At 49.6% G+C, this 40,476-nt stretch carries 40 protein-coding genes; 19 read left to right on the forward strand and 21 right to left on the reverse strand.

The annotated features are described in order from the left end of the window. Positions 1-426 precede the first annotated feature (426 nt). Both BZG80_RS12100 and BZG80_RS12105 read right to left on the reverse strand, forming a co-directional pair. Entirely contained in the window at positions 427-816 is a 390-nt protein-coding gene (locus BZG80_RS12100) for a nitrous oxide-stimulated promoter family protein (RefSeq protein ID WP_077669585.1), read from the reverse strand. A gap of 120 nt (positions 817-936) precedes the next feature. Beyond that, the gene (locus BZG80_RS12105) at positions 937-2,124 is read right to left on the reverse strand and encodes an NnrS family protein (RefSeq protein WP_021023441.1); all 1,188 of its coding nucleotides are present in this window, start codon (positions 2,122-2,124) and stop codon (positions 937-939) included. Between the two features lie 306 nt (positions 2,125-2,430). Here BZG80_RS12105 and BZG80_RS16240 point away from each other — a divergent pair, with 306 nt between their 5' ends. The 3 genes from BZG80_RS16240 to BZG80_RS12115 all read left to right on the forward strand — a co-directional run bounded on the left by BZG80_RS16240 (position 2,431) and on the right by BZG80_RS12115 (position 4,170). Further along, complete coding sequence (locus tag BZG80_RS16240; protein ID WP_021023439.1) at positions 2,431-2,562, forward strand: hypothetical protein; 132 nt, start codon at positions 2,431-2,433, stop codon at positions 2,560-2,562. 113 nt (positions 2,563-2,675) lie between these two features. Further along, entirely contained in the window at positions 2,676-2,876 is a 201-nt protein-coding gene (locus tag BZG80_RS12110; protein ID WP_021023438.1) for a hypothetical protein, read from the forward strand. A 130-nt stretch (positions 2,877-3,006) separates the two neighbouring features. Then, a complete protein-coding gene (locus tag BZG80_RS12115) occupies positions 3,007-4,170 on the forward strand; it encodes a DEAD/DEAH box helicase (RefSeq protein WP_077486767.1) in 1,164 nt (387 codons plus the stop codon). A 67-nt stretch (positions 4,171-4,237) separates the two neighbouring features. Here the strand turns inward: BZG80_RS12115 and BZG80_RS12120 are convergent, their stop codons facing one another. Beyond that, a complete protein-coding gene (locus BZG80_RS12120; protein ID WP_077677632.1) occupies positions 4,238-4,864 on the reverse strand; it encodes a DsbA family protein in 627 nt (208 codons plus the stop codon). After that, positions 4,858-5,727 carry an MBL fold metallo-hydrolase gene (locus BZG80_RS12125; protein WP_077660831.1) on the reverse strand — a complete coding sequence of 290 codons (870 nt, stop codon included), beginning with the start codon at positions 5,725-5,727 and terminating at the stop codon, positions 4,858-4,860. Before BZG80_RS12125 ends, BZG80_RS12120 begins: the two co-directional genes overlap by 7 nt. A 168-nt stretch (positions 5,728-5,895) precedes the next feature. Between BZG80_RS12125 and BZG80_RS12130 the strand changes: the two genes are divergently transcribed. Continuing rightward, positions 5,896-6,798 carry a LysR family transcriptional regulator gene (locus tag BZG80_RS12130; protein ID WP_077679460.1) on the forward strand — a complete coding sequence of 301 codons (903 nt, stop codon included), beginning with the start codon at positions 5,896-5,898 and terminating at the stop codon, positions 6,796-6,798. Positions 6,799-6,853: 55 nt separating this feature from the next. Here the strand turns inward: BZG80_RS12130 and BZG80_RS12135 are convergent, their stop codons facing one another. The 6 genes from BZG80_RS12135 to BZG80_RS12160 form a co-directional block, all read right to left on the reverse strand. Then, complete coding sequence (locus BZG80_RS12135) at positions 6,854-7,333, reverse strand: YaiI/YqxD family protein (protein WP_021023434.1); 480 nt, start codon at positions 7,331-7,333, stop codon at positions 6,854-6,856. A gap of 64 nt (positions 7,334-7,397) precedes the next feature. Continuing rightward, positions 7,398-8,519: an alpha/beta hydrolase family protein gene (locus BZG80_RS12140; RefSeq protein WP_077679461.1), complete on the reverse strand. Its 1,122-nt coding sequence runs from the start codon at positions 8,517-8,519 to the stop codon at positions 7,398-7,400. A gap of 27 nt (positions 8,520-8,546) precedes the next feature. Then, positions 8,547-9,305 (reverse strand): MipA/OmpV family protein, encoded by a 759-nt coding sequence (locus BZG80_RS12145; protein WP_077679462.1) that lies wholly within the window; start codon positions 9,303-9,305, stop codon positions 8,547-8,549. 75 nt (positions 9,306-9,380) lie between these two features. Then, positions 9,381-10,670, reverse strand: a complete 1,290-nt coding sequence (locus BZG80_RS12150; RefSeq protein ID WP_077679463.1) for a sensor histidine kinase — start codon at positions 10,668-10,670, stop codon at positions 9,381-9,383. Continuing rightward, complete coding sequence (locus BZG80_RS12155) at positions 10,667-11,341, reverse strand: response regulator transcription factor (RefSeq protein WP_077460679.1); 675 nt, start codon at positions 11,339-11,341, stop codon at positions 10,667-10,669. The genes BZG80_RS12150 and BZG80_RS12155 overlap by 4 nt, the downstream gene beginning before the upstream one ends. Before the next feature lie 130 nt (positions 11,342-11,471). After that, on the reverse strand, positions 11,472-12,158 hold the full coding sequence (locus BZG80_RS12160) for a type 1 glutamine amidotransferase domain-containing protein (RefSeq protein WP_077460678.1): 687 nt from the start codon (positions 12,156-12,158) through the stop codon (positions 11,472-11,474). 273 nt (positions 12,159-12,431) lie between these two features. Between BZG80_RS12160 and BZG80_RS12165 the strand changes: the two genes are divergently transcribed. The 6 genes from BZG80_RS12165 (at position 12,432) to BZG80_RS12190 (ending at position 19,437) form a co-directional block, all read left to right on the forward strand. Further along, positions 12,432-12,974 carry a copper resistance protein NlpE gene (locus tag BZG80_RS12165; RefSeq protein ID WP_077576749.1) on the forward strand — a complete coding sequence of 181 codons (543 nt, stop codon included), beginning with the start codon at positions 12,432-12,434 and terminating at the stop codon, positions 12,972-12,974. Positions 12,975-13,428: 454 nt separating this feature from the next. Then, the gene (locus tag BZG80_RS12170; protein WP_021023431.1) at positions 13,429-14,616 is read left to right on the forward strand and encodes a M24 family metallopeptidase; all 1,188 of its coding nucleotides are present in this window, start codon (positions 13,429-13,431) and stop codon (positions 14,614-14,616) included. A gap of 177 nt (positions 14,617-14,793) precedes the next feature. After that, positions 14,794-15,789, forward strand: coding sequence for a N(2)-acetyl-L-2,4-diaminobutanoate deacetylase DoeB (gene doeB / locus BZG80_RS12175; protein WP_077679464.1), 996 nt, complete (start codon positions 14,794-14,796; stop codon positions 15,787-15,789). A 10-nt stretch (positions 15,790-15,799) separates the two neighbouring features. Then, the gene (locus BZG80_RS12180) at positions 15,800-16,288 is read left to right on the forward strand and encodes an Lrp/AsnC family transcriptional regulator (protein ID WP_021023429.1); all 489 of its coding nucleotides are present in this window, start codon (positions 15,800-15,802) and stop codon (positions 16,286-16,288) included. A gap of 153 nt (positions 16,289-16,441) precedes the next feature. Next, positions 16,442-18,001: an NAD-dependent succinate-semialdehyde dehydrogenase gene (locus BZG80_RS12185; RefSeq protein WP_077669575.1), complete on the forward strand. Its 1,560-nt coding sequence runs from the start codon at positions 16,442-16,444 to the stop codon at positions 17,999-18,001. A 32-nt stretch (positions 18,002-18,033) separates the two neighbouring features. Next, the gene (locus tag BZG80_RS12190; RefSeq protein ID WP_077679465.1) at positions 18,034-19,437 is read left to right on the forward strand and encodes an aspartate aminotransferase family protein; all 1,404 of its coding nucleotides are present in this window, start codon (positions 18,034-18,036) and stop codon (positions 19,435-19,437) included. A 75-nt stretch (positions 19,438-19,512) separates the two neighbouring features. Here BZG80_RS12190 and BZG80_RS12195 read toward each other — a convergent pair whose 3' ends face one another. The 3 genes from BZG80_RS12195 to BZG80_RS12205 form a co-directional block, all read right to left on the reverse strand. Beyond that, positions 19,513-21,057 carry a BCCT family transporter gene (locus tag BZG80_RS12195; RefSeq protein ID WP_021023426.1) on the reverse strand — a complete coding sequence of 515 codons (1,545 nt, stop codon included), beginning with the start codon at positions 21,055-21,057 and terminating at the stop codon, positions 19,513-19,515. Positions 21,058-21,243: 186 nt separating this feature from the next. Beyond that, positions 21,244-21,675 (reverse strand): hypothetical protein, encoded by a 432-nt coding sequence (locus tag BZG80_RS12200; protein WP_077460673.1) that lies wholly within the window; start codon positions 21,673-21,675, stop codon positions 21,244-21,246. A 119-nt stretch (positions 21,676-21,794) separates the two neighbouring features. Then, positions 21,795-22,094: a DUF6916 family protein gene (locus BZG80_RS12205; protein WP_021023424.1), complete on the reverse strand. Its 300-nt coding sequence runs from the start codon at positions 22,092-22,094 to the stop codon at positions 21,795-21,797. A gap of 228 nt (positions 22,095-22,322) precedes the next feature. On the opposite strand from BZG80_RS12205, the gene BZG80_RS12210 reads away from it, so the two are divergent. The 4 genes from BZG80_RS12210 (at position 22,323) to BZG80_RS12225 (ending at position 27,564) form a co-directional block, all read left to right on the forward strand. Beyond that, the gene (locus BZG80_RS12210) at positions 22,323-22,928 is read left to right on the forward strand and encodes a TetR/AcrR family transcriptional regulator (protein ID WP_101494592.1); all 606 of its coding nucleotides are present in this window, start codon (positions 22,323-22,325) and stop codon (positions 22,926-22,928) included. A gap of 200 nt (positions 22,929-23,128) precedes the next feature. Then, a complete protein-coding gene (locus BZG80_RS12215; RefSeq protein ID WP_021023422.1) occupies positions 23,129-24,286 on the forward strand; it encodes an iron-containing alcohol dehydrogenase in 1,158 nt (385 codons plus the stop codon). Positions 24,287-24,314: 28 nt separating this feature from the next. Then, the gene (locus BZG80_RS12220) at positions 24,315-25,337 is read left to right on the forward strand and encodes an NADP-dependent oxidoreductase (RefSeq protein WP_077460671.1); all 1,023 of its coding nucleotides are present in this window, start codon (positions 24,315-24,317) and stop codon (positions 25,335-25,337) included. A gap of 247 nt (positions 25,338-25,584) precedes the next feature. Further along, a complete protein-coding gene (locus BZG80_RS12225; protein WP_077679466.1) occupies positions 25,585-27,564 on the forward strand; it encodes a sensor histidine kinase in 1,980 nt (659 codons plus the stop codon). A 17-nt stretch (positions 27,565-27,581) separates the two neighbouring features. On the opposite strand, the gene BZG80_RS12230 is transcribed toward BZG80_RS12225, so the two are convergent. Together BZG80_RS12230 and BZG80_RS12235 are read right to left on the reverse strand one after the other, a co-directional pair. Continuing rightward, a complete protein-coding gene (locus BZG80_RS12230; RefSeq protein ID WP_077679467.1) occupies positions 27,582-28,517 on the reverse strand; it encodes an aminoimidazole riboside kinase in 936 nt (311 codons plus the stop codon). A 27-nt stretch (positions 28,518-28,544) separates the two neighbouring features. Further along, entirely contained in the window at positions 28,545-29,978 is a 1,434-nt protein-coding gene (locus BZG80_RS12235; protein ID WP_021023418.1) for a sucrose-specific PTS transporter subunit IIBC, read from the reverse strand. A gap of 284 nt (positions 29,979-30,262) precedes the next feature. On the opposite strand from BZG80_RS12235, the gene BZG80_RS12240 reads away from it, so the two are divergent. From BZG80_RS12240 to BZG80_RS12250, 3 genes are all read left to right on the forward strand, one after another. Beyond that, positions 30,263-31,255, forward strand: coding sequence for a LacI family DNA-binding transcriptional regulator (locus BZG80_RS12240; RefSeq protein ID WP_077460941.1), 993 nt, complete (start codon positions 30,263-30,265; stop codon positions 31,253-31,255). Between the two features lie 101 nt (positions 31,256-31,356). After that, a complete protein-coding gene (locus BZG80_RS12245) occupies positions 31,357-33,054 on the forward strand; it encodes a glycoside hydrolase family 32 protein (protein ID WP_077679468.1) in 1,698 nt (565 codons plus the stop codon). Between the two features lie 201 nt (positions 33,055-33,255). Then, positions 33,256-34,209 (forward strand): LysR family transcriptional regulator, encoded by a 954-nt coding sequence (locus BZG80_RS12250; protein ID WP_077679469.1) that lies wholly within the window; start codon positions 33,256-33,258, stop codon positions 34,207-34,209. A 30-nt stretch (positions 34,210-34,239) separates the two neighbouring features. Here the strand turns inward: BZG80_RS12250 and acuI are convergent, their stop codons facing one another. Continuing rightward, on the reverse strand, positions 34,240-35,220 hold the full coding sequence (gene acuI, locus BZG80_RS12255) for an acrylyl-CoA reductase (NADPH) (protein ID WP_077679470.1): 981 nt from the start codon (positions 35,218-35,220) through the stop codon (positions 34,240-34,242). Between the two features lie 220 nt (positions 35,221-35,440). Here acuI and BZG80_RS12260 point away from each other — a divergent pair, with 220 nt between their 5' ends. After that, a complete protein-coding gene (locus BZG80_RS12260) occupies positions 35,441-36,415 on the forward strand; it encodes a calcium/sodium antiporter (protein WP_077460939.1) in 975 nt (324 codons plus the stop codon). A 157-nt stretch (positions 36,416-36,572) separates the two neighbouring features. Further along, entirely contained in the window at positions 36,573-37,268 is a 696-nt protein-coding gene (locus BZG80_RS12265) for a VC0807 family protein (protein WP_077679471.1), read from the forward strand. 15 nt (positions 37,269-37,283) lie between these two features. On the opposite strand, the gene BZG80_RS12270 is transcribed toward BZG80_RS12265, so the two are convergent. The 5 genes from BZG80_RS12270 to BZG80_RS15910 form a co-directional block, all read right to left on the reverse strand. Continuing rightward, positions 37,284-38,522, reverse strand: a complete 1,239-nt coding sequence (locus BZG80_RS12270) for a DEAD/DEAH box helicase (protein WP_077679472.1) — start codon at positions 38,520-38,522, stop codon at positions 37,284-37,286. A 118-nt stretch (positions 38,523-38,640) separates the two neighbouring features. Continuing rightward, positions 38,641-38,856 carry a TIGR02450 family Trp-rich protein gene (locus BZG80_RS12275; RefSeq protein ID WP_025744820.1) on the reverse strand — a complete coding sequence of 72 codons (216 nt, stop codon included), beginning with the start codon at positions 38,854-38,856 and terminating at the stop codon, positions 38,641-38,643. A 176-nt stretch (positions 38,857-39,032) separates the two neighbouring features. Continuing rightward, complete coding sequence (locus BZG80_RS12280; RefSeq protein WP_077679473.1) at positions 39,033-39,479, reverse strand: GNAT family N-acetyltransferase; 447 nt, start codon at positions 39,477-39,479, stop codon at positions 39,033-39,035. 101 nt (positions 39,480-39,580) lie between these two features. After that, complete coding sequence (locus tag BZG80_RS12285; RefSeq protein ID WP_077679474.1) at positions 39,581-40,162, reverse strand: hypothetical protein; 582 nt, start codon at positions 40,160-40,162, stop codon at positions 39,581-39,583. 58 nt (positions 40,163-40,220) lie between these two features. Continuing rightward, on the reverse strand, positions 40,221-40,476 hold a 256-nt coding region (locus tag BZG80_RS15910), incomplete at its 5' end, for a hypothetical protein (protein ID WP_158011552.1).

Consider the following 40,476-nt stretch of genomic DNA (forward strand, 5'->3'; position numbering starts at 1 on the left):
GTAATTAATTACTATCTTATGGCAACCTAGTCTACGACGCAACCAGATTCTGATTGAGGGCGTATTCGATACCTAATACATTTCGCGCGATCCGTCAGAGACCTGCACTGCGCCCATCTAGTCGCTGATTGAGAGCTAAAGGCCGATCAGGCTGCAAGGTCATCGGCATGATATTCGTCACCAAGGCATTCAAGGATTCGCACGACCTGGCTGAATCGAATTTTTCATCAGCCTTTCGTGAACCCCTTTAGGGATGTGAAGCAGCAGCTGCTTTGAGGCACCCGCCTCAACCTTTCTTGCCAACCAGGAAGTACGGAGAGAACGAAGCTTGTACAGGTGTTCGTAAAACATCGGATACACCACTTAATCCCGGTATCCATCACAAGTCCATAAGTCAACGCTCTACTGAGTTTACTTGATGTATTTTTAGTTGCCCGATTTTTGCTTTTCCAGTCGTTTGTGACGGTTAGAATTCTTAGGGATTAGATACGGTGGAACCGCTTTGCGCTCATGGTATAAGTGTCTAAGCGCAAGGATCGGGTGAGACAGTAACATTCTTGGACCAGCGTACCGCATGACCGTCTTCATCTCTTGCTTTTCTGCCTTCTTATAGCAGTGGATAGGACAACGATTGCAAGTCGGTTTGTCTTGACCATAAGGGCAACGATCCAACTTCACTTCTGCATAGTCTCTCAAATGTTGGCACGCTGAACAGAGCGACTTGCCCTGATGATGATCACGACAATAGATTTGTATCATGCATGAAACGGTTTTAAATTCTGTTATAAGCTCACCGGTTAACCACTTTGAATCCATACCTTACACCTATAAAATAGTAGCAATAATAGCGGTAAGGCATAAGAAGGATGGTAACAGTAATAGCCTGCATTAAACCCTACTCCAAGCTTACCTTTTATTAATAATAATGTGATAAGACTACCCCGCCGCGCCATCTGTGCGTGCTTGACTCAGCATGGGGCCAAATCGTACCGCAAACCAGCCATAGCTTATCGTCCAAAGCAGTGCTGATGCAGCGACCAGCTCTAGGGTATAAACTGGCCAAAACCACATGCCAAACACACGCACTAATGCTGAAATCAACAGAGCATAAAACAACCAAGAAACAGCGGGGCCCTGATAAACATTACGCCCAGTATGCCCAAGCGTGACTCGTGCAATCATGGCCAGGATCACCCCACCTAAAGTGCCTATCGCAAAAAGATGCCAAATGAGGTTTGATGCCCAAGGGTTCATCACCAACGCTTTTAATATCAATCCAAGTGGTAAAAAGACATAAAATAGATGAAGCGAAAACAGCATCGGCACCTTGTATGCTTTCCAGCCTTGCCAGCGATAGAGCCGAACACATTGAGCAATACCCGCTGTGAGCAGCAACCCACGCGCGACTATGTTATCAGTGCCGGACACCAAAGTGACGCCAATCAATAGCACAAACAGAGCGATAATCGCTCGCTCTAGCCACACAGGTGTGCTGGACACCTGTATACCCAACTTCTTCTCCGTAAAAAACGGGATCACACGGCCACCCATTACGCTAATAAGCAGCATGAACCACAACAAGGTACTGTGCCAAACTTGATTAATAGGTAGTGAGACTTCCCCTAGCTGTACGCCGTAAGACAATGCGTTAAGTAAGGCCGCCACCGCTAAAATAGGAATAAATAGGTAATTGCGCTGACGTTTAGTCACTACCACGCGATAACCCAACGACCATGCCACGCAGGCCATAAACAGGGTATCAAGTACAAGGCTCGCCCAAATCGGGACATCCACCCAGAAGCTCAACCGCGCCAACAGCCATAATGAAAAAATGGCGAAAAGCTTCAGTCCTCGGGTTCCGGGCACACCCGTCCAGTTTTGCACCGCCGTCATTAAGAACCCACCGACAATTGCCATCGAAAAGCCAAACAGCATCTCATGAGCGTGCCACCACAGGGAGGGTACGCTCAGCGAAAAAAGGTTAGGATCAGTATAAAGCCCTGCCCAAACGGTAATGACAATGCACGAATAGAGCGCTCCAAAGAGAAAAAACGGCCGAAAACCAAGTCGAAATAGGGGTGGGATCCGATCCTCTTTTTGTTTATCCGTAACGTTTAACAACATAACCAAGCACTCCGTGAGTCAATCAGTTTCTCACCCTAGCACAAAAGAATGCTTCTCAATTGATGTCAAACAAGTCTAAAACAATTTAATGTGCCACAAAAAGTAGGGTTGTTTTGATGATTTATCGACCAAGCTACACATAAGTAACCCAAAGGGCTGGACGTCACCGGTGATAACCACAACAATTTGCTCATCACCTACCCGCGCAATATTTAAGCGGTACAGATACAGATTAAGGAGGTCCATGACCAACCCATCTAGCACAAAATTTGCGGTTCTCGGTGCCGCTCTGAATGGGATGAAGAAGTGATCGAGGACACCGGTCTACAAGCGGCGTATGACCACCAACTGCATGATGATGAGGGCGAGCCCTATCGCGGGATAGAAATAGAAGAAAAGACCAAAACAGCCGAAGCAGAGCGCATAGATGAAAACTAATTACAAAAATATCATTTAGTACAGATATAAAGTTTAAACTTGATCACAGTTCAAACACAAACTATGCTTTTTACATACTGATATGTAATTTAGTTACACATAAGGAGCGTGTTATGTTATCAGCCATTAAGGAACTGTTTACCCCTCACAAAGACTATGCAGGTCGACACATTGATGCTGTTATCGACCGGTTAGCGGCGCAAACAGGGACAGAAGCCCATGCTTGGTCTTATCTCCGAGAGCAAGCTGTGTATGAGAATACATTAAACGGCATGCGTATTTACCCGCATGAGCTGAGAAAGTACGCGGCTTAAAACAGACTGCACTCAGGACACCAGCAGATTTTACGTCGTGTGGATGTGGGGTTCGTGCTAGACTCCACGCCATTCAGTGTCTCCACCCTTTTTATGGGTGGGCGCGCGTTCATTGTTTGTTGAGTTTGCCATGCCATTTAAAAAACTGGGGTTAAGCGCCCCGCTTTGCCAAGCCATTGCCCAACGCGGCTATACCATCCCCACCCCAATTCAAGCCAAAGCCATTCCGATCATCCAACAAGGCCATGATCTGATTGCCGCTGCGCAAACAGGTACCGGGAAAACCTCAAGTTTTATCTGGCCCATTATCGATAAGTTGTGTGCCGGTGAAGCGGGACGCAAAAAGCGCGCTCGCGCATTGGTGATTGCTCCAACAAGAGAGTTGGCCTTGCAAGTCGCCGAAAGCGCCCGCCAAGATACGCAGTTTACCGCGCTTAAAACCTTAGCGATGGTTGGCGGCATGGACGAGCAGGCACAAAAGCAAGCCTTGATTGAGGGCGTCGACATTTTGGTCGCCACGCCAGGGCGCCTGCGCGATTTACTCAGCCAACGTGCCGTCTATCTAGATGAAGTAGAAGTGCTGGTGCTGGATGAAGCCGATCGTATGCTCGATATGGGCTTTATTGATGCAATTCAAAACATTCTCGATCGCTTACCGGCAAGCACGCAATGCCTGCTGTTTTCTGCCACCTTGTCTAATAAAGTGCGTGATCTGGCCAAAGCAACCATTGGTGATGAAGGCAAAGAAATCAGTATTGCTGCACGAGATGCCTCGAAAGACAATATTACTCAGTGGTGTATTCCGGTCGATAAAGATAAGAAATCCGCACTGCTTAGCCATTTGATTAAAGAAAATGGCTGGACGCAGGCGTTAATTTTTATCGAAACCAAACACGGCGCCGCCAAACTCGCTACCCAGCTGGAAAAACGGGGCATTGCCGCTGAAGCGTTTCATAGTGGACGCAGCCAAGCCGTGCGGACTCAATTGCTGGAAGACTTTAAAAATGGTGACATCCAATTTTTAATTGCCACCGGTGTCGCCGCACGCGGCATTGATATTGAGTCGCTTGAGCGCGTGGTCAATTACGATCTACCCTTTCCGGCCGACGAGTACGTACACCGGATTGGCCGTACCGGCCGTGCCAGTGCTCAAGGCGAAGCGATTTCATTGGTCTCAAAAGACAACACCAAAAACTTGCGTATGATTGAAGCACGTCTCGGGCACCCACTTGAACGTCGCATCATCGAAGGCTTTGAGCCCAAAAAGCCGGTGCCGCTGACTGCACCCAAATAAATGGCACGCATACAATGATTGCAATAAAAACGGCGAGCCTGGTGCTCGCCGTTTTCGTTTGTTTGCTTTATGTCTGAGTTAGCGTTTGCCAGAGTACCTGCCAAGCGTCTGGGCGCCGATAGTACTGGCTCACTGTGATGGCTTGCCATTGGCCGTTTTGCTCCACCAGCATGGATGGAAAACCGCGCAAGCCATGCGCTGCCATCAATTGACGGGTTTGATTCACCGCGGGCATCACGTCATTTTCGGCGCGATTCATCGCCTGTTGCCAAGCCTCTGCCTCTATCCTCATCTCACTGGCAAGCTCTGCGAGCGTGTCAGCATCATAGACGGAGCGACCTTGCTGATAATGGCCACGCTGGATGCGTTTCAGCATCTCTGCGCCCTGACTATCAAGTTGCTGAGCAGCGAGAATAGCTTGCGCGGTAATAAAGGAGTCCAAAATTACCGGCTGGTCGCTTGCTACGCGGTCAAGATAGGCTTGACCAAATGTCTGTCCGGTTTGATCGGCAATGGTTTGATCTGCCTTCAAAATGTGTTGACGAAAGCTGTCTTCAATCGGCGCACGCTCACGCATACCACCTGGATGAAGCTGCAAGTTAATCTCAGGGTTGTTACTCAGGCTTTCAATCAAGGTGGCGGCGCCGAAGCACCAGCCACACATTGGGTCAAATATATAGTGGACGTTTACCATTCCATCTCTCCCATGTGCACTTTCGCACCAATTTCCAAAGCCATCGGCAAACCCGCTTTCGGATATTTCGCTTGCATGGTTTTAATCAGCTCAGCACTGTCTTTGCTGTTGGCTTTCGCCTCGGCAAAGTCTTGCAAATACTGCTGGGCAAAGGTAATAGTGTCAGCGTTTAGTGCCGTGCCTGCTTTCATATGGCCTGGGATCACCATTTCAGGTTTCAGTGCTGCCATTTCTTGTAGTTGTGCGGCCCAACCTTCACGTGCGTGATCAGATTGTGCGTCTGCCATCCACAGGTGAACATTGCCATACACGGCGACGTTACCCAGGATCGCCTTGTTGGCTGGGATCCAAAGATACGGACGGTGAGCCAACTCGCCTTTCGCGCCGCGAATTTCAATCTTACGGCCGTCCAGTGTCAATGATGAACGGGTATAAGCTGCGGGCACCACGGGATTTTGCGGGGCATTGTCACCCATTTTTGGGGTCCAAAATGCCATTTTTCCGTCTAGTTTTTCTGCAATGGTGGCGCGCACAGCCGGTGTGGTGATCACTCTTGCGTCAGGGAACATGCCGTGCAGCACTTCCGCACCAAAGTAGTAATCAGGGTCGGCTTGGCTGATAAAGATGGTGGTCAGCGCTTTGCCGGAGTCCAGTACTTTGGCGGCAATGCGAAGCGCATCTGCTTTAGTAAAGCCAGTATCAACCACCATGGCTTCGGTTTCGCCGTACACCAAGGTTGAGTTTACGTGGAAGCTATTACCATCCGCGTTATACACGTCTAGGTTCAAGGGTTCAGCATTATTTGCTGCCATTGCGCTACCGGTCAGTAATAAAGAGGCGGCTAGGGTTTTTATCAATTTCATCGTCGTGCTCCGTTGTTTTGCATTCGGTGTTGAGATGCTGCGCAGTTTACGGGCTCGACTTGTTCGAATATATAGCTAATAATTTACATCATTATTTCATAATTCGAGCATATAAACTGATCGTACCGTGTTACGAACGGCTAGCTCTTAAGCAAAGATGAGATTGACATGGACACACTGACTGCCGCTCGCGTATTGATTGATGTTGCCCTTACACAAAGTTTTACCGCCACGGCCGAGCGTCTTGAGATGTCGCGCCCCATGGTGACTCGCCATGTCGAAGCGCTAGAAGACTGGTTAGGCGTGCGCTTATTACAGCGCACTACGCGCAAAGTATCGTTAACCTCCGCCGGCGAACAAAGCTTGCCACAACTGGAACAATGGGTTGAGCAAGCCAATGTCCTGACACAGCAATGGCAGCAAGAGGCGGGCTTAACTGGCAAAGTGCGGGTGGCGACCAGTATGTCGTTTGGTTTTGCGCAATTAATCCCCGCGGTAAAGCCCTTTATGGCCGCTCACCCCGGCGTCGATGTGGATATTGAAGTACAGGATAAGGCGATCGATTTGATTGCGGAACGGATTGATATTGCCATCCGTATTGCGTCCAACCCCGACCCTTCCTTAATTGGTCGCCCGATCGCCGCGTGTGATTCCGTCTTGGTGGCGGCACCGGATTATTTAGCCGCCCATGCACCAATCCGCTCACCAGACGATCTCACCGCGCATAGCTGCCTCAGTTACAAACAATTTGATCGGCCAATTTGGCATTTAGACAAAGGTGAGGAACACGCCGCAGTTGAGGTGCAAGGTAAGCTGTCTGCCAACGAGGCGACAACCTTACTCAGTGCCGCCATTCAGGGAATGGGCGTGAGCATGCAGCCAGTTTATTTGGCGCATAGTGCCATTGCGCGAGGTCAGCTGGAAGTCGTGCTCCCCGATTGGCAACCCAAAGCGATGGATATCTACGCCTTGTACCCGTCACGTCGCAACCAACCACCGGCGGTGCGCGCATTGCTAGATGCGCTGATTGCCCACTTCGCAGATAGCGAGTGGGCACCGGTTGCTATTTAGCCAGCAGAAAAGTTAAGTGAGAAAAGCTATTTAGTAAGAGAATAAGCGCGCCGGCTTAATCAGACGATTTTGCTTGCGCAGCATGATAACGCTGAGCTTTAACCAGCCATTTATCAAGTTGGTTGGCAAAGGCTTGTTTTTGCTGCGGGCCAAGCGGTGCGGGCCCGCCTGTGTGCACGCCGCTACTACGCATGGTTTCCATAAAATCACGGATATTGAGTCGGGCACGGATGTTTTCTTTGGTGAGCAATTCACCGCGGGTGTTAATTACCGTGACGCCTTTTTCAATCACTTCATCCGCTAAGGGAATATCTTGGGTGATCACCAAATCCCCGGCGACGGCATCGGCAACAATTTGGTTGTCCGCCACATCAAAGCCCTTTTCTACCTGACGTGCGCTGGCATAGGGCGACGGCGGCAAACGAATAAATTGGTTGGCTACAAAGGTGGCTTGAATCTGTGTTCGGTGTGCCGCACGAACAATCATCTCGCGCATCGCGACCGGACAAGCGTCCGCATCTACCCATATTTGCATACTGGTTCTCTTAGCGTTAGCGTCAATGTCTGCATTAAACCCCAATTCACCGCAAATTGAAACGTTACCCCTGCGTCGTATCCGCGTTTAGTACTGGCTTTACATCGCTTGGCTGCTCAGGCGCGCAGATATTAGGCTGTGTTGGCCGCCCGCTCTTAAACTGCGCTAGCCAAGACGTTAAGCATGGTATCACGCCATCTGCAAACGCTGCCTCCCCTTGCCACCAAACCCGTGCCAGTGTTAACCAGCGGTGACGCTCACTGTGTGCATTGGCGATATTATCGGTGCGCAGTAGGCTGTGGTCGGCATTTTCAAACACACGCACGTGATAAAAAGGCAGCGGCGCGTTAGCGAGCAGCTGGTGATACGTAGAAGCGGTTTTATCTGAGTCGACATAAGCATCCCGCGCACCAAACAACGCTAACGTGGGCACGTCGAGATCGATTAAATCAGCAGTCACATCCGAGGCCCAATTACGTTGTACAAATTGCCAAAAGGCCTCGCTCATGGGCGCGTTGCCATTCGAGTTTACGTGGTTGAGGTACTGCTGATACGACGCGCCGGATTGGATCAAGGCATCCACTGTCGCCTCGGCAGCTTGCTCTTCCGCAATAGCGGATTCACTGTATCCGGTGGCTAATCGTCGTTGACGTCCAGAATACTGGGATTGGGCCATCCAGTTGACTGCACCGCCTACACTGATTAAAAAGTCGATATCTTCCACTTGGTGCGCCACCTTAGGGATCACCCAACCAGCTTGGCTAAAGCCCATCAACCCCAGCTTGCCATCCTTTAGCCCCAAAACTTGGCGCAAATAGCGAATCGCCACGGCGACTTCATCGGCGCGATCTTGCATCGATTGCGACCGCCAATCTCCGCTGGAATCCCCCACGCCCGGTTTATGCCAAGACATTGCACACCACCCATTCGCCGCTAACACTCGCCAAAGTGGGAGGTAATAACCAAACGCATCGATCGGCACATCACCTGAGCCATGCACAAACACCACACACTGATGCGGTGTTTCAGTACTTTCAGGTAAAATTAACTCACCCGTGAGCTGATTATCGCCTGCGTTAAACTGAATGGCTTGACGATACAGCCCCGCGTTTGGATCATCCATGGCTATCACCACAAAAACGCCTATCAGCATCAATGCTATCAAGCCTCGCTTTAGCCACTTCATCCCCTTTCTCCCTCCACCCAATTGCCGCTAAAAGGTGTATAAATAGCCGGTATTGAACGACCAAAGATCATCTCTATCAACAATCGGGCTGTCTGATACTTCATCGCCATAGTGGCGATAGCTCACCCCCAACAACAGATGATGCGCACGGCCAAGCGTGTAATAGAGATTGAGGTCGGATTGGAATTTGCAGGTTTGATCAGGTTGGTAAGTAGGTCGGCCAGCTTTGGTATCTTGCGCTGACACGCCGACATAATAACGACTCACCGCGCGACCCACACAAGTCAGTGACAATTGTGGGTCCACCACCCACTGGCCTTGCTCTATGGGAGCGCCATAGCGAGCCACTACTGCGCCACTGTTATGATTATCCGAGATATCATGATGGTAGCCCAGCTCAAAATAGCCCACCGATGTTACCCATCCCGTGGTTAGATTAGCGGTATACACCTTATCGAGGCTTTTCATATCCTTGAGGGTTTTACTGTCACCGCGGGTATGGTCGCCAAACACATCGTCGCCCACACCCGCCGACACATACCAGCTGTCGCCCTCGGCGAGATACACACCTAGGGTATCGTTACGATAAAAAATCCCCTCCCATTGCGCCTCAACCACCAACTCAATGTCTTGGTCATCTTCGCCATCTTTATAAATCGACGGCTCGGTATAGCCGACCAGACCGACGGTCAGATAATTATCCCCAGACATACTGTCGGTTTGCGCGTGTCCAACCCAAGGCATCAAGGTTAAAAGTAAACAGATAAGCGTGACAAATGGGTTCACCGGCTGTTCTCCATAATGGCGAAATAGTAACTGAGAGTTCGCCCTTATCTTGAAACAACCGGTATTAAGAAAACCTTAAGACACTCCCGTCATTTTGTGCGCCGCTTCCCAATTGATCAGCGCCCTCGCCACCTGAGCGTCGCACTGAAATTCAAAATGCCAGTTAAGCTGACTGGCAATGCGTTCAACAAGCTGTAGACCTAGGCCAAATCCGATCTGATTCTCGTCCACGCCTGAATCAATAGGGTTGGCAATCGAAAACTGCCCATTGGTGATCTTAATCTCAATCGCGCCGGGCGCACTGTAGGTGAGCGCATTGCGAATCAGGTTGGTACTCGCAATACGAAACAATTCCCTCTCGATACAAATAGGATCACTGTGATTATCGATATGGACAGTCACTGGCTTATGCGCTGCAAGATATGCCAGCTCATCCACGAGGGTTGCGCAAAGCGATCCTAGGTCGACCTTTGATTGACGAACCTTATCCGGATGTTGCCGTGCTAGCCAAAGCAGTGATTCAGACAGCGCCATCATATTAACGTTGGCACGCGAGGCACGCTGCAATGCCGGATAACTGGCATCCTTGTTATCGATACGCAGCGACAAAGTATCCAAGGATGCCTGCATGATCGCCAAGGGCGTGCGCAGTTCATGGCTGGCATGCTTTAAAAACTGCTGCTCCCGTTGGTTATACTCACGCACCTGTTGCAACGAGGCCATCAAGTGGTCGGCGATTTGGTTAACTTCACGTACCGAAAAGCGCACATCGATAGCTTGATCCGGGTGTGTTTTTACCCGCGCTGACCATGCCACCAACTCTTTCAGTGGCTTTAATGCGTTGTTGAACAACAGCCCAATCACGGTGACAAGCACCAGCATAAAAGCGGCAATTAACACGCTGGCATCGGCCAAAGAGCGCTCGACAATCATGGCGGCTAATGCTTCGATTTTTTCTGCCGCTTCAAATTCGACTAGGTATAATCCTTGCGATAGATGCTGGTCGGAGTACAACAAATAACCATACTCACGCGCTCCACTAGAATTAATGCGCTGAATTTCAATCGGATCATCGGGTTGTATCGGCTCTGAGGAAAACAAATCACGCACCGATTTTGGGATAGACTGCCAATCTCGATACGCACTGACAGTGTCGCTTTGGGGTAATAGATAGTTAGGATCGGCGGTCAGCTTTTGCTCTAGTTTGATAGCATCGAGCCGCATGTAGTTTTTGCCTGCCTGACTGATTTGATAAAAACTAAACACGGTGACAAGCGCCAATAACCCGATAAAGATCGCCACCGCCATCAACACAAGCTGGCGGCGCGATTGTGCCGCGAGGCTTCGAACAGGACGTTGGCTCATACAGGCGGAGCCTCGGAAAGGGACAAACCAATGCCGACATGGGTGTGGATCAGCGTTTTTGTAAAGGGCTTATCAACTACTTTGCGCAAATGGTGAAGATGCACGTTAATGGTCCCTTGCCGCACATCCTCGCTGGCCCAAATCGCCTCTTCAATATCGCTTCTGGACACCACAGTGGGTGAGCGGCGCGCGAGTAGCAACAGAATGTTCCAACCGATAGGGGTCAGTTTAAGCGGCGTGTCACCGCGCGACGCGATATGCTCTTTGGGATAAATCGTCAGATCGGCAATGGTAATACATTCTCGCACCGGGTGATGACGCCGATGCAAGGCCTGTAAACGTGCGAGCAACAAAGGCATGGTGCAAGGTTTAACTACATAATCATCCACGCCGGCACGAAAGCCCTCAAGCTGGTCGGTTTCCGCATCACACGCAGTCAGCATTAACACCGGGGTATCAATGCCCTGTTCGCGCAGCTCACGACAAACCGCCATACCCTGTGTTTTGGGCAGCATATTATCGAGTATCACACAATCAAACGTCTGCTGGCTGGCAAGCTGAACACCGGTTTCGCCGTTATAGGCAAAATCACAGTCGATATGATGCAGCTCTAAATATTCTGAAATCGCGAGGCTAAGATCGTGGTCATCTTCAATGATGAGTATTTTCATGCGGCGTGCTCTTGTATCCGTGTCGTTTTTAATCTACACGAATCCATTGGATAAAAAACCCCCCTCTTAATGTCTCCCGATACAAAAAAAAGCGCCCGCAGGCGCTTTCATCGAAAGACTATCATATGACTTACTTTAACAACGCCAATACCGCATTGACGCACGCTTCAGACGATACTGGGTTTTGCCCAGTGACTAGGTTGCCATCGGTGACCACAAATGAGGTAAAATCATCCGCTTTTTCGTACATACCACCGTTTTCTTTGAGCATATCTTCCACTAAGAAAGGAACGACCTCGGTTAAGCCAACCGCGGCCTCTTCACCGTTGGTAAAGCCGGTGACTCGCTTGCCCTTTACTAACGGCTCGTCGCGATCTGAACGAGTATGACGGAACACAGCCGGGCCATGACACACCGCACCGACAGGTTTGCCCTGGTAATAGAAGGTTTCGATCAATTGACGCGAGGTTGGATCTTCCGCCAAGTCCCACAATGGACCATGGCCACCGGGATAGAAAATGGCGTCATATTCGTAAGCATTAATATCACTTAGCTTGACGGTATTATTAACCATGTCTTGTAGCTCAGCGTCCCCGTCAAAACGACGTGTTGAATCAGCCTGCGCATCTTCCGCCTCGCTATTCGGATCAATCGGTGCCTTGCCGCCTTTGGGACTAGCGACAACAATGCTTGCGCCGGCATCTTTAAACGCGTAATAAGGGGTCGTGAACTCTTCAAGCCAAAAGCCTGTCTGGTGACCCGTATCGCCCATGGCATCGTGGGATGTTAGCACCATCAAAATTTTATGTTGTTGCATCATCGCTCCTTCTTGTCACGCGTTTGGATGATATTTCATTCATTTACTCTGTATTGTCATTAGCTAGACTAACAGGCCAAAGAGGTAAACGTAATGGGTACCCGCTTAGATCAATACAATCAATTGACGGTTTATTTACTTTCCTAGTCTAACGCTGACCTAATACTAGCTCAGGAATGACAGCCTAACCTGCGCATTGCCTACAATAGTCTCATCCATTGCAGGCCATCGCCCGCATCGCTTCAGACTTAACATCGATACAATGAGGTCAACATGAAAAAAACATACCTACTCGCCCCTCTCGCACTCGTCGCCGTTTTAGTTGGCTGTGAACAACAAACAAACGACCCTCAAGAGGGAAAGTCGCAAGTCGAATCTAGCGTAGAAAACGCCCAAACTGCAGTAAAAGAAGGCACCGAACAAGCATTAGACAGTGCGGAAACGGCTATCGACAACGCTGAGGATACGGTTTATGAAATGGCCGATCACCACAACGCCAAAACCTCGCTGGACTGGGATGGTACCTACCAAGGCGTGATCCCTTGCGCCGATTGTGAAGGTATTGATACCACACTGACGCTTAACCAAGACAATACCTACGTTCTTAGCAAAACTTACTTGGGTAAACAGGGAGAAGCATTCAAGGAAGAAGGTTCTTTTTCCTGGGATCAAACAGGCAGCGTTGTGGTTCTTGAAGGCTTAACTGATAGCCCGAATCAATTCTTCGTGGCCGAAAACCAAGTTATTATGCAAGACATGAATGGCGAGACCATCAACGGCGATCTCGCTGATATGTACAAATTGAAAAAGCAGTAATGCGTCGAGCGCCTTATCGCTCACAACAAGCGGTAGGGCGTATTTTTTCTCCTTTAGCCCTAGAATGACGCGCTCTCGCTGTTTTTTCTATCTTAATGCTGCGATTCACTCTCTTTTCTCCCCCACTGTTCGCACAATTTGTCACTTTAAGTGACAAATTTGTTGCCAATAAAACTTGACGATATTTCACTCTATGGTTTAACACTTAAATAGAGGCGAAACAAAATCTTATCCGGTTGGTGGTAAAAGCTCATATAAGAGAGCTGGACGCGGCAACCTGACACTACCTAGATTAGGACTGCGCACCAAACGAAAGCCTTCTCCGTTTGTTCGATAACGTGACCGAAAAACGGCACCTTTCTGCACCGGTAATCGTGCTTGATCCAAGTTCAATTACCGGTCAGTAGTACGTTTTATAAGCACCACCGTCGTGGGATTGAACAGGAGTCAGCGTATGAGCGACGTTGTATTGAAGTTTTCATATGAAGAATACAGCGCCCGTTTAGCCAAGGTCCGCTATGCCATGGAAGAGAACGATATCGATACCTTGCTGGTACACGATCCATCGAATATGGCGTGGCTGACAGGCTATGATGGCTGGTCTTTTTATGTGCCCCAGTGTGTCGTGATTGGTTCGACCGGCGATCCGTTATGGTTTGGTCGTATCCAAGACGCCAATGGTGCGCTGCGGACTGTTTACATGAGCGCTGAATGCATCACCTATTACCCTGACCACTATGTCATGAATCCACCGCTCCACCCTATGGAGTACCTTTGCAATTATGTCCTGGCAGAAAACTACTGGGATCGCGGCCGGATTGGGGTAGAAAAAGATAATTATTACTTCAGTGCCACCGCGTTCGAATCTCTCAAAGAAAATCTACCGATGGCAACCCTGGTGGACACCACCGGGCTAGTTAACTGGTGTCGCGCGGTCAAATCTAATCAAGAACTCACGTATATGCACACCGCTGCACGTATTGTGGAGAATATGCACCGCGTGGCCTTTGAGATGATAGAACCCGGCTTGCCCAAACATTTATTGGTAGCCGAAATAAATAAACACGCGGTCGTCGGTCATGATGGTCACTTTGGCGATTACGCTGCCATTGTGCCTATGTTGCCATCTGGCGGCGATGCGGCAGCGCCTCACTTAACCTGGGATGACCGCCCATTTAAGCGTGGTGAGGGAACATTTTTTGAAATCGCTGGCGTGCATCGTCGCTATCACTGCCCGTTGTCACGCACCATCTTTTTGGGTGAACCTGGCGATGAGTTCAAACGCGCCGATGAAGCGCTACAAGCAGGACTTGAAGCTGGTCTCGCGGTTGCCAAACCGGGTAATACCTGTGGCGACATTGCCAATGCCCTTAACGACGCGCTATTGCGGTACGGGTTCGATCGTGAAGGGGCGCGCTGTGGCTACCCTATCGGGCTAAGTTATCCCCCTGACTGGGGCGAGCGCACCATGAGCTTGCGCCCGAGCGATCAAACGATCCTGCGCGAAGGCATGACCTTCCACTTCATGCCTGGGCTTTGGATGAAAGATTGGGGGATAGAAACGACCGAGAGCATCATTATCACTCAAGAAGGGGCACAAACCTTGTGTGACTTGCCACGGCAGCTATTTGTAAAACATTAGTTGTAAAACACTGGCGTTTCGTGGATAGGTGCTACACTCATAACATCATGATTTAAAATCACTCTTATAGGCTTGGCACCTAGGCCGCCAACGGTGAAAAACGTCAATACATACCAAAAGCGGTCGCCACGCCCAAGACTGCAGCGAGAGTGAGAACGGTTATAGCAAGGAGCAGTTATGGAGCCAACAGCCATTGAAGCCACAGTCGATTTTCACGCGGACGGTGTACAACATGGATTTCTCAAACTGCCCCATTCCCACGATCAATCCGCTTGGGGCTGTGTGACGATTCCCATTACCGTGATTAAAAATGGTGAAGGTAAAACCGCGTTGCTCACTGGCGGTAACCACGGGGATGAGTATGAAGGTATTACAGCATTACTCAATACATGCCATCAGCTTATACCAAGCAACATTAAAGGTCGGGTGATTATTTTACCCATGATGAATGCCCCTGCGGTAACAGCAGGCACACGCACCTCACCTTGGGATCAAGGCAACATGAACCGTACCTTCCCAGGCTCCCCGACCGGCAGTGTCACCGAGCAAATTGCGGACTATTTTACCCGTTATTTGATCCCGCAATGTGATACCGCCTTAGATATTCACTCAGGCGGTAAAACCTTAGATCTTATTCCCTATGCTGCCTCACATCGGTTAGAAAACCTGCAACAAGCCGATGCCTGTGCCGAGGGGGCTCGCCTGTTTGGCGCGCCGTATCAAGTGCAAACCACCGAAATGGACGCCACCAGCATGTACGACACTGCCGTCGAGCAACAAGGCAAAGTGTTTGTTACCACCGAGCTGGGTGGCGGCGGCACCAGTACACCTGAATCGATCGCGATTACCCAACGCGGCATTCATAATTTTTTAGTGTTTTCAGGTATTTTACAAGACGACTATCGCCATCCACCGGCTACGCCCGTCAAGCTCGAACTACCCGATAAACACTGCTATGTACAAAGTGAGCATGCCGGCATTATTGAGTTCTGTGTACACTTGGGCGATACCATCAAGCAAGGGGATTTGATTGGTAAAGTGCATAATATCGAGCGTACTGGCACCGAACCCGTTCCCTACTATGCCGAACGCGATGGCATTTTACTGGCCAAACGCCATCTCGGGCGGATTTATATCGGTGATACCTTTGCAGTCATTGCCGAACCTGTATGACGGAGGTGAGATGAAGCTCGACAAATTTGACATCAAAATCCTACACATACTGCAGCAAGATGGGCGCATCACCAAGTCGAACCTCGCGCACGCCATCAACCTATCCGTAAGCCCTTGTTGGGAAAGAGTAAAACGGCTCGAGCAAGCGGGCGTCATTGAAGGCTACGGCGCGCGTATTAACCCTGATGCCGTGATCAAGCTCAATACCGTATTAGTTGAAATCACCCTCGGCCAACATGATGTGCAGAGCTTTCAACGCTTTGAGCGCGCCATGCAAGCTTGTGACGATGTCAAAGAATGCTGGGCCACAGGTGGCGGGATTGACTATATCGTCCGCCTTGGCGTCACCGATATCGACTACTATCAACGCTTGATTGACCGTTGGCTTACTGATGATCTTGGTATCAAACAGTACTACACCTATATCGTCACCAAACAAGTGAAACGTCCCGCCCTCACGCTCCCGCTCGAGGCTCCTGACACCGCCGCGAATGGATAAGCCTGCAGAAAATTTTATTCGGTAAAAGGTAGGGTTCAGAAAAAAACACCGTTTTATCGTCGTCTAACAAAAAACCTCTTTTCGATAAGTTGCATACAGTAAGAGTAAGCAAACGCTGATAGGCAGCGTGGCGATTTTGTCAGAGGAGGGAGTATGACCGTATTCCAATCACGTGATCTTCACTACACAGGATCAGCGGCCAATACACTACGTCACGATGCGACCGGTAAAGCAAGCGCCGATGTGCTCGCGTATCTTGACGATCAGCGCCTATTTCGGCAACTGGCGTATTGCAATGGCAAATGGGTCAATGGCGAGTCCGATACGCCAGTTTTAAACCCCGCAACCGGCGAAGTGTTGGGCTATACCGCTGCCTTGAGTGCCGCACAAGTGAACCAAACCATTGATGATGCCGAAGCGGCGTTTCACCTGTGGCGCGCCGAGTCAGCTGAAACGCGGGCAAAACGGCTAATGCGGTGGCACGATCTAATTATGGAAAATCAACACGATCTTGCTCACCTCATGGTGCTCGAACAAGGCAAAACCTTGCGCGATGCCGAGGGCGAGGTGGAGTACGGGGCCTCATTCATTCACTGGTTTGCTGAAGAGGCTAAGCGGGTATATGGCGACACCATGCCTAGCCATATCCCCAACGCACATCTAGCCACATTGCGTGAGCCCATCGGTGTTGCGGCGTTGATCACGCCATGGAACTTTCCCAATGCCATGATCACGCGCAAAGCCGCTGCCGCACTCGCCATTGGCTGCAGCGTGATAGTTAAACCCGCAGAAGAAACGCCCTTCTCTGCACTCGCATTGGCCGAGCTTGCAGAGCGTGCGGGGATCCCTGCCGGCGTGTTTAATGTCATTTTAGGCGATCCTCCCATGGTCTCAGCACAATTGTGTCAAAGTGAAAAAGTCAAAGCGCTCAGCTTTACCGGCTCTACCCGTGTTGGCCGGCTACTGCTAGAACAAAGCGCCCAAACCGTAAAAAAATGCGCCATGGAGCTTGGGGGAAATGCGCCTTTTATCGTGCTGCCTGATATGGATATTCAACAAGCCGCTCGCGCCGCTATCGATGCAAAATTCCAAACGTCAGGCCAAGATTGCCTGGCGGCGAATAAAATTTTAGTGCCACGTGACAAACATCAAGCGTTCGTCGATGCCTTTGCCGCACTGATGGATGAACTCGAAGTGGGGAATGGTCTATTGCCAAGCACAGACATTGGCCCATTAATTTCACGCCGTGCGGTCGAGAAAGCGCAATCGCTCGTCGATGATGCCATTGCCAAAGGGGCAACTGTGATGGGCGGCAAATTAAATCCCAACCTGGGTGAGAACTTCTTTGCGCCTACGCTTATCACCAAGGTGACGTCGGAGATGTTGGTCTATCAAGAAGAAACTTTCTGTCCCGTCGCAGCTGTGATTGCCTACGATGACTTAGACGAAGCCATCGCCATGGGCAACGATACCGAATATGGCTTATCAGCGTATGTGTATGGCCATGATATTCGAGATATTTGGCGCTGTCTGCGCGGCTTAGAAGTCGGGATGGTCAGTGTCAATTCAGTGAAAATGACCGGCCACCCGATTCCATTTGGTGGCGTCAAGCAGTCGGGCTTAGGCCGAGAAGGAAGCCGTTACGGCATCGACGAATTTAGTGAAATCAAATACTACTGTTTAGGTGGCCTACCCACGGTAAGCGGCAGTTAATTCAGGTTTGCTGACGGATAAGGAGACTGATCATGCGTCCAGAAACAAAAGCGTTGCTAGAAAAAGACAGAAATACCGTGTTCCATCCCTCTACGCACCTCAAGCAGTATGCGCATGGCGAAATGCCTGGCCGAGTGATCGCGTCAGGTAAAGGGATCCGGATCACCGATTCTGAAGGCGTTGAGCTGATTGACGGCTTCGCGGGCTTGTATTGCGTGAATATCGGCTATGGCCGTGAAGAAATGGCAGAAGCCATCTACGAGCAAGCGAAAAAGCTCGCCTACTATCATACCTATGTTGGCCACACCAATGAGGCCTTGGTAACCTTATCAGACCGCTTAATCAACATGGCGCCTGGCATGAGTAAGGTGTACTACGGTATGTCGGGGAGTGATGCCAATGAAACCCAGCTTAAAATTGTTTGGTATTACAATAACGCCCGCGGTAAACCCGAGAAAAAGAAAATTATCTCACGCGACCGGGGCTACCATGGCTCTAGCGTGGCGTCCGGCTCACTAACCGGCCTGCCTTTGTTCCATGCGCACTTTGATTTACCAATTGAACGCATCAAACACACGATGGCGCCCTACTACTATCGCCGTGAAGACAGTGGTATGACAGAGCCAGAGTTCGCACAACACTGCGCGGATGAACTGGAAAAAATGATCTTGGCTGAAGGCCCCGATACCGTCGCCGCCATGATTGCCGAACCTGTACTCGGCACCGGTGGTATCGTACCGCCCCCCGAGGGCTACTGGGCGGCCATTCGTAAAGTGCTGGATAAATATGACGTACTGCTGATCGCCGATGAAGTAGTGTGTGGCTTTGGCCGAATTGGCAGTGATTTTGGCTCGATTTATTACGACATGAAACCCGATCTTATCACAGTCGCCAAAGGGTTAACGTCTGCGTATCAGCCACTGTCTGGGGTAATGGTTGGGCATCGCGTCTGGGAGGTGCTTGAAGATGGTACCGATACGTGGGGCGCCATTGGTCATGGCTATACCTACTCTGGGCATCCATTGGGCGCCGCGGCAGCACTGTGTAATCTTGATATCATTGAGCGCGAGAATCTGACTCAGAACGCCGCAACCACGGGCGAATATCTGCAAATGAAAATGAAAGCCGCCTTTGCCGATCACCCATTAATTGGCGATAGCCGCGGAGTGGGGTTACTGCATGCGCTGGAGTTCTCGCCTGACCGCGCCCATCGCAGTCACTTTGATCCCAGCCTAAAAGTGGGGCCACAAGTGGCGGCTGCGTGTTTAGAGCAAGGGCTAATTGCGCGTGCGATGCCACATGGCGATATTCTCGGCTTTGCGCCCCCACTGGTGGTGACACCCAATGAAGTGGACGATATCGTCGCAAAAGCCAAAGTGGCGGTCGATAAGGTAATGGATAAACTGGTCACCAGCGGGCAGTGGCAACCTAAATAGCACCTCCCGAGGAAGGCCAGATATAAAAAAAGCGCCGACATTCGGCGCTTTTTCTTTAAGCTATGTATGACGCCATTAATTGGCCGTCGCAGGCTCTAGCGCCAGGTTCGCTTCTTTTTCTTTTTGCATCCGCATCACGGCTATTGGGCCGGTGATAAAGGTAAATGCAATCAAGAAAGACACAGGCACTGCAGTGATCACAATGAACGACTGGAGCGCGTTCAAACCACCGTCTCCGGCGAGCAGAAGCACACCAGCGACCACGCCCATCACAATCGCCCAGAACAGGCGATGTTTACGGGTTGGTTGGTTATCACCAGACACAGCCATCGCAATCGAATACGCCATTGAATCGCCAGTGGTTGCCACAAACGTCGTGGTAAGCAACATAAACGCTGGGATCAGAATCACGCTGTAAGGCAGCTGTGACAGTGACGCAATCAAAATCGCGGGTAAGCCGGCATCCGCCATGGGACCAGAAATACTACCGGGTGATTGCAACTCATAGAAGATACCGGTACCGCCCAATACTGAGAACCAGAAGTTAGTGGCAATTGGGGCACAAATCGCAACAGCGAAAATTAGCTCACGAATCGAACGGCCTTTAGAAATGCGCGCAATGAAGATAGCCATCATCGGAGCAAAACCAATAAACCAGCCCCAGAAGAACCAGGTCCACCATGCGTTCCAGCCACCATTATCGGTATTCAGTGCGAGAGTATGCATGTTGTTCAGGTAGTAGCTAAAGCCCGAGCCAAATTGCTCAAAGATAAAGCCGGTAGGACCGAGCACGATAACCGCACCAAGTAACACTGCGGCGCCGATAACGTTCATACGGCTCAGCCATTGCAAACCTTTATCCATACCGGTAAACGCAGAGATGGAATAAATAGCCACGACAGCAGCCAAGATCAGCATTTGCATCGGCATGGTATTTTCAATGCCCACAAAGCTTTCCAAGCTATAACCCAACTGGGTTGCTAAGAAGCCAATTGGACCAATGGTTCCGGCAGCTACGGCAATGATCGAACAAGCGTCGATCACAGAGCCAAGCCAGTGATTTTCTAGCTTGTCACCGAGCAAAGGGTACAAGAGTGCACGAGGACGCAAGCGTACGCCTGCCTGGTGGTGCGCATACATCAGTACAATCGTCGCCAAGGTGCCTAATACCGCCCAGGCTAAGAAGCCCCAGTGGAAAAAGCTTTGGCTTAACGCAGGGGCGACGGTTTCCATCACACCCGCTTCCATCTCACCCAGTGCTGGTGGTGGCGTCATGAAGTGATAGATAGGCTCAGCCGCTGACCAAAAGACACCACCGCCGGCAAGCAGGGTACACATGATCATCGCAACCCAACGGAAACGGCTCATTGAGACGGTATCGGTGGCGCCAAGTTTCAATTTACCAAATTTACTGCCGCCAATAGCTAGCGCCAATACGAAATTGATGACCATTAGCCACTGCCACCAGTAACCAAAAAGGTTGGCAGACTCAGAGAATAGAGACTGGATCACAGAGGAAAAGTGTTTTAGGTCAAACAGGGCAAAGGCAAGAAATACAGCGACAAAGCCGATAGTAAATACGGCAACAAGTCGGTCGTTATTTTGTGTAGATTTAAGCATTAGTTCGCTCACAAGGTGTGTGAGGGATGGGACTCTATCAGTGTGGCGAATGAATGACCAGAACAAATTGACTCATAGGGATGGAATAGAAACCGTGACAGACATCACTTATTCAGATTTGGCGGGGGCTGAATAGGTTTATGACATTTTTATTAAATGCACAAAAAGCCACCAGCTTGTGACCTATCAAGCTGGTTCTGCGCTTTTTTGTTTTTTCGTCGTCTTACCTGTCTCTAGGATTTTTTTATGCAACACTATCGTCGCGCGATACAGTTTGGGGTGAACTTGTGCATCGCCTCTTTTAGCACGGTTGCAGGTAGAAATCACCGCAGCAGTAATACAAGCCGCCACTTTTAACTGCCCAAGCTGGTAGGCATAGCTAGCGACTTTAACTGCCATAAAGACGGATTGATCGCTGTGCTTATAGTTACGTACCGCGAACTTCTCAAAGCGGAGAAAATCCTTGTGATAACTTTTGAGGATCCGATTGATGTGGCGATCATAGTAATTTTTGTATTTGGCGTAGCTCCCTTTCGGATTACTCGCCACGATGTCTCTCACCCAGACAGACGCTTGCAGCTGTTCTTTTTCAAATAAGCCACTCAGCCAGGCAAACATATAACCTCCCTACTGCTAGCTTAGCCGCTTTATTCTACTTAATTTGCGCGACTAATCTATCAAAAGAAAGTGCTAAGTGGTTGAGTGGCGGTTATTTAACCAGCAGTAAGAATGGCTGTTCAGGCTTGGGTATTGATGGTGATGGTATACGTCGCATCACCTACAGGTAGCATATGGAGGATCTGCTCTCCTAACTCTGGATGACTGAGCAAATAATTTCCCTGAGGAAAGCGCGTGTCTTCAGGACCTTTTAATACCAAACTGAAATTCTCGACGTAATGGTCGTTTACTTCATCGCCATGACCAGGATGGGTATCAACACGAACAAGCGTCATAGCATATTCAGTATCTGTTCCGTCAATAAGCGTAATCGACTGATCGATCAACTCACTGACATGCTGACAAGATAGTACATTCATCGGCCCTCCCGCGTTCCGTTACTGCGTATTTACGCCTTTTCTCTCTCACCATCAAGATTAGAAGAGAAATCCGACAATGCACAACAGCTTAGTGCTTTTCGGACTTAAAATACGGGAAATATCACTCAGGCTGGGTGATGTTGCGTTAAATCCCCTTTCTGTATCCCCTGATAAAAAAATCACACACAACACTAGACGACCGGTCTAATCTTCATTATGCTATACCACATGAAATCAAGTAGCACATTAGAACACACCAGCCACAACGCTACCCACCAGCATTTGCTGGATACGGGTGTTAATGTAATGGCGCAGTTTGGCTTTAGTGGTGTGGGTCTTAGCGCAATACTGAAACAAGCCGGCGTCCCGAAAGGGTCGTTTTACCATTATTTTGCTTCAAAAGAGCAATTTGGTCAGGCGGTATTGCAGCACTATTTTTCGCGTTATTTAGCGGAAGTAAACAGTTTGCTGTCAGACACTACGCTGCCGCCTATTACGCGAGTTCATCGCTACTTTACCCTTTGGCAGGCCCAGTACTGCAGTATGGATCCCGTTCAAACTTGCTTGGTCGTTAAGCTAAGCGCTGAGGTGGCAGATCTTTCCGAGCCCATGCGGCTTGCGTTGCGTGATGGCACCGACAAACTGATTGGTAGCTTAGCGAGTGCACTCGCGCTCGACGAAAGCAATTTTAACCATGACAACGCCTTAACCACGGCGACGACGCTTTACCAGCTATGGTTAGGGGCAACACTGTTAACAAAACTGCACCGTAATGACAGCCATCTAGCGCAGGCGATGACCATTACGCAACAAAAACTCGGCTTGGCTGACTAGTATAAAAGTCAAACGAACAAACGCAGCATAAGAGGAACAACGATGAGGTGCTAGTGAGCATTTCATTTCCGGTTTTTTGATAAAACAAGCATTTCAACAAGACCCGCCAAGGCGGGTTTTAAATAAACGTTAACTAGACGACCGGTCTAATCAAACGAGAAAACTGATTGACTGACAACAATGAAAAGGAAGGATGAGCAATGAACAACTTTGAGTTCTACAATCCCACACGTATCGTTTTTGGCGAAGGTAAAATTGCCGAGCTGGATCGGCTCATCCCAGCCGCAGCAAAAGTTTTGGTTCTTTTCGGTGGCCAGAGTGCACGCAAAACCGGCACCTTAGGTGAAGTTGAACAAGCACTTGGCGAGCGTCAATTTGGCCTGTTCAGTGGTATTGAGCCTAACCCACGCTACGACACGCTAATGAAAGCGGTCGAAAAAGTGCGTGAAGAAGGCTACGACTATCTGCTCGCTGTCGGCGGTGGATCGGTGATCGACGGCACCAAATTTGTTGCAGCAGCAGCGAAATACGATGGCGATGCATGGGACATTCTCACCAGCATGGGCAGCAAAATCGAAGCCGCACTGCCATTTGGCACCGTGCTCACCTTGCCTGCTACTGGCTCAGAAATGAACAAGGGCTCGGTAGTCAATCGCGAGTCAATGCAAGCGAAATTGCCGTTTATGAGCGAATTGGTGTTTCCACAATTCTCAGTATTGGATCCGGTAAAAACCTATACCTTACCTATCCGTCAAGTCGGCAACGGTGCCGTTGATGCGTTTGTTCACGTGGTTGAGCAATACCTCACTTATCCAGCTAACGCACCGGTACAAGACAGATTCGCCGAAGGCCTGCTACAAACCTTGATCGAGCTTGGCCCACAAGCGCTGGAAACCCCGGAAGATTACAACATCCGTGCCAGCTTGATGTGGACCGCGACTCTCGCGCTGAATGGTTTGATTGGCGTGGGTGTACCACAAGATTGGTCAACCCATATGCTTGGTCACGAGCTGACTGCCCAACATGGTTTGGACCATGCACAAACCCTCGCGGTTGTGTTGCCGGCAATGTTGAATGAGAAGTTTGAGCAAAAACAAGCCAAGCTCGCACAATTTGCTGAGCGTGTCTGGCATATTGAGCAAGGCAGCGAAGCAGAAAAGGCTCAACAAGCGATTGAGAAAACCCGCGATTTCTTTGAGCGCATGAACGTGAAAACACGCATGAGCGACTATGACTTGGACGAAAGCGCGATTGAACCATTGATTGAAAGCTTAACTCAGCACGGCATGACTCAGCTCGGTGAGCACGGCGATGTGACCCCGGATGTTTGCCGCCGCGTGCTGCAAGCCGCGCTTTAATTCCCGTACTGAATAAGGGAGGACACACATGTCATCACCAATGAACCAACGTTTTGTTCTTGCATCGCGCCCCGTAGGGGCGCCTACTGCAGAGAACTTTCGCTTAGAAGAAGTGGATATTCCTGCTCTCGGCAACCATGACGTTTTAATTGAAAACCACCACTTATCTATCGACCCATACATGCGCGGTCGTATGAGTGATGCAAAATCGTACGCCGAGCCGGTGGCAATTGATGGCCTAATGGTCGGTGCTACCGTGGGTAAAGTGCTGGAGTCTAACCATGCCGATTACCACCCGGGTGATTGGGTACTCGCTTACAAAGGTTGGGAAACGCATTCAGTTGTAAACGGCGATACGCTGATCAAACTCAATCCGGATCTGGCGCCGGTTTCTTACGCGCTCGGTATCTTAGGGATGCCAGGCTTTACCGCTTACATGGGCTTACTGGATATTGGCCAGCCCCAAGAAGGCGATACCCTAGTGGTTGCGGCGGCAACCGGTCCCGTCGGCGCAACCGTTGCGCAAATTGGTAAGCTAAAAGGTTGCCACGTAGTAGCGATTGCCGGTGGCGAAGAAAAATGTCAATACGCACGTGAAAACCTCAACGTTGACGCCTGTATCGACCACAAAGCAGACAACTTTGCCGAGCAACTCGCTGAAGCCTGCCCTCAAGGCATTGATATCTATTTTGAAAACGTCGGGGGCAAAGTGTTTGATGGTGTAATGCCACTGCTCAACACCGGTGCTCGCATTCCAGTGTGTGGATTGGTGTCACAGTACAACAACACTGCCTTGCCCGATGGCCCAGATCGCCTCTCACAGTTGATGGGCACCATCTTGGTTAAGCGCTTAACCATCAAAGGTTTTATTATCTTTGATGACTATGCGCACCGCTACCCTGAGTTCGCGCATGATATGGCCAAATGGGTCGGCGAAGGCCAAATTCATTACCGTGAACACGCGGTGGATGGCTTTGAGCAAGCGCCGCAAGCACTGATTGATGTGCTAGAAGGCCGTAACTTCGGCAAGATGGTCGTCAATATCAAATAAAGCTCGCACGCTTTATTTCGCAATACCGAAAACCCTGCCTCCCCCTTAGCGATGGATAGCTAAGGGGGTTTTTATATGCTTATTACGTGTACTTTTTCACATATGCTTTTTCTCACCACATAAATGCACACTGAGGGCTACACTGATGAGAGATGGCTTAATCATCATTGCTGAGCTTAGATAATACTGGCAGTAATAGGCGATCTGTGCGCACGGCAGCCAATCGAGAAGAAAGGATGTATCTCCAATGCCCACTCCTACCCCAACAATCCGTCACCAAATTGCTTTCGGTCTCGCGCTTGTTCTCGTCATGGCGCTACTCACAATCTTTGCGGTGGTCGAATGGAAAGTAAAGCCCGATCTGATTGACCAGCGACACCAAAAAATCGCCATAAGCCAGCATGGTCTCTTGGACTTGCTCGATGCCAAACTCGGACAGATCGAACTGTTAACCAGTACGATCGCCTTAAAGGGCACCAACCTTCCTAAAGACGAAGCGCTATTCCGCAGCCTCTTTCCCCCGATCTTTAACAATCATGGCGATCCCACAATTGCCGGTGGGGGGATCTGGCCGGAGCCCAACACCTTCACACCGGGCGTAGAACGACGTAGTTTTTTTTGGGGCCGCACAGGACCCGATATGGAATACTATGATGATTACAACAACCCTGATGGCAAGGGTTACCATAATGAACGCTGGTACCTAGCAGGAAAACAAGCACCTATCGATCGCTGCCGTTGGTCCAACGCTTATATCGACCCGTTTACCAAAGAATCCATGATTACCTGTACCGTGCCTATGAAAGAAAACGATCGCTTTGTTGGGGTGGCAACGGTCGACATGAAGCTGAGCGGCATTGCCGACATTCTGTCTCGTTATGGCAAAGAAAACGATGGCTATGTGTTCGCCTTGGACGCTGATAACAAAGCGATAAGCTTCCCCGAAGTAGCGGTAAGATTTAATCCTTATCGAAATACGCTGCGAACGGTTACCGAGTTAGAGCAAGCGCTCCCTTGGCTACAAGAAGCGTTGCAGGCAAGTCAATCTCTCCAAGATAGTCAACTGATCACGATAAAGAACGACGGCGTGCTAAACGAAGCCGCTTACGTTCATATTATTAAATACCCTCAAACCGATTGGGTGATCGGTCTCGTCGTGCCCAAAAGCAAAATGACAGCGGCTGCCGATAGCATGGGACTGTTCCTGATGTTCGCCATTGGCGGGCTGTTGCTCGTTGTGGGAATTATCGCCGCGATTACCGCTCGCAACCTATTAGGTAAAATTCAACAGACCACCCAGCAAATCCGAGAGCTCATTGAAGGTGAAACCACCCAAGAGTTGGCGGTAGGTAAGATGAACGAGGTAGGCGAATTGCGCCAAGCCGTTAACGCGTACGGTGAAAAACTTAAGTCACTACTTAGACGACTCGAAGCGATTCAAGAGGAATTGGTTCAGAATGAAAAGTTGGCATCACTCGGCTCGTTGGTCTCTGGCGTGGCGCATGAGTTGAATACACCCATCGGTAACGCCCGGATGTCTTCCACCTCGATACTCGATACCAAACACGAATTCGTTCACAAACTCGAGCAGCCAATCACCCGCGACGACCTCGATCAGTTTCTCAACCATGTTGAAGACGGGACACGTATTATTGAACGTAATATGTTACGGGCCTCCGAATTAATTCGTGCCTTTAAGCAACTCGCGGTGGATCAAACCAGTGACCACAGACGCGACTTTGAACTACATCTGTTGATGAACGAAGTCCTTCTCTCGATGCGACCGACACTTCAGCGCGCGCCGCACCAGCTCGAAGTCGCTATTCCAGCGGGTATTCTGCTTAACAGCTACCCGGGTGCACTCACCCAAACGTTGATCAACTTAATCAATAATGCGTTAATTCATGCGTTTATCGGGCGTGACGCTGGGCACATACACGTCATAGCCACCATGGCGACAACCGAGAGTGTGAGTATCCGCATACACGATGATGGCGCAGGAATGACGCCCGAAGTACAAAAACGTATTTTTGATCCCTTTTACACCACCCGACTCGGGCAAGGTGGGTCGGGGCTTGGTTTGCATATCACCTTCAACCTCGTCACCGGCATCCTCGGTGGTCGCATTGAGGTACAAAGTGAGCCCGAACACGGTAGCTGCTTCACCATTACCCTGCCGCTTATCGCCCCCGAACGCGCCCTACCCAACAGTGAGGGCGCGTCGTGAATTGCGCGGATATGGCGCTATTCAACGCTGAGCTGATCCGCTGTGGGTAATGCAGTCATTGCCCCTTTTTCTGTTGTAGCCAGCGCGCCACAACGGTTGCCTTGGCGCACTGCCTTGGTGACTGCTTCTGGTGTCTGCCACTCAGGCAACTGGGCGAGCGCAGCAAGCAAACCGCCCATAAACGCATCACCTGCGCCTGTGGTATCCACCACGTTTGCCGGTGTGGTCGGCACCTGCCAAACAGTATGGTTGAACGCGACGCGGGCACCTTCACTGCCCTGTGTCACCACCCACAAAGACACATTCGGTGCGCGCTCAGATAATGCGGCTAACCCTGCTTTCACAGAGTTATTTTCAGTGCGTAGGTGCTTAGTGAGTATGACAAGCTCATCATCAGACACCTTAACCACATCCGCCAACGGCAAGGCTTGCCACACAATCTCTAACATCTGTGATTCACTTTGCCAAAGATCATCACGCAAATTAGGATCAAAGCTGACAAAGCCACCATTTTCACGACATGCTTGCATCGCGCCGAGTGTAGCAGAGCGTGATGGCTCGTTCGCAAGGGCAATGGAGCAAGCATGCAACCACTGCCCTTCTTCGAACAATGGGAAGTCGTACGGCTGAACAAACTGGTCGGCACTGGGCTTAACCATAAAGGTGAAGCTTCGTTCACCATGATCATCCAGCTCGACTAATACAGTTGAGGTACGTTGCGCCTCGTCGCGATGCATAAACGCAATGTCCACACCTTCATTTGCTAAGGTAGTCTGCATAAAACGACCAAGCGGATCGCCACCAACGCGGCCAATAAAGCCTGTTTGTCCACCAAGTCGACTGACTGCCACGGCGACGTTAGCCGGGGCACCACCTGGACATTTCAGGTAGTGATGCTCGCCATCAGGGATCAAATCCACCACGGCATCACCGGTAACCCATACCTTGCTCATTACGCTTGCTCCTCGTTCAAGACTCGATTACGCCGCCGCAGCTTGTGCGTATTTTTTACGGGCGCCCAATACATAAGTTACGGAAAACGCAACAACAAAGGCAATCGCCATACCAATGATATAAGGCACCACACCGTCAGGGCGAATGGAGATGATCCCTGGTAGACCCGCTGCGCCCAACGCTTGTGCTTTCACTTTAAAGAAGGTGACAAAAGCCCCCGCACAGGTCGCACCTGCAAGCGCACCAATAAACGGATAACGGTATTTAAGGTTAATACCAAACATCGCAGGCTCAGTGATCCCGAGCAGTGCTGTCACCCCTGCAGGCATCGCAATCCCTTTCGCTTTGACGTCCACGGTTTTTAGCCCAAACGCTAAACAGGCTGCACCTTGCGCCACATTCGACATCGCCGCGATAGGGAAAATAAAGGTACCGCCAGTGACTGCAATATCGGCCAATAATTGAGTTTCAATCGCGATAAAGCTGTGGTGCATCCCGGTGATCACAAAAGGTGCATACACAAAGCCAAACAAAGCACCGCCAATCATCCCTGCGGATTCATAGACCCAGTTCAGACCATCGCCGAGCAAAAAGCCGAGCTCTCGTGTAAACGGGCCTACCAAGGTAAAGGTGATCAGTCCGGTAATAAAAATCGCCAGCAAGGGGGTCAGCAAGTTATCCAACACTGAGGGAATAATGCGACGTAACCCTTGCTCCACTTGTGCGAGAATATAGGTTGCAACCAGCACCGGCAGCACCGACCCTTGATAACCGACTTTTTCGATCTCAAAGCCAAAGATTTCCCACACCGGGATATCTCCAGACACTGCCGCACCACCAAAGCCCCAGCCATTAAGCAAGTCTGGGTGAACCATTAACATGCCTAACGCGGCCCCCAAAAAGGGGTTAGCACCAAACTTTTTACTCGCAGAAAACGCAAGCAGTACAGGTAAGAACACAAATGGCGCATTAGCGAACGTATTGATCATACTGGCCAGATCACCCATTTGTGGGTAGGCCTCAATCAAGGACTTGCCATCGATAATCAAACCTGGCGCGGTGAGGATGTTGAAAATCCCCATCAACAGACCACCGGCGACAATGGCTGGAATAATGGGAACAAAAATGTCTGACAGCCCTTTTACCGCACGTTGTAGCCAATTTTGTTTCTCGGCACCGGCGGCAGCGACGTCTTTCGACGACATATCTGACTGACCCGTCAATTTGCTGAACTCAGCATAAACATTATTGACAATGCCCGAGCCGAAAATGATCTGTAACTGACCACTGACTTGGAACTGCCCTTTCACACCTTCAATTGATTCAATCGCGCTTAAATCCGCGAGGCTATCATCATGAAGTGCGAGTCTTAGCCGCGTGGCACAATGTGCCGCCGCTGCGATATTTTCTTTTCCACCCAGTTTATCGAGTAGTTGTTGTGCTATTTTTTGGTAGTTCATGGCTACTTCCCCTGCACGCTCTCACTGTCTTTGCCACCGTCGCTATTTTTTCTAATGTGGCCGTCACACGTTCCACACTTTCGGGAACGATCCCGAAAATAATGAGCTGAATCCTTTAATCCATCAAGTATCAGGGATTATGGCTGTGATACCGATCAGTAAATCATGGTTCACCCCCTGCCATAAATGTGATATTTATCACTAAAAAAAGGGAGTTTGGATAGGTTTGTTTGCAAAGGAGCACTAAATGCACCGATGATGATGCGCTAAGCAAAGGAGAACTCATGGCTAGCTTGAATGATGTCGCCCGTTTGGCGGGTGTTTCCAAATCAACCGTGTCACGCGTAATTAACCAAGAATATGGCGTGAAACCAGCGACCATTGAAAAAGTGAACCGCGCCATCGAGCAATGCGGCTATGTCGTTAACCAAATCGCTAAGGATTTAAAATCCAATAAAACTAACCTTATCGGTGTCATTGTCCCACGAGTGTCATCCCACGCCATGTCAGCCAGTGTCGATGGCCTGAGTCATGTGTTTGATCAAAAAGGGAAACAAGTGCTTTTGGCTAACACTCGCCAGGACGATCAGCGTATTTGTCATTATCTCGATTTATTCAACCAAAAACGCGTAGAAGGGATCCTACTGTTTGCATCGACACTCAACCCCGCCTTGGTCCAAGCAATTAAGCGCTCGAGTGCACCAGTCGTGGTGATTGGTCAAGATGGCTCTCCTTACAGCATCCCCAGCGTGATTCATGATGATTACCGGGTTGGCTTTTGCGCCGGCGAGCAACTGATTAAAGCCGGTTGTCAACGTATCGGATTCCTAGGTGTGCAAGCCGCAGACATCGCGGTTGATCAGCAGCGCTATCAAGGACTTGAGAATGCGTTGACCACACTCAGTCAAACCGAACCTTTATTCCATTATCAAGGGCAATTCTCGATTCAATCTGGCCATGTCGCGATGACCGCTATGCTCGATCAATATCCAGAGACAGACGGCGTTTTTTGCGCCACCGACCGTATTGCTATTGGTGCCATCCAAGCCCTACAAACACATGGGATCACACCGGGTCACACTGTGAAACTGATTGGTGTGGGTGATGATGAGCTTGCACACGTAGTATCACCGAGCCTATCCACCTTTAACTATGCCTTTGATGCGGCAGGTGAAAGCGGCGCAAAAATGTTGCTTGAATTACTGGAAACGGGACAAAGCCATGTCTCTAAATTAGTGATGGGATTTAACTACGTTAGCCGTGACACCTGCCCCTAAAAAGGCGATATGTTAAGCAGAAGAGGTAAATTCCACTTGCACTCTTACCCTCTTATTCGCTATTTTTGGAACGTTCCCGAAAATAGCATTGGTACGGATAGATGGAAATAACCCCAGCAAGCTTGGTTGATGCGTGCGGTGGCGCAGATAATCTGCGCCGCGTATTGCGTCATCAAGACAAAATAATCATTGAGCTCATTGAGCTTGAGCGCGTAAACCAAGAAGCCCTTTCAATCAATACGATTGACCATTCGCTGCGCCAAATCACACTTGCTCACCCCGTGAATCAGAACACACTGACGGCTCTGGGACGCCTTATCGATTACAACCTGCGTGAACAAGCCGCGCCCTGCTACGCTTCAATCAGCAAGACAGACTTCCATCGTCCAACTTGGCATATCAGTCCACCCCAAGGGCTGCTCAATGACCCCAATGGTTTTATCTATTTTCAAGGGCACTATCACCTTTTCTATCAGTGGTATCCTTTTGCCTGCGAGCACAAAGACAAATTTTGGGTGCATTTAATCAGCCCTGATGGGGTGCAATGGCGCAGCGCGCCCCTTGGTCTTACCCCCAGCGATTGGTATGACAGTCACGGGGTGTTTTCGGGTCACGCCATGGTAATAAACGACGCCTTATGGCTTTATTACACCGGCAACACCCGTATTGGCCCTGAGCGCCTACGCCAAACCACCCAGTGTGTGGCTCGGTCAACCGATGGCATTCACTTTGAAAAGCTTGGGCCAGTGATTGATGCCCCACCTGCTGGCGTCACCGAACATATTCGCGATCCCAAAGTCATTTATGATGGCGAACACTACCGGATGTTACTTGGCGCACAGCGTGAAGACAAAATAGGTCGCCTGGCGCAGTATTCCTCCATTGATGGCCTGCATTGGCGCTACGACGGATTGAGTGGCGACAGCTTCGGCGACCATGGCTATATGTGGGAATGTCCCGATCTGTTCCCATTAAACGACCAATGGCTGTGTATCCTCTGCCCACAAGGCAGCACAGCGCCAACGCCCGATCACCACGTGCCTCACCATAATGGTTACGCCAAAGCCACACTAGAAGCAGACGGCATCAAACTTGATGACTGGCAGATACTGGATCATGGGTTTGATTTTTATGCGCCACAGACAGCTCAGACCCCTGACAATAAGCGCATGCTAATAGCTTGGATGGGTCTCCCAGACGAGGTGGATCAACCCAGTCAAAGTGCGGGCTGGTTGCATCAGTTAACCTGTCCACGTGAGTTACGCTGGGAAAATGGGCAAATTTATCAGCGTCCAGCGACCGCACTGCAACGCCTCAGAGGTCCTCAGCAACTTTTAGTGATTCGCACCGAGAGCGACGCGACCTCCGTGGATTTGGGCACCAAGCAATTTGAGCTCAGTACCAGTCTACCCATTCCAAAAAGCGGACAATACACTCTGTATTTTCACAGTCGCAGTGGCATTGCTTCTCATGCGACATCGACGGAGCCGTCTGGTTGTGCCCTCACCATTGACGGCAACAATCGCACCCTAACGCTTGATAGAAGTACAAGCCTCGCCACGGAAGGAGACACCCGTCGCTGTATTCACTTGCCTGAGCAGTTGGAAGAGTTACCGCTACAAGTCCTCGCCGATACCAGCTCATTAGAGTTTTTTATCAGTAATGGCCAATGGACAATGACTAGTCGTTATTTCAGCGCTACCGACGCGACCTTTCTTGCTGTGACACGCGATCATCACGATGTCCCCCTACCAAAGGAGATTGATTGGTATGCGTTAAAGAAGGCGAGTGTGGGTTAAATCGATAAGAGAAAATAGAAAATGAACCCCCTAACTAAACAGGTTAGGCGACTTGGTTGAAGAGGCGCTTGTCACGATCAACGAATATGTTCCAAGTAAAAGCTGATTTAGCAATTTCAATTAATCCAACGCAATATCGACAGGGATGTTTTTTGTTGTATTGGTTACACTGTTACAACTGATTGTTCAGCTAAGCATGATATGGAAATAGAAGAAATTTATCGTCGAGATTTAAATTTGCTCGTCGCGTTGCGTATTTTAATTGAAGAGCTCAGCGTAAGCCGAGCAGCGGCGCGTTTAAACGTAAGCCAATCCGCAATGAGCCGCGTATTAGGGCGATTACGAGAGTTACTCGCAGATCCCTTGTTTACCCGCCAAGGGCAACATCTTATCCCAACAGAAAAAGCCCTATCCGTAAATCGTGCACTGGATCAACCACTCGCATCTTTTCAGCAGTTGTTATCACCACTTGATTTTAATCCTATGTGTTGCGAGCAGACGTTTACGATTGCAACAACCGATTATGCGATGCAAACCATCTTGCCATTTGCGCTTCCACGTCTCTATCAAGAAGCCCCGAATATCGCATTTGAGTTTTTGCCGCTTCAAAATGAACGACTAAAAGAGCAACTCACCTATGGCCGGGCAGATCTCGCGATATGTCGGCCTAGTCATCCCGAGGCCTTGTTACAGCATGAAACACTCGGGCGAGTAGGTGTGCTATGCCTTTTATCAAAACAGCATCCACTTGCCGATCAGCGTATGACGCTGGATGACTATCTGCAATTTCCTCATGCGATGATCGCAATCAGTGATGGTGTAAAAGCGCTAATTGAAAGCGCATTAGAGGATAAACCCGCACGAAGAATGGTACTTAGGGCGTATCATTTAGAGGCCGCCTTAGCGATTATCGACACCGTACCACTCATTATCACAGTACCGGCCGACTTAGCCTTCTTGGTGTCCGATCGTTACGATCTGGTGGTGAAATCACTCCCCTTTCATTTTACACCGTTCGATTACTCGATGATTTGGCACCCACGCTGTGAACATTCACCCGCACAGGAGTGGTTGCGAGGTATCCTCAAAGAAGAGTGTGGGAAACTGATTGCTAAACGTGTTAAAGACATTAAATTGGACGAGGTAAGGCCCTAGTGGACCTTACCTCTTTTTTAACGCGCTTGATTAAAGCTTGATGACAGTACGGCCAGATACTTGGCCATTAATAATTTTCTCGGCAAAATCAGGCGTTTCGTTTAGGGTAATTTCATTGCACGCTTGCTCAAAGTAACTCGCCGGTAATAGCGACGCGAGTTGCTCCCACGCAGCAATACGTTTTTCACGCGGGCAGCTAACGGAATCAATTCCTTGCAAGCACACATTTCGTAGAATAAATGGCATGACAGTGGTTGGCAGATCAAAGCCACCCGCTAATCCACAGGCAGCCACTGTGCCACCGTAATTCATTTGGCTGAGGACTTTCGCTAAAACCTGGCTACCCACGGTATCAATAGCGCCGGCCCAGCATTGTTTTTCTAACGGTCGAGGCGGCTCTTCCATAGAACTACGCTCAATGATTTGACTGGCACCCAGTGTTTTCAGTAACGACTCATTTTGTTCCACGCGACCTGTCACCGCTGCAACTTCGAAGCCTAATTGCGCTAATAAGGTCACAGCGACCGAGCCGACACCACCACTGGCGCCGGTCACGAGAACAGGGCCATTACCAGGCTGGACGCCCGCATCACGCAAAGCTTGAACACAGAGCATGGCGGTTAATCCGGCAGTACCCACCATCATGGATTGTTTTGGAGTTAGCTTCTCGCAAAGAGGAACAAGCCAATCTGCCTTTAGCCTTGCTTTCTGCGCCATCCCTCCCCAGTGGTTTTCGCCAACGCCCCAACCCGTGAGTACCACAGCATCGCCCGCTTGGTAGCGAACGTCGTCAGACGCCAGTACCCGTCCAACAAGATCAACGCCCGGTACCATCGGAAAGTGCCGGATGATCTTGCCTTTACCAGTAATCGCTAAGCCGTCTTTATAATTGAGCGACGAGTAATCAACAGCAACAAGCACCTCTCCGTTAGGAAGTTGTGACTCATCGAGTTGCTCGATATGTGAAATAGTTTGCTTGTTTTCTTGCTTGAGGACGAGGGCTTCAAACATATCAGTCTCCTAGACGATACCAATGGTTAATGACTCCCAGTCTAGCGCTGACTTGCCCATGATCTAAATGAAACTTTATCATGATGTCTATGCGCTTAAGTCATAATACGTTTACTTTACGATCAGCCTAAATTTCTGTTGAAGCTTCCTCTCAATAGGCTACTATCACGACGTCACTATCTACCGATATTCATTTTCTCGTATTAATGAAGGGGAACCTATGCTGCTAGCAACACTTGCGATTATCGCTGGATTTGCGTTGTTGGTATGGAGTGCCGACAGATTTGTCGACGGCGCGGCTGCGAGTGCTCAGTACGCCAACGTGCCTCCTTTATTAATCGGCATGTTGGTGGTCGGGTTTGGCACATCCGCGCCAGAAATGGTGGTTTCGGCGATGGCCGCGATGGATGGCAACCCGGCGTTAGCGCTGGGCAATGCGATAGGCTCTAACATCGTCAATATCACCTTAATTCTCGGGGTCACCACGCTGATCGCCCCGATTGCGGTGCATTCCACCATTGTCCGTAAAGAATTACCGATTCTTCTCGTCGTCACTTTGGCGGTTGGCGCCATGCTATGGAATTATGCCATTAGCTTTACCGAAGCCTTGATCTTAATCGGTGGATTTTTACTGCTGGTTGGATGGTCCATCAAGCATGCTATGCAAACCAATGACGATCCGCTCGCGCAGGAGGTGAATGCCGAGCTAACCAATCAACCACTTTCTAGAAAACAGGCGTTGATATGGCTGGTGATTGGCCTAGTGCTGCTGATTATTAGCTCGCGGATTTTGGTATGGGGCGCGGTTGAAATCGCGCAACAACTTGGCGTGAGTGATTTGATTGTTGGCCTAACCATCGTCGCCCTCGGCACTTCCCTCCCTGAATTGGCAGCGTCTATCATCGCTGCCCGCAAAGGCGAACACGATATCGCCGTGGGCAACGTGGTCGGCTCGAACATGTTCAATGCGCTGGCCGTGATTGGTATCGCCGGCCTTATCGAGCCCATTAACGAGATTGGTAGAGAAGTCTTCTGGCGAGATTGGATGGTGATGCTGGCTGTGACCGTATTGCTGATTTTGGTCTCTGTTCGCTTTGGCAAGACACGCGAAATTAACCGCGCGGAAGGGGTATTACTGCTCGCCTGCTATGTGGGTTACACCAGCATGCTGGTTTATGCGACGCACTCCGCTTAATGCTTAAAAGTGAAAGCGATTAAGAGCCAAGCACCTGCTGATTTCACACATAGTTACACAACAAGGCGCTGTAACGCTTTACATCAATCGCGACTAGATGAACACTACGTGGCACAGTACAATGGCAGCTCATGTCGCGTAGAGTCAGTAAAATACTATGAGTAACACGACGGCGAAGAAGCCGAGTCCCCTGTTTGAAATCCTGTTCAACGTTTTTATCCCCTCGATCATCCTGATGAAGTTGAGCGGAGATGAATACCTAGGCACAGCCACGGCATTGGTCGTCGCTTTGGCGTTTCCTCTCATATACGGCGGGATGGATCTGGTCCGCAACCAGAAATTCAATTTTATCGCTGCACTTGGCTTTATCAGCGTGTTACTGACAGGCGGTATTGGCTTGTTGGAGCTAGATACGCGTTGGTTAGCCTTAAAAGAGGCGCTGATCCCGGGCCTCATCGGTTTAACCGTATTGGGCTCAACCTTTACCCGCTACCCACTGATGCAAAAGTTAATATTGAATGACACCGTGCTCAACCTCTCGTTGATTAATCAGCGTTTAAAAGAGAATGGTCAATCCTCAGCCTTTGAACGTTGTCTGATGCGGTCTAACTATCTATTCGCCAGCACCTTTGCGTTTTCATCAGCGATGAATTACTTCCTGGCGACTTGGATCGTGACCAGCCCTGCGGGAACGCCCGCCTTTAATGAAGAGCTGGGTAAGATGACGCTATACAGTTATCCGATGATTGCTATCCCTAGCATGTTGATGATGTTCGGTATTTTCTATTACATTTGGCGTCAGGTACGCGCGATGACATCGCTAGAAACAGAGCAAATCTTCCACCTCAAATAACAACCCTGACACGCCTTACTTTGCCCCCGGCGCTGGGCGTTTCGGCTTTGTTTGAAACTGCTTAATGCTCTTTTTCGCATTCGTGCGTCGGTTGGCTTTCTTGTCGCGAGGAGCGCGTTTGCTTTCCCCTATCGATGGTTTGTCTGTCACCGGAAAACCGTCCAGCTCTTGCACCGGCAATGCTCTTTGCGTGAGTTGACGAATGGCGTTCAGTGCGTCCATTTCGCCATGACACACCAAAGACATAGCCACACCTTGTTCACCAGCACGAGCAGTGCGCCCCACGCGGTGAATATAGGTCTCGGCGTGCATGGGCAATTCAACATTAATCACCACCGGTAAGTGTTCAATGTGAATGCCACGCGCTAATAGATCGGTGGCGATCAACACGTTGATTTGGCCAGATTTGAATTGCGCCAGGGCTTGCTCTCGCTCGGTTTGAACTTTATTGCCATGAAGTGCACTGGCCGAGATGCCCGCTTTGTTGAGCTTTTTCGCCAAGCCATCGGCATTTTCTTTCGCTCCCACAAACACCAACACCTGCGGCCAAGCATGCTGCTTGATGCATTCAATCAAGGCTTTCGCTTTGCTACCTTTGTTGACCAAGTAAAATGTTTCAGTGACCTCTTGATTGGTGCTGTTTTCTTGATGCGCGGCGAGCTGTTTTGGCGCAACCATTAGCTGGTTGGCTTTTTGCTTGAGCGCATCGGAAAACGTCGCTGAAAACATCGCAGTTTGGCGTTTACGTGCAGTTTGCATCGCAATATTTTGCACATCCGGCCAAAACCCCATATCGAGCAAACGATCCGCTTCATCCAAAATAAGATAATGTACCGTGCTCAAATCCAAACCATTATTGGCTAAATCTACCAAGCGCCCTGTCGTCGCCACAAAAATGTTGGGATTGTCCGCCAGTGCTTGTTGTTGCGCCGCTTTATCAACACCGCCACACAAGCAAATGGCACTGAGATCTAAGGCGCTACCCACTTGGTTGATCGCGTCACTGACCTGCATCGCCAGCTCACGCGTTGGCACTAAAATCAGCGCTTGATGCTGAGGGTTTGCGTTTAACGCTTCCAGCAAAGGCAAACCGTAGGCAAGCGTTTTGCCGCTACCGGTGTTTGCCAATGCCAATACATCATGACCGGCTAACAGCTCTGGGATCGCCAACGCTTGAATGGCCGTTGGTTTTTTAAACGCGGTGGGCAGTGCGTGAAGCAATGTAGAACACAAGGAGAGAGCAGAAAACGGCATGAACGAGACCTTTATTTAGCGGCAGCCAACATCACAAAGATGCGTGAAAACAGGGCGCGGACTGTACCACACTCTGCTCGATAACCTCGCCTATTTTAGATACTCACACCGCGTTTATTCATTTCCACCCTTGACGCCACTTCTCATCATTTTTGAGCTCACGCCAGTCAATCGGATACTCTTTTTTCGATAGCACCGACTCGAGCACGCATAACACCACCACACCGTCTTCATCATACTCGACGTCGGAGACCAAAAAGTGCTTCTCGCGATGGATGGGTTTGACCGCCGTCCACTTGCTATTACGTAACTTGGCTGGATTGATTTGATTCACGCTCACCCCGTTAGATATTGATTCGGTTAAAAATAACGATACCCAGTACGAACGTGGTTCGGTTTGGTTCAGTGGTTGGGGTTGGTGCGGCCTCTCACGGGTACAACTCCACGCTCCTGCGTGGGAACAGACCAAGTCCAGCGGATTCCTAATTATATTATTATGAACGTGATTGATTAGACCAGCATCCTATACAAAAAGGAACTCCCAGACTTGTAGTCAACCTTTTCAGCCTTGTGAAAGCCATTCCTTTCGTAAAACCTATGAGCGTCTGTGTTAAAAGTCGGAGTTTCTAGCTCAATATACATACCATGTGAAACCTGCCTTACTAGGTAATCAAGAACCATTTTACCCAGTCCTTGACGCTGATAGCTTGGTTCAACAAAAAGCCGAATAAGATTCAAGCGCTCTTCATCAACTGAAAAGTAAAAACCACCTACTACTTCTTTCGAACGTTTAATCACAAAGTAAAAGTAGCTTTCAAGGCATACTATTTGGTACTCAGTACTATCGAAACCCGGTGGACCAGCACCACATACTTTACGATCATTCGAAAAAGCAGATATTTGAATTTCTACTAGCCTTTCGATGTGATTTAAAGACGCTTTTTCAATGGAATACACTGTTTATCCCTGTAGTTCATAACGCCGCCAGCACGCGCGGCTTTGTAGTGAAGGCGAAGCCACAACGAAAAAGCCGTCGCTGTGCCTGGCCTTGTTAACTGCTACAGCAAATTATATTTGAACGAATGTCCATAGCGCCCCATTTCAGTGCCGCCGAAGTGCCTATCGGCAACATTGAATAACCTAGGGAGCTGCAATAGCTCACCTTCTGAGGCTTGCTGCTGATAAAGATGCAGCACCGATACATAGAGAGCCGCGATAGAGTTCAGGCAATTTTTTAGATTTGCTTTATCGAAATGCTCATGGCGGTGATGCTTTACTTTGTTGTGATCTTGCCACCAAAAGGGAGGATGATTATTCCCCCAGTCTATCCAAGGCTTCAAAGTCAGCCCATACCTTGGAAGAATCACTTCAAATTCCTGGAAGTTAGGCAATACAGTCAGTAACTCAGCTTGATAAGCATTAATTGAGCTTGCCTCACTGTCAGGATTCAACGCCTTGCATAGTTGTTTGAGAACAACATCGACCTCCGCACTCGCAGCCAAAAATAGTCTAGCAATCTCAATTGAGAATGCGTCATCGTTCGCAGAGAAATCCACAAAACGTCCAAGCCTATCTAGATCCTCTTCAATGGATAAGAAAAAGTTCCAATGGATCAATGTCTCTTGCCTTTGAATACCCACTTTACCTCCGGGCAGTTAACGCCCGCCTCAACTGCCAGAGGCAGATTGCAGGCGCTTGTTAGTTTTTCCACACGCCACGCTCATTAAACTTGAACTCTTCACGCTCTGTATGAATAGTAAAATCTAGATCAAAAATTGAACCAGATAACTTTTTAATAGAAGAATAAAGGAAACTTTGTGATGAGTGTTCCTTTCCAAGCTTTTTAAATAACCGATCTAAAATACTTTGTGTATTTCGATTGGAAACCCTAATTACTTTATCTCTTCCGCCATGTATATCATCAATCGTAAAATCAACAATCCTTGTTCTGAAG

Origin of the sequence: Salinivibrio sp. MA440 (assembly GCF_001996265.1) — a bacterium.
Lineage (GTDB): Bacteria > Pseudomonadota > Gammaproteobacteria > Enterobacterales > Vibrionaceae > Salinivibrio > Salinivibrio costicola.

Bases quoted from the DNA above. Each gene is read 5' to 3' on its own strand.
- BZG80_RS12100 (WP_077669585.1), bottom strand. From the start codon at position 816: ATGGATTCAAAGTGGTTAACCGGTGAGCTTATAACAGAATTTAAAACC.
- BZG80_RS12105 (WP_021023441.1), bottom strand. From the start codon at position 2,124: ATGTTGTTAAACGTTACGGATAAACAAAAAGAGGATCGGATCCCACCC.
- BZG80_RS12110 (WP_021023438.1), top strand. From the start codon at position 2,676: ATGTTATCAGCCATTAAGGAACTGTTTACCCCTCACAAAGACTATGCA.
- BZG80_RS12115 (WP_077486767.1), top strand. From the start codon at position 3,007: ATGCCATTTAAAAAACTGGGGTTAAGCGCCCCGCTTTGCCAAGCCATT.
- BZG80_RS12120 (WP_077677632.1), bottom strand. From the start codon at position 4,864: ATGGTAAACGTCCACTATATATTTGACCCAATGTGTGGCTGGTGCTTC.
- BZG80_RS12125 (WP_077660831.1), bottom strand. From the start codon at position 5,727: ATGAAATTGATAAAAACCCTAGCCGCCTCTTTATTACTGACCGGTAGC.
- BZG80_RS12130 (WP_077679460.1), top strand. From the start codon at position 5,896: ATGGACACACTGACTGCCGCTCGCGTATTGATTGATGTTGCCCTTACA.
- BZG80_RS12135 (WP_021023434.1), bottom strand. From the start codon at position 7,333: ATGCAAATATGGGTAGATGCGGACGCTTGTCCGGTCGCGATGCGCGAG.
- BZG80_RS12140 (WP_077679461.1), bottom strand. From the start codon at position 8,519: ATGAAGTGGCTAAAGCGAGGCTTGATAGCATTGATGCTGATAGGCGTT.
- BZG80_RS12150 (WP_077679463.1), bottom strand. From the start codon at position 10,670: ATGAGCCAACGTCCTGTTCGAAGCCTCGCGGCACAATCGCGCCGCCAG.
- BZG80_RS12155 (WP_077460679.1), bottom strand. From the start codon at position 11,341: ATGAAAATACTCATCATTGAAGATGACCACGATCTTAGCCTCGCGATT.
- BZG80_RS12160 (WP_077460678.1), bottom strand. From the start codon at position 12,158: ATGCAACAACATAAAATTTTGATGGTGCTAACATCCCACGATGCCATG.
- BZG80_RS12165 (WP_077576749.1), top strand. From the start codon at position 12,432: ATGAAAAAAACATACCTACTCGCCCCTCTCGCACTCGTCGCCGTTTTA.
- BZG80_RS12170 (WP_021023431.1), top strand. From the start codon at position 13,429: ATGAGCGACGTTGTATTGAAGTTTTCATATGAAGAATACAGCGCCCGT.
- doeB (WP_077679464.1), top strand. From the start codon at position 14,794: ATGGAGCCAACAGCCATTGAAGCCACAGTCGATTTTCACGCGGACGGT.
- BZG80_RS12180 (WP_021023429.1), top strand. From the start codon at position 15,800: ATGAAGCTCGACAAATTTGACATCAAAATCCTACACATACTGCAGCAA.
- BZG80_RS12185 (WP_077669575.1), top strand. From the start codon at position 16,442: ATGACCGTATTCCAATCACGTGATCTTCACTACACAGGATCAGCGGCC.
- BZG80_RS12190 (WP_077679465.1), top strand. From the start codon at position 18,034: ATGCGTCCAGAAACAAAAGCGTTGCTAGAAAAAGACAGAAATACCGTG.
- BZG80_RS12195 (WP_021023426.1), bottom strand. From the start codon at position 21,057: ATGCTTAAATCTACACAAAATAACGACCGACTTGTTGCCGTATTTACT.
- BZG80_RS12200 (WP_077460673.1), bottom strand. From the start codon at position 21,675: ATGTTTGCCTGGCTGAGTGGCTTATTTGAAAAAGAACAGCTGCAAGCG.
- BZG80_RS12205 (WP_021023424.1), bottom strand. From the start codon at position 22,094: ATGAATGTACTATCTTGTCAGCATGTCAGTGAGTTGATCGATCAGTCG.
- BZG80_RS12210 (WP_101494592.1), top strand. From the start codon at position 22,323: ATGAAATCAAGTAGCACATTAGAACACACCAGCCACAACGCTACCCAC.
- BZG80_RS12215 (WP_021023422.1), top strand. From the start codon at position 23,129: ATGAACAACTTTGAGTTCTACAATCCCACACGTATCGTTTTTGGCGAA.
- BZG80_RS12220 (WP_077460671.1), top strand. From the start codon at position 24,315: ATGTCATCACCAATGAACCAACGTTTTGTTCTTGCATCGCGCCCCGTA.
- BZG80_RS12225 (WP_077679466.1), top strand. From the start codon at position 25,585: ATGCCCACTCCTACCCCAACAATCCGTCACCAAATTGCTTTCGGTCTC.
- BZG80_RS12230 (WP_077679467.1), bottom strand. From the start codon at position 28,517: ATGAGCAAGGTATGGGTTACCGGTGATGCCGTGGTGGATTTGATCCCT.
- BZG80_RS12235 (WP_021023418.1), bottom strand. From the start codon at position 29,978: ATGAACTACCAAAAAATAGCACAACAACTACTCGATAAACTGGGTGGA.
- BZG80_RS12240 (WP_077460941.1), top strand. From the start codon at position 30,263: ATGGCTAGCTTGAATGATGTCGCCCGTTTGGCGGGTGTTTCCAAATCA.
- BZG80_RS12245 (WP_077679468.1), top strand. From the start codon at position 31,357: ATGGAAATAACCCCAGCAAGCTTGGTTGATGCGTGCGGTGGCGCAGAT.
- BZG80_RS12250 (WP_077679469.1), top strand. From the start codon at position 33,256: ATGGAAATAGAAGAAATTTATCGTCGAGATTTAAATTTGCTCGTCGCG.
- acuI (WP_077679470.1), bottom strand. From the start codon at position 35,220: ATGTTTGAAGCCCTCGTCCTCAAGCAAGAAAACAAGCAAACTATTTCA.
- BZG80_RS12260 (WP_077460939.1), top strand. From the start codon at position 35,441: ATGCTGCTAGCAACACTTGCGATTATCGCTGGATTTGCGTTGTTGGTA.
- BZG80_RS12265 (WP_077679471.1), top strand. From the start codon at position 36,573: ATGAGTAACACGACGGCGAAGAAGCCGAGTCCCCTGTTTGAAATCCTG.
- BZG80_RS12270 (WP_077679472.1), bottom strand. From the start codon at position 38,522: ATGCCGTTTTCTGCTCTCTCCTTGTGTTCTACATTGCTTCACGCACTG.